Genomic DNA, 56064 nt, shown 5'->3' on the forward strand with positions numbered 1-56064 from the left:
CGTTAGGGTGAGCCGACCCCCACCCCCCCCCCCCCCCCCCTGAGCGGCCCCCCCCCCACCCCCCCCCCCCCCCCCCCCCCCGCCCCGCCCCCCCCCCCCCCCCCCCGGCGCGGGTGGCGGGCCGTGGACGGGCGGCCGCTGGACCGTCATACAGCCGGCGAGGGCCGAGACAGCCACGGTGACCAGGAGCGTTGCGGTGGTCGTCGTTCGATGCACCCGCGTCACTCTGGTGCGCCGGAGACGTCCGGGGGACCGGACCGGCGGAGGATGCCCCGCACGGGTGATCCCGCAGGGCCCGGTCCGCCACGGACTGGCCGCCCGTACCGCCGTCGAGGCGCTCCGGGGTCAGGTCGGCGTGCCCGTTGTGGCGGGCGTACTCCTCGATCATGGGGGTGCAGATCCAGCGCAGGGTGATCGGCGCGTGGATGAGCCGGCTCCTGCCCTTCGACGCGTCGTGGACCGGCCCCCGGGCCTCCTCGGGGAGCCAGAGGTCCAGCTCCAGCGGCCGGATGAGCACGGCTGTTGCGCGGTGCCGTCTACGCCGTACCCGAGCGCGTACCGGGCCGCGTTGCGCCGGGCCGCCTCGGAGCCGGCCTGCCAGGTGGCATGGGCCGCGTCCCAGGTGTCCGCTCCGGTGAGGTGGAACTCGCCGTCGGGTCCTCGTCGCTGAAGTGGATCGGCCCCCGGTCGTCGTCCACCGACCTTGCGCGGGACCAGATCCGCTCCACCTCCGCCATGTGCCTCACCAGGGCCGGCAGCGCGAGCTCGGACGGTTCCACCGGCGCGGTCCTGAGCTGGGCGCCGCTCGGCCCGCGCGCTTGATCGCGGGGGTCTGCCGGTGGCAGTCCGGCCAGCCGTCCGGCAGGGACCGTTCGTCGGCGTCGGGCGCGGGGACGGAGCGCTTGATCGTCATGCCGCGCATCCGGGCGGAGGGGGCGGCCGGTCGGCCACGTCAATTCCGGGCCGCACGCCCCGAGGCCCCTCGGCGGTGACGGGACGCCGCCGTCCCCGCCGCCTCCTCACGCCTCGTGGCCGACCGCACCGAGATGCCGCGACACCTCAGCCGCCCAGCATCCCGTGCAGCAACTCCCGCAGGCCCGCCCGTAGTTCACCGGCGGTCGGCACGGCGGTATGGAAGGCCCCGGCCACGCACGAGAACATCAGCCCGTCGCACCAGGCGGCGAGCGACAGCGTGTGCCGGGCCGGGTCCGTCGAGCCGGCCTCGGTGACGAGCACGGTCAGCGGATCGCGGAACCGCAGGCCGGCCGCGTCGTAGAACGTGCGCAATTCGGGGCGCCGGGTGGCCTCCAGGGCCAGCTCGTAGCGGGCGATCAGCAGCTCGTGGTGACGGGTCAGGTACCGGTGCAGGGCGAGGGCCAGTCCGTCGGCGAGCGCGTCGGGGCCGCCGCGGGGATCCGGCAGCTCCTCGGGCATGAGCACCTGGGCCTCACGCTCCGCCAGCCTCCGTACGGCGGCCTCCAGGAGCGCCAGACGGGTGCGCGCGTGGTTCGACGTCGACCCCTGGGGAAGTTCCGCCGCCTCGTCGACGGCCCGGTGGGTGAGGCCGCGCATGCCGCGTTCGGCGAGGAGGGCCAGGGCGGTGTCGGCGATGAGTTCGGCGCGGGAGGCGCCGGTGCTGCGTACGGGCATGGGAGCAACCTACCCGCCTCACTACATCTGTAGTACGGTCGACTCGTCCGCGTACTACAGGTGTAGTAGCCGGAGTGGTCGGTATCCCTCGGGCGGTGTCCGCGGGGGAGGGCGAGGAGGAGTCATGGCAGAGTCGCAGCACGCCGTCGTGGTCGGAGGCGGCATCGGGGGTCTGACGGCCGCGGTGGCCCTGCACCGGCGCGGCTGGCGGGTCACGGTCCTCGAACGGGCCCCGTCCCTGGCGCCGGTCGGAGCCGGGATCTCGCTCGCCCCCAACGCCCTGCGCGCCCTCGACGTCGTCGGGCTCGGCGAGGAGATCCGCGACCTCGCAGCCTGGCAGGGCGACGGCGGTCTGCGCACCCCCGCCGGCCGCTGGCTCTCGCGGGCCGACGCCGGCGCGCCGGCCGAGCGGTTCGGCGGCCCCCTCGTGATGCTGCACCGGGCCGTGCTCATCACCAGCCTCGCGGCCCGCCTGCCCCGGGGCTGCATCCGGACCGCCTCCCGGGCGTCCCTCACCGACCCCGGCGGCACCACCCGGCCGGCCCGGATCGACACCCCCGACGGCGAGGTCCGGGCCGACCTGGTCGTCGCGGCCGACGGCATCAACTCCGCCCTGCGCGGCACGCTCTTCCCCGAGCACCCCGGGCCCGTCTACTCAGGCTTCACCACCTGGCGCGTCGTCACCACCGTCCCGGGCCTGCGGTTCGCCTCGCACGAGACCTGGGGACCGGGGCACCTCTGGGGCACGCACCCGCTGAAGGACGGCAGGATCTACGCGTACGCCGCCGCCCTGGTCCCGGCGGGACAGCGTGCCCGGGACGAGAAGGCCGAACTCCTGCGCCGGTACGGCGACTGGCACGACCCGGTACCCGCCGTCATCGACGCCGTCGGCCCCGCCGACGTGCTGCGGCACGACGTCCACCACATCGCCGAGCCCCTTCCCGCTTTCCACCGCGGACGGGTCGCGGTCCTGGGCGATGCCGCCCACGCCATGCCGCCGACGCTCGGGCAGGGCGGGAACCAGGCGATCGAGGACGCCGTCGTGCTCGCCCACCACGTCGGCTCGCCCGGATCCGGGCGGGAACTCGCCGGCCTCGCCGCCTACACCGCGGACCGCAAGCCCCGGACGACCGCCATCACCCGGCAGGCCGTCCGGATCGCCCGGCTGAACATGATGCGCAACCGCGTAGGAGTCGCCCTGCGCGACACCGCGATCGGCGCGCTCGCGAAGGCCGGCCCCGCGTTCCTCCTGCGCGGCTTCGACGGCATCGCCGACTGGCGCCCGCCCGGTCCGCCGTATGCTTCCGACGAGGCACGGAGCCCCGAGCGGACTCCCTGACATCCCACGCACTCGTCGAGGAGACTCCTGTGAAGGTCGGCTGCATCGGACTCGGTGACATCGCGCGCAAGGCGTATCTGCCGGTGCTGTCCACCCAGCCGGGGGTCGAGCTGCATCTGCAGACGCGGACGCCCGCCACGCTCGCCGAGATCGGCGACAGCCTCCGTCTCCCCGCGTCGCAGCGCCACACCGACCTGGCGGACCTGCTCGCCCAGGACCTGGACGCGGCCTTCGTCCACGCGTCCACCATCGCCCACCCCGAGATCGTCACACGGCTCCTCGAAGCGGGCGTGCCGACCTATGTCGACAAGCCCCTCGCCTACGAACTCGCCGACTCGGAGCGGCTGGTGCGCCTCGCCGAGGAGCGGAACGTGAGCCTCGCCGTGGGCTTCAACCGGCGCTACGCACCCGGGTACGCGCAGTGCGTCGAGCATCCCCGCGACCTGATCCTGATGCAGAAGAACCGGGTCGGACTGCCCGAGGATCCGCGCACCATGGTCCTCGACGACTTCATCCACGTCGTGGACACGCTGCGGTTCCTGGTCCCGGGGCCGGTCGACAACGTCACCGTGCGGTCCCGCAGCCAGGACGGCCTCCTGCACCACGTCGTGCTCCAGCTCGCCGGCGACGGCTTCACGGCGCTCGGCGTCATGAACCGGCTGAACGGCTCCACCGAGGAGATCCTGGAGATCTCGGGCCAGGACACCAAGCGGCAGGTGATCAACCTCGCCGACGTGATCGACCACAAGGGCCAGCCCACGGTGCGGCGGCGCGGCGACTGGGTGCCGGTGGCCCGGCAGCGCGGCATCGAACAGGTGGTGCTCGCCTTCCTCGACGCCGTCCGCGCCGGGAAGGTGCTCAGCGCCCGGGATGCGCTGGCGACCCATGAACTGTGCGAGCGGGTGGTGCGTGCGGTGGAGGAGCCGTCCGCCTGAGCCGCAGCGAGCGCACGCACTCGGTGGCGCCGAGGGCGGCCAGCACCAGAAGGGCCCCGTGCACCGGCCAGTCGCCGAACCGGACGTACGGCGTGACTCCACGGGCCAGCGGCACGTCGTAGACCGCCGAACCGCTCGTGCCGGTGCCGAGGCGGTGACCGATGCTCTCGCCGCCCGGCCCATAGACGGCGGAGACGCCGGTGAGGGTGGCGTGCAGCATGGGGCGACCGGTCTCGGCGGCCCGCAGCGCGGCCAGCGAAGCGTGCTGGGCGGGCGCCCAGCTGTGCTGGAACGAGGAGGTCGAGGACTGCGCCAGGAGCACCTCGGCGCCGTCCTCGGTGAGGCGGCGGCTCATGTCGGGGAACGCCGACTCGAAGCAGACCATGGGGCCCACGCGCAGCCCGTGACCGACGTTCATGACCACCTGGTCACGGCCCTGCCTGCGGTCCTCGCCCGCCGCCTTGCCGACCGAGGTCGCCCAGCCGAGCAGGGAGCGCGCCGGTATGTACTCACCGAACGGCACGAGCCGCATCTTGTCGTAGCGGTCGCCGGTGGGGCCCTCGGGACCGACCAGGACGGAACTCTTGTAGATGCCGGGCCGGTCCGAACGCCGGGCGTCCACGTTCGCCAGGATGTCGGCGCCGGTGAGCCGGGACAGGGCCGCGATCCGGTCGGCCAGGTCGGGGCGGTCGGCGAGGTCGAAGCCGACGCTGCTCTCGCCCCAGACGATCAGGTCCAGCCTTTGACCGGCGAGTCGGCGGGTCAGCGCCTCCTCGAGGGCGAAACGTTTGTCGGGGCTGTCGGCCCCGTCGACGACGCCGGGCTGGACGACGGCGATCCTGACTCCGCCGTCCGCGTCGGGGCGCGGGGACCACACCCATGCCGCGGAGGTCGCGGCGGCCGTCGCCACCAGGCCGGCCAGGGCCGGGACCCGGGCCTCGCGCACCGCGACGAGCACGGCGACCGCGACGTTGACCGCGACCACCAGGAAACTCAGCAGCCAGACGCCGCCCACCGAGGCGAGCCGCAGCGCGGGCTCCACCTGCCACTGGCTCGAACCGAGCAGACCCCAGGGCCCGCCCAACCCCTGCCAGGACCGCACGAGTTCGACCGCCAGCCAGCCCGACGGCAGCACCAGGAACGCGCCCGCGACCCGGCCGGGCCCCGGGGCACCGGCCAGGAACCGGCGCACGAGCAGGCCCCAGGGCGCCCACAGCGCCCCCAGCAGGGCCGCTATCACGACCGTGAACACGTGCAGGCTCGGCAGCAGCCAGTGATGCACGGCCAGCATGTAGCCGAGCCCGCCCAGCCAGCCGTCGTACGCGGCCCGCCTGCCGGTCGGCGCCGAGCGGATCAGCAGGATCCACGGCACCAGCGCGACAGGGGCGAACCACCACAGCGACGGCGCCGGGAACGCGAGCATGGGCAGCGCGCCGGCGAGGAGGGCGGCGGCTCCGCGCCACCAGCGGGAGGCGAGCCAGTCGCCGGCCATGCCCATACGGCGCCTCCCTCTCGTTGCGTGCCCTCCCAGTCTGCCCGCCCTTGTGGATCTCAGACAGTCCAGGTGGCGGGACCTCGGGCGGGGGACGACCGCTCAGGTGGCGGTGGCCTCCCGCCCCGTCCGCGCGGCGGGCCGATCGGCGGGGGAGCCGGCCTGGTCCCCTGGCTCGTGGGGGGAGCCCTGAAGGTCCTTCCGGTCGGTGGGCCGCGCCGCCACGGTGCGCCACTTCTCCCGGACGACCACCTCGCGCAGGCGCCAGCCGTCGGACGTGCGCAGCAGCCCGAAGGCGTAACGCCCGCCGCACACGAAGTCCGGGGCCGTGGCCGTCCCGTCGCGGTCCGCGAACCGCATGGGATTGACGTAGTCGGCCTGCACCCGGGCCGTGTCACCGGTGTCCTGGTCCAACTGCCCGAAACGGACGCGTCGGTTGACGATCAGATGCTGCCGCATGGAGAACAACCCCAGGCTGCGGGTCAGCCATCCGACGATCTGCGCCGCGTCGCCCTCGATCCCTCCGGCGGAGCGGTAGTCCGCCCGGCCGTCCGGTGCGAACAGCGCCTGGTACGCCTCCCAGTCACCGTCGTCCACCGCCACCGCGTAGTCGGTGATCAGTTCGTCCACGGCCAGCCGGTCCATCACGGTCGCGAGTTCCACACGCTGTGTCATCGGCTCAGTGTTGGCCACGGAGGGGGAGCAGCCAAGGGGCGTGCAGGGGCAGTCGTGCAGCGATGTGCGCGGGGCTCCCCGCGGCTCCGCGGCCGGCCTTGCCCCCGCGGGCCTCAATTCCCCGGCCGGCCAACCGACTTGATCGGAATCGATTGGCTCTCCTTCCTCGTCCCCTCCGTGACCCGGTGGCGGCCGTCGCTGCCGTGTCCCGGGGTGCGCGGCCTGTGCACCGCGCGGCCCCGGGCCGCGAAGGGCCGCGCGCGTCTGCGATCGTGGGGTGGTCCGGAAGCTCGCCGCGGCGACGTCACGAGGAGACACACATGGCACGTCCTGTCACGGTCGTCACAGGCGGAAGCCGGGGTATCGGAGCCGCCACGTGCGCGCGCCTCGCGGCGGACGGCCACGACCTGGCGATCGGCTATGTGACCGACGGCGCGGCCGCAGAGAGGACGGCGGACGCCGTCCGCGCGGCGGGAGCGCGGTGCGTCACGGTCCGCGCCGACACCTCCGTCGAAGCCGAGGTCGACCACCTCTTCGACACGGCGACCGACCGGCTCGGGCCGGTGACGGGACTGGTCAACAACGCCGGTGTGACCGGCCCCCTCGGCAGGCTCACGGACACGGACCCCGCCGACCTGCGACGGGTGGTCGAGGTCAACCTCCTCGGGACACTGCTCTGTTCACGCCGGGCGGCGAAGGAGATGGCGGCGTGGCGCGACGGCGTCATCGTGAACGTCTCCTCGGCGGCGGCCACCCTCGGCAGCCCCGGCGAGTTCGTCCACTACGCGGCGAGCAAGGCCGCCGTGGACGCTCTCACCCTGGGGCTGGCCAAGGAACTCGGCCCTGACGGCATCCGCGTCAACGCCGTCGCCCCGGGCATGATCGACACCGAGATGCACGCCACGATGGGGGATCCCGGCCGTGCCGAGCGGGCGGCGGACTCGATCCCGCTGCGCCGGGTCGGCCACGCCGAGGAGATCGCCGCCGCCATCGCCTGGCTGATGTCCGCGGACGCCTCGTACACGACGGGGGCCGTACTGCGGGTGTCCGGCGGGCGCTGAGGCCTCACGCCGGAGGCATTGCTTCGGTGGTGGGCTCAGCGGCCTGTCACCGGGAGGGCAGGGCGAGTCCGGCCCGTCGTCTTCCGCGGCGCCATCGCCGCTCTCCGCTCCGGCACCGGGCCGTGCGGTCGGCTCGACCGGTGATCCGCCAAGGGCGGTCAGGCCGCCTCGATGACCTCATCGCGGATCGCCGCGGCCCACCTCACGACCAGCAGCTCGTACTCCGCACGCTCCTGGGCCGACAGGGAACCGCCCGTACGCATCCACAGGGCACGAATCTGTTCATTTAACGCGGCCGCAGACCGCACGGAACCAGGGGTCACGGAATCGGGGGACATGCGGAACAGCCTAGGCGCAAGGACTGACACTGCGCTACCGGACGGCTACGCATCACGTATGTGGTTGGTCACGGTGGATCGTGAGGGAACGTGTCCGACCCGGTCGGCCGTGGCGGAGCGGTCGGCGGGTCTCACCGCTCGGCCCATGCGCGGGACCAGGTCAGCAGCGGCTGCAGGGCGGTCACCAGGTCGTCGCCGAGGGGAGTGAGCCGCCAGGTCGCCTCGTCCGTGGGGCCGGCGATGCCCGCCTCGCGGAGCTCCCTGAGGCGGGTGGACAGGACGCTGGAGGACATCCCGTCGCAGCGGCGCTGGAGATCGCGGAAGCCGGCGGGGGCGCCGGCCAGGTGCAGTTCCCAGATCACCCGCAGGGTCCAGCGTCTGCCCAGCAGATCCAGGGCGGCCATGACGGGCCGTCCCGTGCCGGAGCCGCGGACGGGGCGGCCGGGCAGGGGGGTGGGGGCCTCGTCGGGCCGGGGTGCCTGCGGTGTCGTGCTCAAGTGAGTACCTCTCGGGCCGTGTTGCTCACTTCCCACTCTTGCGCTTCTGTTTCAGAAGCGCAAGAGTGCGCGGCATGAGCCAGCGCATCGACGGCGTCACGCCGCCCTACGATCCGGAGACCGACCGCGCGTTGCACAAGTGGATGCCGCCCGGTGTCGCCCGTGAACCCCTGATGCTCTTCAAAGTGCTGCAACGTCACCCCGAACTCGCCTCGCGGATGCGCGCGTTGGGCGCCGGACTCCTCGTCCGGGGCCGACTGGGCGACGCGGACCGCGAGCTCGTGATCGCTCGCGTCGCCGCCCGCAGCGGGTGCGCCTACGAGTGGGGCGTCCACATGGCCACGTACGCCGAGGCGGCGGGGCTCACCCCCGACCTGGTCACCCTCACCGCCACCGGCGCCGCCGACGACCCGGCCTGGTCGCCCCGGCAGCGGGCGTTGCTGCACGCCGTCGACGAACTGCACGCCACGGCGCGGCTGAGCGACGCGACCTGGGACGGCCTGCGTGCGCACCTCGACGAGACGGAGGCCCTGGAACTCCTCGTCCTCGCCGGCTGGTACCGCACCATCGCGTACGTCGCCAACGGCCTGGAGATCCGACGGGAGCCGTGGGCCCTCGATCTCCCGGGAGGGTGAGCGCGCGACGAGGAACCGGGCCGTCGGACTCGGCGAGCGGATCGGCGCCTCGCCCCCGACCGCCGGGCCGACACCGTGGAAGGCGCGGACGTGGTGCGTCTGAGGGCGCCGGTGCTGGGCGGGGTGTCGGCTTCGGAGGGGGCGGCGAGTTGTCCGAACCGGCGGGCGGCCGAGTCGGAGGTCAGCCCGCGGACTCCGCTGCGTGCGGGCTCAACGCCCCCGTGGCCACCAGCGCGATGATGACGATGCCGAGCGCGATGCGGTAGTAGACGAAGGGCATGAAGCTCTTGCTGGAGATGAACTTCATGAACCAGGCGATGACGGCGTAGCCCACCACGAAGGCGATGATCGTGGCGAAGATCGTCGGGCCCCAGGAGACATGTCCGCCCTCGCTGGCGTCCTTCAGCTCGAAGGCGCCGGAGGCCAGCACGGCCGGGACGGCGAGGAGGAAGGAGTAGCGGGCCGCCGCCTCGCGGGTGTAGCCCATCAGCAGGCCGCCGCTGATCGTCGCGCCGGACCGGGACACACCCGGAACCAGCGCCATCGCCTGGCAGACGCCGTAGATGAGGCCGTCCTTGACGCTCAGCTCCTGGAGCGACTTGCGCTGCTTGGCGGCGCGGTGCCTGCCGCCCGTCTCGTCGCGCGCCGCCAGCCGGTCGGCGACGCCGAGCACGACACCCATCACGATCAGCATCGTCGCGGTCAGTCGCAGGTCGCGGAACGGGCCCTCGATCTGGTCCTTGAACGTCACACCGAGCACGCCGATCGGGATCGAGCCGACGATCACCAGCCAGCCCATCTTGGCGTCCTGGTCGTGCCGCATCGCCTTGTCGGTGAGCGAGCGGAACCAGGAAGAGATGATCCGCGCGATGTCCTTCCGGAAGTAGATCAGCACCGCGGCCTCCGTGCCGATCTGGGTGATCGCCGTGAAGGCCGCTCCCGGGTCGTGCCAGCCCGCGAACGCCGCGGTGAGCCGCAGGTGCGCGCTGGACGAGATGGGAAGGAATTCGGTCAGCCCCTGGACGAGTCCGAGGACGAGGGATTCAAACCAAGACATGGAATTTCGTGGTCCAAGTGCTGATCGTGGAAGGGGCGATGGGGTGGTGCCGCACGCACCGGCGCTCGGGGCGCGGTGATCACGGGTGTCGAGGGCAGCGTAGCGTCCCGCCCCGACAGCCCGACCACAGGGGCTTCGCAGAGACATTCGACGGCAGGGCGTCCCGGTGGCGACGGCTCGGTACCGCTCCCGGAGGCGATCGGACGCGCCTCCCCCGGCCGCGCCGGCACCGGTCCGTCCTCACCGCTGTCGCGGGCACAGGTCACCGCCGCGCGGAGCGCGGGCGGGGCTGTTGACCCACCGCCCGGCCACGGCCTGCGTTCCGCTCGGAGAAAGCGATCGCTATGTGTGCAGCGCTCGCCAGGACACCACCACATCTCCGCCGCGCAGCGTCCGCCCCGTCGACGGTGTGCTGATCACGTCCATGCGCCCGACCCGTGCCGCACCGCCCTCTCGCCCCGCCCCGACCTCGCCGGTGTCCCCGCTCCGGGGCCGGCGCATCAAGGTCGCGGTCATCGGTACGGGCGCCATCGCTCGCGGCAGCCAGTCGCCGGCCCTCGCGGCACGCCGAGGCGGGCGAGACGGAGATCGTCGCCGCCGTAGACGTCGACGTCGACCCGGCCGCGGTACGGGCGTTCTGCGCGGAGGGCGGCATCCCCACGCGTACACCGACCTGGACGGAATGCTCCGGGAGCAGCGGCCGGACTCGCGGCGGCTCGGGGCGCCGACGCGGGTGCCCCACCGCCCGGCCGTGCCCGGCCCGCATGGTTCGGGGCGCGCTTCCGCGGGAAAGCGGGCGCCTACGCCGCCACCGGTCCCGTCACGGTCCACCCCGGGGCCTGCGGGTGGGCCGTCAGGTCGTCGTGCCGGACCTCGTCCCCGCATTCCCGGCAGACGACCTGGGGGACCAGTTCGTGGCCGCAGGAGTGCTCCAGGACCATGGGGCGGGAGCCGGCCCGCTGAAGGTGGCGGTCGCCCCACGCCATCAGTGTGAGCAGCACCGGCTCCAGCTCCCGCCCGGCCGGGGTGGGCCGGTACTCGTAGCGCCTGGGCCGTTCGCTGTACGCGACCTTCTCCAGCACGCCCGCCTCGACCAGCCGTCTCAGCCGGGCGGTCAGCACGTCACGGGGGGCTCCGGTGTTGCGGACCAACTGGTCGAAGCGCGTGGCGCCCAGGGAGACCTCGCGCAGTACGAGCAGGGAGTACTTCTCGCCGACGAGGGCCAGCGTGGCGGCGATCGAACAGGGGCGGGCGTCCTTCATGGAATCCAGTCTAGGGGGTGAGTTGGTTGTTCCAACCCACTGGGCTACTCTTGGGTCACTTAGCGGGTTTGGATTTCCAACTTACCCGTTCCGGGGTGGGGTGCGACCACCCCGTCCGACCGCCGGTTCCCTCACTGGAGAGGCCCACCATGCGTGACGCCGTGATCGTCGAAGCCGTACGCACCCCCGTGGGCAAGGGCAAGCCGAACGGCTCCCTCGCCCATGTCCATCCCGTGGAACTGCTCGCGCACACACTGCGCACCCTGGTCGAACGGTCCGGCGTCGACCCGGAGCTGATCGACGACGTCATCGGCGGCACCGTCGACCAGGTCGGTGAGCAGGCCATGAACACCACCCGGTACGCCGTGCTGTCCGCGGGCTTCCCCGAGTCGGTGCCCGCGACGACCGTCGACCGGCAGTGCGGCTCCTCCCAGCAGGCCGTCCACTTCGCGGCGCAGGGCGTCCTGTCCGGTGCCTACGACCTGGTGGTCGCCTGCGGGGTGGAGTCCATGAGCCGCGTACCGATGTGGTCGAACGTACCGGCGGGCAAGGACCCCTTCGGGCCCGGCGTGGCCGAGCGCTATCCCGAGGGTCTCGTGCCGCAGGGCATCAGCGCCGAGCTGATCGCCGCCAAGTGGGGGATCTCCCGCGAGCAGATGGACGCGTTCGCCGTCGGCTCGCACCACAAGGCAGCCGCGGCCTGGGAGAACGGCCTGTTCGACGCCGAGGTCGCGCCGCTGGAGGGCGTCGGGCGCGACGAGTGCGTACGCCCGGCCAGCACCCCGGAGATCCTGGCCGGCCTCAAACCCGCGTACTACGACCCCGCGATGGGCGAGCGCTTCCCGCAGATCGAGTGGAACGTGACGGCCGGAAACGCCAGCCCCATCAACGACGGGGCGTCGGCGGTGCTGATCACGTCGAGCGAGACGGCGGCCCGTCTCGGCCTGCGCCCGATCGCACGGCTGCACAGCTTCGCGGTCACCGGATCCGACCCGCTGCTCATGCTCACGGGCGTCGTCCCCGCCACCGAGAAGGTGCTCCGCAGGGCACGGCTCACCCTCGACGACATCGACCTCTTCGAGGTCAACGAGGCCTTCTCCAGCGTCGTGCTGGCCTGGCAGCAGGAGACGGGCGCCGATCCCGCCCGGGTCAACGTGCACGGCGGGGCCATCGCCCTCGGCCACCCGCTGGGGGCGAGCGGCACCCGGCTGACCACCACTCTCGTCCACGCCATGCGGGCGCGCGGAGCGCGCTACGCGCTGCAGACGATGTGCGAGGCGGGCGGACTCGCCAACGCGATGGTGCTGGAGTCCGTATGACCCGCTCGGCCGCACCAGGTGCCCGGGCCGGCGAGCCGCTCCGGCCCGGGCGCGCGCCCGTCGGTCGGCCGCCCGTCGGTCGGCCGCCCGGGTGGCGGCTGACCGACTACGGGCGGGTGGTGGCCCACCCGATCTACGGGCGGGTGGTGGCCGTCCGTCGTACGGGCCCGTGACGGCTCAGCGAGCGGGGCGCAGTTGGTGCCGCTTGCGCCAGGCCACCACCGTGCCCACCAGCGCGGGTACGGCGATGAAGCCCATGGCGATCAGGAAGGCGGGCGACGTCGGTGCCGAGGCGCGGGCACCGGCGACCACGTACGCCGCCGTGTTCGGGATCGACCCGAGCGCCGTGGCGAGAAGGAACGGCAGCCAGCCCATCCGGGACACCGCCGCACAGTAGTTGGCGGCCCAGAACGGAACCCCGGGGAAGAGCCGGGCCACCATCATCGAGCGGAAGCCGTGCCGGCTGAGCTGTCCGTCCGCCGCCTTGAGCCAACGGCCCCGCAGCAGCGGGCGCAGTGCGTCCTGGCCCAGGAACCGGCCGAGCCCGAAGGCCAGTCCCGCACCGAGCACGGTGCCGGCCAGCGCCGCTCCCACCCCCAGCTGGGAACCGAACAGGGCCCCCGCCGCGAGGTTGAGCAGCGGTCGGGGCACGAAGGCGACCGTGCACAGCCCGTACGCCACGGCGAAGACCAGCGCCGCCGCGGCGCCCCCCAGCTGGGGCGGCCAGCCGTCCGCCAGCAGCCGCTGCGGCTCGAAGGCGAGGACGCCGGCCGCGGCCGCCGCGAGCAGGACCAGCAGCAGCGACAGCCGGGACCAGGGGGAGAGCAGGGCTCTGGCGCAGCGGGCGGCGAGGCCTCTGGGTGCGGTGGGGCCGAGTGGGTGGGCCGGCCCGAGGTGCAGGGCGCCGGCGAGCCGTCCGGTGCCGACGGGATCCGTGGCGGAGGCGAGCTCCGTGGCGGTGGCCGGGGGAGTGGCCGTGGCGGTGCCCCCAGAGCGGGTGGTGGCATCGAGCATCCGGCGACCCTAACCGACCCATGTGTGTGATCGCCGTATGGTTCGTCTCACGGAGGTCACGGATTCCCCGACATCGTGTGCCGCGGGCGGCATGCCGGACAGCGCCCGCGCGGCCCGAAGCACTGGGCCCGCGCGGACGCCCTCTCCCGTCGCAGCCTCGCGCGGACGCGTCTCCGCCGCACCGTGCCCGCGCCGAACGCCGTCCCGACGGTTCGTGCCCGCGCGACGCCTTCCTCCGCCGGAACCGGTGACCCGTTCACCGCCCCGCCACCCGTGCCGCGGCGTCCGCCCGGCCGGCGTCAGGAGCCGGTGAGGACGACGAGTTGACGGGTCGCCCGGGTCATCGCGACATAGCGGTCGACGGCTCCTTCCACGCCCGAGCCGAACGCCTCCGGGTCGACCAGGACGACCAGGTCGAACTCCAGCCCCTTGGACAGCTCCGGCGTCAGGGACCGGACGCGGGACGTCGCCCGGAACGTCGGATCGCCGATGACGCAGGCGATGCCGTCGGCGTTCGCCGCCAGCCAGGTGTCCAGGACCGAGTCCAGGTCGGAGACGGCTCCGTGCACGACGGGGACCCCGGCGCTGCGGATGGACGTCGGCACGTTGGCGTCGGGAAGCGCGGCCCGGATGACCGGCTCGGCCTCCGCCATCACCTCGTCCGGCGTACGGTAGTTGATGCTCAGCGAGGCGAGTACGACCCGGTCGAGACCGACCCGCGCCAGCCGTTCCTGCCACGTCTCCGTGAAGCCGTGCCTGGCCTGGGCGCGGTCCCCGACGATGGTGAAGCTGCGGGACGGGCACCTGAGCAGCAGCATCTGCCACTCCGCGTCCGTCAGTTCCTGGGCCTCGTCCACCACGATGTGCGCGAACGGACCGGCGAGCAGGTCGGGGTCGGCGGTGACCAGTTCGGACTCGTCGACCAGGCTGACCCGGGCGTCCGCACCGCGCAGCATCGTCACGAGGCCCTCCCCGTCGTCCCCGTCGGCACCGGAGGCGGCCGCGGCCTCGATCAGGTTGTCCACCACCTGCGTCATGCGCTCGCGCTGGGCGGCGAGAGCGGCCTCCTGCCGGCGCTTGCGCCGAGCCGTCTCCGGGTCGCCGAGCCGCTGCCGCGCGGCGTCCAGGAGCGGCAGGTCGGACACCGTCCAGGCCTGGGCGTCCGTCCGCTGCAGCCGCCGCACGTCCTCCCGCGACAGCCAGGGCGCGCACAGACGCAGGTAGGCGGGCACCGACCAGAGGTCGCCGACGAGGTCGGCGGCCTCCAGCATCGGCCAGGCCCGGTCGAACGTCGTGGCCAACTCCCGGTCCCGCCCCAGCGATTGGCGCAGCAGGTCGGCCGGGACGTCGCCGTCGTGCTTGTCCACCAGGATCGTGAGCAGTTCCTCCCAGACCTGGTCGCGCGCCTCGTTGTGCGCGGAACCGGGGTCCGCCGACTCGAAGGCCACGGCCCAGTCGTCGGGGGTGACCCGGACGTCGGACCACTGGGTCGAGACCGTCATGCCCTGCGCGGGCGGTTCCTCGTAGAACGCCACGGCCTTCTCGATCGCGCCCACCATGTCCGCGGACGACTTCAGGCGCGCCACCTCGGCGTCGGCCTCGATCGCCGCGGAGCCTCCCTCGGCGACGAGGTCCCGGAGAATGCAGGTCTGCACACCCTCCTCACCGAGACTGGGCAGGACGTCGGAGACGTAGGCGAGGTAGGGCCGGTGCGGACCGACGAACAGCACACCGCCCCGGCGGTGGCCGAGACGCGGGTCGGCGTGCAGGAGATAGGCGGAGCGGTGCAGCGCGACGACGGTCTTGCCCGTACCGGGACCGCCGTCGACGACGAGGGCCCCGCGCGACCCGGCGCGGATGACGGCGTCCTGGTCGGCCTGGATGGTGCCGAGCACGTCGCGCATCCGTGCCGATCTGTTGCCGCCCAGACTCGCGATGAAGGCGGACTGGTCGTCGAGCGCGGCGTGCCCGGCGAATCCGTCCGCGGTGAACACCTCGTCCCAGTAGTCGCCGATCCGGCCGTTCGTCCAGCGGTATCTGCGGCGGCTCGCCAGCCCCATCGGGTTGGCGTGGGTGGCTCCGAAGAACGGCTCGGCGGCGGGGGAGCGCCAGTCGACCAGCAGTCGGCGCCCGGTGCTGTCCGTCAGGCCGAGCCGCCCGATGTAGACGGGCTCGGGGTCGTCCGCGCCGACCATGTGGCCGAGGCAGAGATCCAGGCCGAACCGGCGCAGGGCCCGCAGGCGGGAGGTCAGCCGGTGGATCTCCGCGTCCCGGTCCATGGCCTGCCGGCCCTGGCCGCCGGGTGCCCTGCGCTCGGCGTCGAGCCGCTCGGACAGTTCGGCGATGGTCTGGTCGAGGGTGTGCGCGAGGGCCGCGAAGTGCTGCTCGTCGCCCGCGATCAGCCGCGGGTCGGCCTTGGGGGAGAGACGGTCGGGAAGGTCGAACACGCTGGTGGTCAGCGGATGCAAGGGCTTCGGCTCCGATCGGAGGTCGTCGGTGGTCGTGGCGGGCGGCGGGATGTCCGGACGAGCGGGACGTCCGGGGCGGCCGTGAGGGGCGGGCCCCGTCCGCGCGTTCGGTGCCTGAGGCCGGCCCGGGTCGTGCGGCGGGCGGGTTCCCGTGGTCCGGTTCCATGGGGTTCGGGTGGACGGCGCCCACCTCTCCGGGGCGGCCGGGGCGTTTCTCCTTTCGCCCGGCTCCGGTCCGGGCCGGTCATTTTGCGGGAGAGAGGGGGCCTTGCCGCAAGGCCCCCTGTGCGCTATAAGTTGAGAGTGGAAAGGAGTGGGTACACCTCCTTTCCTTCTTCTTTTCGGGCCGCCGGACGGACGACCGCCGCGGACCCCACCGAAAACCATTCGACGCGGGCACCCGCTTCGGCGAGGATCGCCTCATGTTCCGGCTCGCCTTCCTCCTCGCAGCATCCGCAGCAGCGGATGCCCCGAAGGCTGCCGTCCCGATCGTCGTGGCCGCCGTCGACGGCGCCCGAAGCTGACCCTTCCCGGATTGTCCGGCGGACCCCGCAGGGGGAGGGTCGGCAACTCCTCGGGGTCCCCGCTCCGGCCCGTACGCGCCGGAGCCATCACCCAGCTCACGCTGACACCGAAGAGGCTTCGAGGTACAGCCATGCCCAAGACGGCTTACGTGCGCACCAAACCGCACCTGAACATCGGCACCATGGGTCACGTCGACCACGGCAAGACGACCCTGACCGCCGCCATCACCAAGGTCCTCGCCGAGCGCGGCTCCGGCACGTTCGTCCCGTTCGACCGCATCGACCGGGCGCCGGAGGAGGCCGCGCGCGGCATCACCATCAACATCGCGCACGTCGAGTACGAGACCGACACCCGGCACTACGCGCACGTGGACATGCCCGGCCACGCCGACTACGTGAAGAACATGGTCACCGGCGCGGCCCAGCTCGACGGGGCGATCCTCGTCGTCTCCGCGCTCGACGGAATCATGCCGCAGACCGCCGAACACGTGCTGCTCGCCCGGCAGGTGGGCGTCGACCACATCGTCGTCGCGCTGAACAAGGCCGACGCGGTCGAGGACGGCGAGGACTCCGTGCTCGCCGACCTCGTCGAGCTGGAGATCCGCGAACTGCTCTCCGCGCACGGCTACGGAGGCGACGCCGTACCCGTCGTACGGGTCTCCGGGCTCAAGGCGCTGCAGGGGGAGCCCCGTTGGACGGCGGCGATCGACGCGCTGCTGGACGCCGTGGACACGTACGTGCCCATGCCGGAGCGCTATCTCGACGCGCCGTTCCTCCTCCCGGTCGAGAACGTGCTCACGATCACCGGGCGCGGCACGGTCGTGACGGGTGCGGTGGAGCGCGGCACGGTTCGGGTCGGCGACCGTGTCGAGGTGCTCGGCGCGTCCGTGGACACGGTGGTCACCGGGCTGGAGACGTTCGGCAAGCCGATGGACGAGGCGCAGGCGGGGGACAACGTGGCCCTCCTGCTGCGCGGGGTGCCCCGCGACGCCGTGCGCCGGGGACACGTCGTCGCTGCGCCGGGCAGTGTCGTGCCCCGCCGCCGCTTCTCGGCGCAGGTCTACGTCCTGTCGGCGCGCGAGGGCGGTCGCACCACCCCGGTCACGACCGGCTACCGGCCGCAGTTCTACATCCGCACCGCGGACGTGGTCGGCGACGTCGACCTCGGCGAGGTGGCGGTGGCGCGGCCCGGGGACACGGTCACGATGACGGTCGAACTCGGACGCGACGTGCCGCTGGAGCCCGGTCTCGGCTTCGCGATCCGCGAAGGCGGCCGGACCGTCGGCGCGGGGACGGTGACGTCGGTTGGCTGAGGCCGGCCGGACGGCGGGTGTCCGCCCCGACGAGGGGCGGGCATCCGTTCGGGTGCCCGCCGGCGCCGTGCGCGACACTGGCCTCGCGGGGTGAGGACGTCGTCGGAAGGGCGGAGAGCCGTGGCAGGCAAGGCACTTGTGCTCGGTGGCGGGGGCAGCGGCGGCATCGGCTGGCTCGCGGGGATCCTGTACGGGCTCGGCGAGGCCGGTGTCGATCTCGGCGACGCCGACGTGGTGATCGGCACGTCCGCCGGATCGTCCGTCGGGGCCCAGCTCACCTCCGGAAGGCTGACACTGCGGGAGCTCTACGAGCGCCAGCTCGCCGCACCCACCGGCGAGCTCACCGGACGGCTGGGCGCGGCACAGCTCCTCCGCTTCGTCTGGGCCGCGGTGACCTCACGCACGCCGGAGGCGTACGGCCGGCGGATCGGCCGCATGGCACTCGGCGCGGAGACTCTCACGGAGGCGAAGCGGCGTGCGGCCGTCGAGAGACGGCTCGTCTCGCCCGAGTGGCCCGAGCGTGCCCTGCGGATGCCCGCCGTCGACACGGCGACCGGTGAACTGCGCGTCTTCGACAAGGACAGCGGCGTGGCCCTCGCGGACGCCGTGGCCGCCAGCTGCGCCGTCCCCGGGGTCTGGCCGCCGGTCACCATCGACGGCCGCCTGTGGATGGACGGCGGCATCCACTCCACGGCCAACGCCCAACTGGCCGCCGGGTACGAGCGCGTGGTCGTCCTCGCTCCTCTCGCGATCGGCGGCGGCCCCCTGGTGTCGGCCGGCGAGCAGGGCCGCAGGCTCGCCGCCGCCGGTGCCCGCGTGGTGGTCGTCACGCCCGACCCCGCGGCCAAGCGGTCCTTCGGCCGCAACCCGCTGGACCCGGCGGTGCGGGCGGCCGCGGCACGCGCAGGCCTGGCGCAGGCACCCGCCCACGCGACGCAGGTCGCCGAGGTCTGGCACGACTGAACCGGCCGGCCGGCCGGCCCCGGGTTCCGTGTTCCGTCGGACCGCCGTGCGGGCGCGGGCTCGCCCGGCGGCCTGCCGCGCGGCGGTCCCGGTCCCGGCCGGGGGAGGGGGGCCCGACGGTGCTCATCCGCGGCCACCGGAGCGCAGTGGTCCCGGGCCCGGTGCCGGGGCGGCCCGACCTGCGTCCGAGGCCGTGTCGCCGGGCGGTTCCGCCCGCCGTGCGGCCGGACGCTTCGGAAGGCCGGGATGGGCAGGTGCACGTCGGCTCGTGGGATGCGGCCGGCCCGTGCCGGTTTCTGCGGGGTGCGGCCGGCCTGTGCCGACGCGTCGAGGCGGGGGGATCCACGTCGGCCGTCGCGCTGCTGCGGGGCCCGCGCGGGTCCCTCCAGGAGCGGCGGGCTCGTCGACCGGGGAGGTCGATCGGCCTTGCGCGGCCGCCGGGGCGAGGCGAGGCGGGCCGGGTCCGGGCGGGGCCGGCCGGTTCGACGGCACAATGGAGCCGTGGACGAGCCGATACCCGTGACGCGGGACGTGGATCACGGGACCGCCAAGCTGATGCCGGACGTCGACCGGGAGCGGGCCTGGCTGCTGACGGTCGACGGCGCGCCGCAGTCGTACGTCGACCTGGACGCCCCGACGCATCTGGAGTTCGAGTACGCCCGGCGCCTCGGGCACGTCCTGGACACCGTCGCGGAACCGGGCAGACCGCTGGACGTGCTGCATCTCGGCGGGGGCGCGCTCACCCTGCCCCGCTATCTCGCCGCGACCCGCCCCGGATCGCACCAGGACGTGGTGGAGGCCGACCGCGCGCTGCTGTCGCTCGTCGTGGAGCACCTTCCCCTGCCCGAGGCCGCCGGGATCACGCTGCACGGTGCCGACGCCCGCACCTGGCTGGAGGCCGCCGCACCGGGGTCGGTGGACATCGTGATCGCGGACGTCTTCGGAGGCTCGCGCGTCCCGGCCCACCTGACCTCCGTGGCGTACGCCCGCGCCGCCGGTCGCGCCCTGCGCGCGGACGGTGTCTACCTGGCCAACCTCGCCGACGCGGCGCCCTTCGCCTTCCTGCGCTCGCAACTGGCCACCTTCGCCACGGTGTTCGCGGAGCTGGCCCTCATCGCCGAGCCGGGCGTCCTGCGCGGCCGCCGGTTCGGCAACGCGGTGCTCGTGGCGTCGCACCGGGCCCTCGACACCGGTGCCCTCGCCCGCCGCACCGCCTCCGACGCCTTCCCCGCACGCGTGGAACACGGCCCGGCCCTGCGGGACTTCATCGGCGCCGCCGCCCCGGTGCGCGACGAGGACGCCGTCCCCTCACCCGAGCCGCCCCACGGAGCCTTCGGCATCGGCTGAACCGCGTACGACGTCCGCCACCGGCGTGGCCTGCGCCACCGTCTTCGTCCGGCGCGTCAGATTGCGTACGTCGGGCACGCACAGCACCGCCGCCGTGACCACGACGACCAGGACCGCACAGCCCCACAGGGAGGCGCCGCGGCCGAAGGCCTGCTCCGCGGGGCCCGCGAGGGCGGTGGCCAGCGGCACCATCGCGATCGAGCCGAACCAGTCGTACGCGGAGACCCGGCTCAGCTTGTCCTCGGGGATCTCCTGGTGCAGCGCCGTCATCCACGAGACGCCGAACACCTCGATCGCCAGGCCGCTGACGAACATCACGGCGCACAGCACGCCCAGCGGCACCGGGACGGCCAGTGCGGCGGACGGGGCCGCCAGCGGGAAGACGCAGAGGGTGCCCGCCAGCAGGAGCCGGCGCGGCTTCCAGCGCGTCATCAGCAGCGCGCCCCCGACCGTGCCGGCGCCGAACGCGCCGAGGGCCAGACCCCACGGCCCGGCCCCGCCCAGGCTGTCACGGGCGACCAGCGGACCGAAGACCGACTCGGCGGCCCCGACCACCGCGACCACGACGGAGAACTGCGCGACGATCGCCCACAGCCACGTCCGGCCGGTGAACTCCCGCCAGCCGTCGCGCAGATCGGCGAACAGACCGTCACCGGGCGTGCGCTCCGGGATGTGACTCACGTCGAGGAAGGCACGCAGCGCGGCGGCGACCGCGAAGGCCGCCGCGTCCGCGGCCAGCACCCAGCCCGGTCCGGTCACGGCGACCAGCACTCCGCCGAGGGCCGCCCCGCCGAGGCCCGCTCCCTGCATCGCCATCCGGAACAGGGCGAAGGCGCGGCCGGCCTGTTCCCCGCTGACGGAGGACATCAGCATGCCCTCGGCGGCCGGGCTGAAGAACGCCTGCCCCGTACCACCGAGCGCGGTGAGCAGCATCATCTGCCAGAGCCGCGGCTCCCCGGCGAGGACGAGCGCCGCGAAGGCCGCCTGCGAAAGGCAGTTGAGCGCATTGGCGGCGACCATCACCCGGTGCCGGGGCAGCCGGTCCGCGACGGCGCCGCCGATCAGCAGGAACAGCACCAGCGGCAGGGTGCGGGCCGCCGCCACCAGACCGACGTCCGCACCGTCGCCGCCCGCGTCGAGAACCGCGAACGCCGCCGCGATGAGGGCGCCGTGGCTGCCCAGGTTGGTGACGACCGCGGCGGCGGTCAGCAAGGTGTAGTTCCGGCCCGCCCAGGAGGGGCGGGCCGGGCGGCGGGGAGCGTCGGCGGCAGTGGTCACCGGCCGACTATCCCCGCAGCGGGCCCCGGATGCCAACCCGCCCGGGCGGGAGGGGGCTCAGGACTCCTCGGGGTCGCCGTGCAGCCGTACGGTGGCGGCGATCTTCCGGATCGTCGCGTCCGGCACCTCGTCCTTGACGCCCTTGGCCCCGTAGAAGGTGAAGGACGCGAAGTCACCGTTCGAGTTCTTGAAGGCGAACGTCGTCGCCTTGCCCTCGGTGTCGCACTTGTCGTCCTTCTTGACGCCGCGCGTGTAGCTGGTCGCGATGCTGCCCTTGAGACCCGACTCCGACGTGAAGTCCTCGGCCTTGCCGATCACGATCTTCTTCTCGTCGGCCTTGGTCTGGTCCGTGTAACCGGCCCAGGCCCAGGTCGCCGAGTCACTGCGGGCGGCGTTGGCCGTGCTCTTGGCGCCGCTCTGGCCCTTGGTGCCGGCCGCGGCGAGCTCGGTCTGGTCCTTGGTGCCGTCCTTGTCCTCGTCGGACGTGCACCAGTTCTCCTTGAGGAACGCGGGTGCCGACATGCCGACGACGGCGGACCCGTCCTCCTTCTGCGCGTCCTCGAAGCCGATGAAGGTGCCCGGAGTCCGGACCTCCCACTCCGCCGGCACGTCGAACGCGGTGCCCCACTTGGGGTTGATGACGACCTTCCAGCCGGCGATGGTCGGCTTCTCGTCGTCGCCGCCCCGCGGGTTGTCGGTCGTGGCGGACTCGCTCGGCTTCTTGGAAGCGGTCGCGGACGGCTTGGTGGTCTTGCCGTCCGCCTCGTCGTCCTTGTCGCCGCCGAGGACGAGCAGACCGGTGACACCGGCGGTGACGACCACGGCCGTGGCCGCCACGATCGCGACGATCTTCGTGCTCTTCCCGCCACCGGACGGCGGCTCGGGCGCGCCCGCGGGGGTGGGAGCACCCCACTGCCCCGCACCCGGCTGCTGCTGGTACGGGTTGGGCTGCTGGTAACCCGCCTGCGGGTAACCGGACTGCTGCTGTCCGGGCTGCTGGTACGGATTCGGCTGCTGGTAACCCGACTGCTGGTACGGGTTCTGATTCTGGTCCTGCGGGTTCTGCTCGCCCCCGGGCGGCTGCTGTCCTGGCCACATGGGCAGTAACCCTAGTGCCGCCCGTGACACGTTTGGGTCACTGCCCCTCGTCAGACCTGTACCGGATCGGTGGCCGGAGGGCGCTTCGCGGCGTCCGGCGCCCGGACTGCCCTCGATGCCCGGCTTCGGGGGCGGGTGCGGCCGAGCCGCGGCGTTACGGGGATCACCTACGAGTCCTGGCCAGAGTTGGCTACTCGTGGGTAACATTCCCGTATGAGCGCAGACCAGATGTCGATCGGCGAGATGCTCGCCGCCACGGTGCCGATGGCCAGGACCCTGAACCTCGAGTTCCTGGAGACCACGCCGGAGAAGGCAGTGGTCGCCCTGCCGGATCAGAGCGAGTACCACAACCACGTCGGCGGCCCGCACGCCGGAGCCATGTTCACCCTCGGCGAGTCCGCGAGCGGGGCGATCGTCCTGGCCGCGTTCGGGGAGCAGCTCTCGCGCGCCGTGCCGCTCGCCGTCCGTGCCGACATCGCGTACAAGAAGCTCGCGATGGGCCCCGTGACCGCCACCGCGACGCTGGGCCGGCCCGCGGCCGAGGTCGTCGCCGAACTCGACGCCGGGCAGCGCCCCGAGTTCCCGGTGGCGATCGCCATCCAGCGCGCGGACGGCGCCGTGACCGGCGAGATGACCGTTGTCTGGACCCTCCGCCCGAACGGCTGAGCACGGGCGGGTCCGGGTGTCCGGCGGGCGCGGTGGATGCGCAGCCGCGGGGACCCGGACCGGAGTGCGCCCGCCGTCCCCGGCGGGCCCTTGCGGCTCGGGCCGGGCCGGCCCGTGTGCTCACGGGCCTCGTGCAGCCCGTACTTGGCGCCTGTCGCCGCCCGATGGACGGGTGAACCGGGCGAAGGCCGACGCGGCCCATCCCGCCAGGCGGGCCGCGTTGTCGCCCAAGGCGGAGGTGTGGCCGGACAGTTGGTGAGCCTCGTACGTGGGACGACGGTCATCACGGGACTCTCCGGGTCGACCCCGCCGCACGCGCGGACTGACCGGCCCTTCGCGGGTGCGGTGGATCCGGTGGCGATGGCCGAACCGACTGACCGGCACCGCTGGTGATGACACCCAGCAGACCGTCCTGCGCCGCGACGGGGCGCGGCGCGACCCAGCCGCCCTCGCTGTGACCGAAGAGTGCTGCGGCCTCGGGCCGGATGCCCCGCCGAGCGCGCAGGAAATCCGGCGCGGCGGCCGCATCAGCCGCCGGGGTGGACATGGTTGCGGCGCGTGCCGGTCCCCGGACGACCGGCCGACACCGTGGTGCGCAAGCGCTCATTTCTGCATGATCATTTCTGCAGAAAGGAGAAACCATTTTTCGGCGCCGAAATAACCAAAGGAATTAAAATGATGATTCCATATCACGTTGTCGCGCCCTCCGAATAGCGCTCATGGGCGCTCGACTCGCCCTCGCTGTTCCACGATTTCCGGTTCTTTGTGAGTAATGTGCGGACGGAAAAATTGAGGGTTTCCGGGAAACTGTGAATGGCCTGGAAGCCGCCGTCTCGCACAGAAAACCGGTTCCCGATGAAGCTAAGAACCTCTGATGCCGCACAACGGCGCACCGTCTCGTCCTGGCTCACGGCAGCTCTCACCACGGCCGTTTCGGCGGCGATGGTGGCCGTGGCGCCGTCCCAGGCGTTCGCCCTCGCCACTCCCGTGCCGCTCGGCACGGCCGACAGCTTCGCCGTGCTGGCCGGTCAATCGGTCACCAACACCGGCCCCTCCGTGATCACCGGGGACGTCGGGGTCAGCCCCGGAACCGCGATCAGCGGATTCCCGCCGGGACTGGTGAACGGCGTTCAGCACTCCGCGGACGCCGTCGCGCTCCAGGCCAAGACCGACCTGGTGACGGCCTTCAACGACGCCGCGGGCCAGGCCACGGACGAAACGCTCCCGCCGGACGCCGGAGGGCTGACCCTGGTGCCGGGCGTCTACACCGCATCCTCGACCCTGGGCCTCACCGGCACCCTCACCCTCGACGCCGAGGGCGACCCCAACGCGGTCTGGGTCTTCCAGGTCGGCTCGGCGCTGACGACGGCGTCGGCCAGTCGCGTGGCCCTCATCAACGGTGCGCAGGCGTGCAACGTGTTCTGGGAAATCGGCAGCTCGGCCACGCTCGGCACCCAGTCGACCTTCGTCGGCAACATCCTGGCCCTCACCTCGATCAGCGCCACCACCGGCGCGAGCATCGACGGACGAGCGCTGGCGCGTGAGGGGTCGGTCACCCTGGACACCAACAGGATCACCCGTTCCACCTGCGCCCCGGGAACCTCGGGCGGCACCACCACCGGCGCCACCACGGGCGGTGTGCTGGGCGGTGTGCTCGGCGGCGTTCTGACGGGTGGGACCACCGGCGGCACCACCACCGGCGGCACAGCCACCGGCGGCACCACGGGCGGTGTGCTGGGCGGTGTGCTCGGCGGCGTTCTGACCGGCGGCACCACAGGTGGCACGACGGGTGGCACGACGGGCGGAACGCCGGGCGGCGGGACCGCCACCGGCGGCACCATCGGTGGCGGCAACGGCGGACACACCGGCGGCGGCCACGGCGGACACACCGGTGGCGGCCACGGCGGCGGGCACGGCGGCAAGCCCGGGCACGGTCACGACGGCAAGCCCGGGCACGGTCACGACGGCAAGCCCGGCCACGGTCACGAGGACAAGCCGGGGCACGGTCACGAAGACGGCGGCTACGGCAACAAGCCCAAGGAGCACGGCGGTTACGGCGAGAAGCCGCAGAAGCCGGGCAGCCACGAAAGCTAGTGCGCGGCGCGCTGCGCGCGCCGGCGACTGACACGGTGTGCGGCGGGGCCCTTTCCGGCCCCGCCGCGTGCCGCCCCACGCAGTTCATCGGCCGGACCGGAATGGCAACAGGCAGACGACGAGAAGGACAGGGCGGGCAGTGCTGGGCGGAGTCGAAGCAGACAACGAGCGGAAGAGCGAGCGGACCTCCGGCCCGACGCCGGTCCGGGACGGCACCTCTGGAGCGGAGCCCGGTCCGGACAGAACAAAGGACGAACGCGCGACACGCCGTCTGGGAAGGCGTCTGGGGAGGGGAGCCCTCCACACCACCGTGCTTCTCTGCCTGGCCGTCGCCCTGACGCACGTCCTCCTGGTATTCCTGCATGTGGCGCCCCAGAACGTCGTCTCCCAACGCTACAAATCCCAGGTGGACGCCTGGATCTATCCCCTCTTCGAGCAGAATTGGCGGCTTTTCGCGCCGGACCCCGATTCCGTCAACCGGACGGTCTTCGCGCGCACCGCCCACACCGCACGGAACGGTTCCGTCGAGGTGAGTCCGTGGGCCGATCTGACAGCGGTGGACGAATCAGCCATCAAGCACAACGCCTTTCCCAGTCACACCGCACAGAACATGCTGCGCCGGTCGTGGACGTCCTATGTCGAATTGCACGGAGCCGACGACGTCTCGCGCTCGGCGCGGGCCGAGATGATGCAGCAGTACCTGCGCAACATCGCCGCCGACCGGATGACGGATCTGAACGGCAAGCCGTTCGAGTCCATCCAACTCCGAGTGGTCACCCGGCCTGTCGCCGCCCGGAACGCCGCGGGCCGCGACCGCCGTGCCGCTTCCGCGAACGCCGAGACACGGCTTCTGCCCTGGTGGAAGGTAGCCTCCGATGACAAGTGACCTCGTCCGGCACGCGGGCGCTCCCGGACAACCCCCGTCGCCGTCCGCGGAATCCTCGACGGCCCACGCGGCCGGGCCTCCCTCTTCCGGCCCGGCCGGACGACTCACCCGCCTGCCCCGCGAAGCTTGGACCCTGCTGACCGACCGCCCTCTCTCGCTCTACGCGGTATCGGTCCTGCGCATCGGGTACGGCTTCCTCTACCTCGTCTTCCTGTTGCGCGAGTTCCCCCATCGCGACGTGATCTGGGGCCCGGGGTCGCCCTGGACGCCGGCCCTCGCGCGGCAGCTCTTCGACCAGACGGGCTGGGCCAGTGTGCTCACGCTGTCCGACAGCCCCCTCTACTTCGAACTCTGCTACGCGGCGGCGCTCACCGTCTGCGCTCTGTTCCTGCTGGGGTGGCGGACCCGGGCGACGTCCGTGCTCTTCGCCGTCGTCGTCGCCTCGTTCCACGCACGGGCGATCTTCACGACGGACGGGGGCGACAACCTCGTCCTCCTGATGGCGCTCTATCTCACCTTCACCGCGTCCGGACGCCGCTGGTCCCTGGACGCGAGGAGAATCCGCCGCGGGGCAGCCCGAGGTGCCCGGGCACGGTGGCGGCCGGGCGCCGCACCACAACTCCGCACGGCGCGGCGCACTCTGGTCACGGCTGTGCACAATTGCGGGCTCCTCGTGATCGGCCTCCAGGTCTGCGTCCTCTACGGTGCAGCCGGCCTCTACAAGGTGCAGGGCGGCACGTGGGGCGCCGGAACCGCTCTGCACTACGTGCTGAACCTCGAACTCTTCCAGCCGTGGCCTGCGCTCTCCCACTGGGCCGACGGCCATCAGGCCGCCATCGCGGTGGCCGGATACCTGACGGTTCTTCTCCAGGTCGCGTTTCCGTTCGCCCTGTTCGGCAGGCTCAAGTACCCAGTGCTGACCGCGCTGTTCGGCATGCACCTCGGCATCGCGGTGCTCATGGGGCTGCCGCTGTTCTCCGGCGCGATGATCATCGCCGACGCCGTGTTCCTCCCGGACCGGTTCTTCATCGCCGTACGCGACCTCTGTCGCCGGGGGCGCCGGCGGCCGGGAACGACGCGGACGCCGTCGGCTGCACACCACGGGGCGGTACCGAAGCAGGCCGACCGCTGCACAGCCATGGCCGACACTCCCTAGTCGGCAGACCCCGGGCGCCGTTCTGCCGCAGCCGACGCCTGACCGGCAGGCGGCATTGCGGTGGACCGGGCCCGGCTCCGGCCGGTCAGACGTCGCCCCGTTTCCTCGGCCGGCTTGCGTCAGGGAGCGGGAGCCGGAGGAACTCCGTAGCAGCGGCGGCCGTATTTCGGCATATGCCGAATAGGCCCATCCGTGTGATCACTGATTAGCCCACCGAATTCCCGCCCTCTACAGTGCGGAGCTATTCGATCATGTGACACCGCGGAGACGCACGGGGGGAAACGTTCATGCCTGAAACAGAGGTGTTGAGGGCATACCGGCTCACCCTGGACCCGTCGGATGCCGAACGCGCCGCCCTGTCCCGCTATGCGGGTGCCTGTCGGTGGGCCTTCAACTACGCCCTGGCCAAGAAGACCCAGGCGCACCGGGCATGGGCCGATCGCCGTGCCGCCTACCTCGAGGCGGGGCTGAGCGAAGCCGAGGCGAAGGAACGGATCAGGGCCGACGGTGCCGAACTCACCGACCGCATCAAGGTGTGGGACCACCACCGCAAGAGCCTCTCGCTCACGGTCTCCGGCAAACCGCCACTGCCCTCGATGCGGCCCCCGGCCGGGCAGGAGGATCTCGTGCTCCGCCTGGCCGCCGTCCGTGCGGACGGCGCCGGTGCCGACCGTGAGCGCGAGCTGCTCGCCGAAGCACGCGCCACGGTGAACGGGCTCAAGGCCCGGGCGTTCCGTGACGGGTTCCGCACGCCGACCGCCACCGACACCAGCGCCCTGTGGCGGATGGAACGGGACCTGCCCGCTGAGGAGGGCGGCAGCCCCTGGTGGGCGGAGGTCAACGTCTACTGCTTCACCTCCGGCTTCGACCGCGCTCAGGTCGCCTGGAAGTACTGGCAGGACTCGCTCGCCGGCCGCCGCGCCGGACACCGCCACGGGTATCCCCGCTTCAAGAAGAAGGGTCGCGCAGAATCGTTCGCTCTCTTCCATGACGTGAAGAGGCCGATCATCCGCCTGGAGGGCTACCGCCGCCTGGTGATGCCCGGCCTGGGGAGCATCCGCATCCACGGCTCCGGCAAGCGTCTCGCGCGGCTCGTGGAGCGCGGACAGGCCGTCATCCAGTCCGTGACCGTCACCCGCGGCGGCCACCGCTGGTACGCGTCCGTGCTGGCCAGGGTGCGGCAGTACGTCCCCATGCTGTGGGAGCACGTCCACGACGACGGCACCCGCACCCCGTATCTGAGCCGCACCCAGGCGGAGAAGGCCGCCGGCGGCGGTGGGCGTGTCGAGCAGACCGGTGGCCCCACGGCCCGCCAGCGGGCCGGCGGGCTCGTCGGTGTGGACCTCGGCCGTGATCTCGTGGCCATGTCCAGGCCCCTCGATCCGGCCGACCCCGCCTCTGCCTGCGTCGAGCATCCTCGTCCACTCGCCGAGAGCACGGCCAGGCTCGTGAAGGCCCAACGCGCCATGTCCCGCTGCCAACAGGGGTCGGGGCGATGGAGGAAGGCCGCCGCTCGCGTCTCCCGTATCCATCAGCAGATCACCGTGCGACGCGCCTCGTTCCTGCACGGCCTGACCAAGAAGCTCTCCACCGACTTCACGCATGTGGCGATCGAGGACCTGGACATCACCGCCCTCACTGCCCCGGCCGATGGCACCCGGGACAGGCCAGGCGGAAACGCCGGGGTGAAGGCCCGCGTCAACCGGCATCTCCTGGACGCCGGCCTGGGCAGCCTGCGCAAGAAGCTCACGTACAAGACCGCCTGGTACGGCTCGGAACTCCTCGTCATCGGGCGGGGCGAGCCCATCTCCAGCACCTGCGCGAACTGCAAGGAGCGAAACCCAAGCTCCGACGCGTCGTGCAGCAAGTTCGACTGCCCCTCGTGCGGTGCGGTCCTGCACCGGTACGAGAACAGCACCGCGAACATCGTCGATGCGGCGGTCAGGCAGCTCAGGACGGTCGCCTCCGATAGGGGGGAGACCCGAAACGCTCGTAGAGCCACTGCAAGTCCCGCAGCCCGCAAGGGAGACGGGCATGAGGCATTGAAGCGAGAAGACACCGGCTGAGGCCGTTGCCACCTCCGGGGAGCGATCCCCGGACGTCCCACAACAGCACCACGACGAGTGCGCCAGGGCAGGTACCGCCGAAGGCCCCGGGGCCGTTCAGGCGCGCTTTCTCATGTACTCGGGACGATCAGTGTTCTGGTAAATCGACAACAGCGCGGCCGGGTTGGAGGAGTCCACCCGGGCACCCCATGTGTCTCGTGGTGTCGCGGGTGGCGCAAGACGTCCTCGGGGCGTGGTGGCGGGGCCGGCGCGGTAGCCCCTCGCGCGGCACGGACGAGAGGGAGAGGCGTACCTGGAGGGTGATCGGCCGGCGCCCACCGCAGTCGGACCGCGGGCGGTGCGGTCGCGCCCCGGTGATCCGGTGTGCGAGCACACGGTGCGTACGAGAGGCCGTGGCACGCTCCGGCTCGTCGGACACCCGGCCGTACTCCGGGTCGGCTCCGGGGACCGGGCCGCCGTTTCCGCTCACTTCATTGACACGAGTCACCAGCGGTCATAGTTTTCGCGCCGTACCCCTGGTGCCTGACAGCCTGTCAACTCGCCCTCGACGCACGGTGCGTTCAGGGGCCGAACGCGGCTGCCGCCGGCACGTGTACATGCGGTCCACAGCGACGTGCCCCGCGCACACAAGGAGTGACGGCCCATGTCCCACACCTTTTCCCGGCGATCGACCCTGCGCCTGCTGAGCGGCGCCGTAGCGGTCGCCGCCGCGGCCACCGGAACCGGCCTCGCCGCCCCCGCGCACGCGGTTCCCCGCAAGGACTCCGCCCCCGGCGCGGGCCGGCGCGTCGAGCGCCTGATCGCCCGGCTCACCCTCGACGAGAAGATCTCCCTCCTGCACGGCGCCACCGACCCCGACCGGCTCGGCCAGGCCGGATACGTGCCCGGCGTCCCCAGGCTGGGCATCCCCCCGATCCGGCTGGCCGACGGCCCCGCGGGAGTCCGCGTCACCCGCCACGCCACCGCGCTGCCCGCTCCCGTCCTGATGGCCTCGGCCTTCGACCCGGACCTGGCCCGCCGCTACGGCCAGGTCATCGGCCGCGAGGGCCGCGCCCTCGGCCAGGACGTGCTGCTCTCGCCGATGGTCAACCTCATCCGCACCCCGTACGCGGGACGCAACTTCGAGACGTTCGGCGAGGACCCGCTGGCCGCCGGCGATCTCGTCGCCGCGGAGATCCGGGGCATCCAGGGCGAGGGCCTCGTCGCCACCGTGAAGCACTTCGCGATGAACAACCAGGAGAAGGACCGCATGTCCGTCGACGTCCGGGTCGACGAACAGACCATGCACGAGGTCGAACTGCGCGCCTTCGAGTCCGCCGTCGAGGCCGGCACGGGCGCCGTCATGGGCGCGTACAACAAGGTCAACGGCACATTCGCCTGCGAGAGCAGACCGCTGCTCACCGACGTCCTGCGCAAGCGGTGGGGCTTCGGGGGATGGGTGATGACCGACTGGTTCGCCGCCCACAGCACCGCGGCCTCGATCACCGCGGGCCTCGACATGGAGATGCCGGACGGGACGTACTTCGGCGCGCCGCTGAAGAAGGCCGTGCAGGACGGCAGCGTCCCCGAGGCCCACGTGGACCGTGCCGTGCGCCGGATTCTCACGGTGCTGGACCGCTTCGGGCTGCTCGACGGCAGCGCCCGGCCGCGCCCCGGCCGGGACCCCGGGGCGGGAGCGGCCGTCGCCCTGGAGGTCGCCAAGGCCGGCGCGACCCTGCTGCGCAACGAGAACCGTGCCCTGCCGCTCAGCGGCGCCGCCGCCCGCAGCATCGCCGTGATCGGCCCCACCGGTTCGGTCCCCTTCGTGAGCGGCGGCGGCAGCGCACACGTCGTCCCCGACCGCGCCGACAGCCCCGTGGACGCCATCCGGGCCCGCGCGGGCCGCGGCAGCCGGGTGTCGTACGCGCTCGGCGAGGACCTCTACGGCAAGCCCGTCCCGGACGGCGCGTTCAGCCCCGGCGTCGACGCCGAGGGCCAGGACGTCCCGGCCGGGAGGACGTGGACGTACGAGGGCACGCTGTCCGTCGGGGACGCCGACGAGTGGACCCTCGTCATCCACTACTCCGGCGAGCGCCCGAAGGTCGTCCTCGACGGCGAGGACCTCTTTCCCGTGGCACCCGGGTACGGCGAGTACTTCCAGGGCGGTCTGGTCACCGCCGCGCCGGACGGACTGTCGGTGCGGCGCAGGACGCTCCGCCTCGCCGCGGGAGCACACAGGGTCGAGATCACCGCGAAAGGCGGGGAGCGGGGCGGGCTGTTCCGGCTGCGGCGGATCACCGGCGCCACCCGCGCCGGGGACGTCGCCGAGGCGGTGCGCGTCGCGCGCGCCGCACACAGTGTCGTCCTGTTCGCCTACGAGGACGCCACCGAGGGCCAGGACCGCACCACGATCGCCCTGCCCGGCCACCAGAGCCGGCTCATCGAGGCGGTGACCGCGGCGAACCCGCGCACCACCGTCGTCCTGAACACCTCGTCCTCGACCGCGATGCCCTGGCTGCGGCGGACCGCCGCCGTGCTCCAGATGTACTACCCCGGCCAGGAGGGTGCCGCCGCCACCGCGGCCGTCCTGTTCGGCGACTGCGACCCGGGCGGGCGGCTCACCCAGACCTTCCCCGTCGACGACTCCCACCACCCGGTCGCCGGTGACCCGCTCCGCTATCCCGGCCGGGACGGGGTCGAGGAGTACGCGGAGGGCATCCACGTCGGCCACCGCTGGTACGACGCCCGGGGCGTACGGCCGCTGTTCCCCTTCGGCCACGGACTCTCGTACACCTCGTTCGCCTACGACGGCCTGCGGGTCGAAGAGAGCGGACGCGGCCTGGAAGTGAGCTTCACCGTCCACAACACCGGGCGGCGGGACGGTGTCGAGGTGGCGCAGATCTACGTCGGCCGCTCTCCGGACCTCCGGCTCGACCAGGCCGTCAGGATCCTCGGCGGCTACCGGCGCCTCACCCTGCGCGCGGGGGAGCGGCGGCGGGTGGACGTGACCGTCGCCAGGCGCACTCTGTCCTCCTGGGACGCGCGGCGCCACGGCTGGGTCCTCGGCACCGGATGCCGCACGGTCTGGGTGGGTTCGTCGTCGCGTGATCTGCGGCTGCGCACGACCGCGGAGGTGACGAGGTGATACGTCGCGTCGCCGTCGCGCTCACCGCTCTGGCCGCTCTCCTGACCGCACCCGTCCCGGCACAGGCGGCGAAGGACCCCGCTCTCGTGCGCACCGCTGCCGGGTGGGTCCGCGGGGAGACCACCGGCGAGGGGCGGCAGTTCCTCGGCATTCCGTACGCCCGGCCCCCGGTCGGCCCCCTGCGCTGGCGGAACCCGCGGCCCGTCGAACCGTGGCACGGGGTGCGCACCGCAACGGACTTCGGCAACCACTGCGTCCAGGCCCCGAGTTGGGATCCCGGCTACGAGCGGCCCAGCCATACGGAGGACTGCCTCGACCTCAACGTGTACGTCCCGCGCGGCCAGGACGCCCCGCGGCGGCCGGTGATGGTCTGGCTGCACGGCGGAGGGCTCACCGCGGGCGCCGGCGAGGACGTCGTGCCCGACACCTTCGCGCGCCGGGCCGGCGTGGTGGTCGTCACCGTCAACTACCGCCTGGGCGCGCTGGGTTTCCTGGCGACGGACGCCCTGGACCGCGAGGCACGCGACGGCGTCTCGGGCAACTTCGGGATGCTCGACCAGCAGGCCGCGCTGCGCTGGGTGCACGCGAACATCGGGCGCTTCGGCGGAGACCCGGCGCGTGTGACGATCGCGGGCGAGTCGGCGGGCGGGCGCTCCGTCTGCACGCAACTGGCCTCACCGGCCGCGACCGGGCTGTACCGCGTGGCCATCGTGCAGAGCGGCGCCTACGGCGACTGCGCGGCCCGCTCGCACCGGGCGGCCGTCGAGGCCGGCCGGGCCTTCGCCCGGAAGGTCGGCTGCGCCGAACCCTCCGGGGCGTGCCTGCGCGGCAGACCGGCCGCCGAGATCCTCGCGGCACAGGCCGGCTTCGACTGGGGCCCGGTGGCCGGCGGCGGCTTCCTGCCGGTGCAGCCCGTCGAGGCCTTCGCGAACGGGGCGGCGGCCCGGGTTCCGGTACTCAACGGCGCGAACCGGGACGAGGGGCGGCTCTTCGCCTTCGGCCGGTTCGACGCGGGCGGCACTCCGCTCACCGCGGAGCAGTACCCGCAGGTCGTCGTGTCGGCGTTCGGCACGGACCTCGGCGAGCAGGTGCTGCGGCGCTACCCGCTCGCCGCGTATCCGACGCCGACCCTCGCCTACGGCACGGCGTTCGGCGACTTCCTGATGGCCTGCCCGGCGCTGCGGCTCGACGGCGTGCTCGCCGGGCGGGGGCCGGTCCACTCCTACGAGTTCGCCGACCGCACCTCGCCTCCGTTCGCGTCGCTGCGCGCCCTCCACACGGACTTCGACTTCGGCGCGACCCACGTGAACGAGGTGCAGTACCTCTTCAAGCACTTCGGGCTGCCGACGCCGCTGAACGCGGAGCAGCGGGCCCTGTCCCGGCAGATGGTGGAGTACTGGGGCAGCTTCGTGCGCGACGGCGTGCCGCGGGCCGCGGGACGGCCCGCGATGCCCGCACGGCCGGGTCGGGTCCTGTCGCTGCGGACGGCGTCGGCAGGTGGCACCACCGTGAGCACTGCCGTCCACCGGGAGCACCGGTGCGGCCTCTGGGACTCCGCCTCGCGGGGCTGAGCGGGTAGGCTGCCCGGCGTGCGCCCGGGGGGAGGACGCACGCCGGGCGAGCACACGGAGGGGTGCGGGCCCGGACCATGCACAGCGATACGGGAGGAACCGGCGTTGCACGTCCAGGAGTGGCTCGAGACGGTGCCCGCGGTCAGTATCTACGCGCTCGTGGGGCTGGTCATCGGACTGGAGAGCCTGGGCATCCCGCTGCCCGGCGAGATCATCCTGGTCTCCGCTGCGCTGCTCTCCTCCCAGCACGCCGGCATCAACCCGGTCGTCCTCGGGGTGTGCGCCACGGTGGGCGCGATCGTCGGTGACTCCATCGGCTACGCGATCGGCCGCAAGGGCGGACGCCCGCTGCTGGCCTGGCTCGGCGGGAAGTTCCCCAAGCACTTCAGCGAGGGGCACATCGCGACCGCCGAGCGGTCCTTCGAGAAGTGGGGCATGTGGGCGGTCTTCTTCGGCCGCTTCGTCGCCCTGCTCCGCATCTTCGCCGGCCCGCTGGCCGGTGTGCTGCGCATGCCGTACTGGAAGTTCCTCGTCGCCAACGTGCTCGGCGGAATCCTCTGGGCGGGCGGCACGACCGCGGTCATCTACTACGTCGGTGTGGTCGCGGAGTCCTGGCTCAAGCGCTTCTCGTGGGTCGGACTGGTGGTGGCGCTCCTGATCGGCGCCACCTCGCTGCTCGTCGTCCGCCGCAAGACGAAGCAGGCGACGGCGCACGCCGAGGCGGCCCGGACCGGCGAGGCAGAGACCGGGGCGGCCGGCACCGCGGCGACGGGGAACGGCGCCGGCTCCGCAACGGCCGGGACTGCGGCGGCGGCGGGCGCCGGGACCGGTGCGATCGGTCCCGAGCCCGTCCCGGCGCCGGCCGGCGACTGACCGGGCGGCGGGTCACCCCTCCTCGTGCGCGGCGCGGTGCGCCTTGGCCAGCTCCACGTACAGGGTGCCGTTCAGCGAGATGCCCTCGCGCTCCTCCGTGGTCAGCTCCCGCTTGACCTTGGCGGGCACGCCCGCGACCAGGGATCCCGGCGGCACCCGCATGCCCTGCGGCACGAGGGCCTGCGCCGCCACCAGCGATCCGGCCCCGATCACCGCGCCGTTGAGCACGGTCGCCCCCATTCCGATCAGGCAGTCGTCCTCGACCGTGGCGCCGTGCAGCACGGCGTTGTGCCCGACGGAGACCCGCTCGCCGACCGTGATGGGGAAGCCCGGGTCGACGTGCAGCGTGCAGTTGTCCTGGATGTTGCTGTCGGCGCCGACGACGATCGGGCCGCAGTCCGCGCGCAGCACCGCGCCGTACCAGACGCTCGCGCCCGGGTGGAGGATCACCTCGCCGAGTACCACGGACGTGGGGGCCGTGAACGCCTCCGGGTCCACCTGCGGGTCCTTGCCGCCCACTGCCGCGATCAGCGCCTGGTGCGTCATCGCACTCTCCTTGTACGTCGTCGGCCCTTGTCACCGGCACCGTAGGCGATGCCCGGGGGGCCGGCGCGGCCGGGTGGGGCGAAGATCACAGCCGCTCGGCCCCGTGGCCGCACGGCCCGCTGAGTACGGTGAGCGGGTGCCCACGAGCAAGAACACGTTCTCATCATGGCGGCGCGGCCTCGCGCAGCGCGCCGTCCACGCGGGCTGGGCCTGGGTGCAGCGCACCGGCGCGGTCACGGCCGCGCACCCGGGACGGTTCCGGTTCGGCGCGCTGGGGGCCGGTACGCGGCTCGCGTTCCCGCTCGGCACCGTCTTCGGCGAACCGTGGATCCACCTCGGCGCGCACTGCATCATCGCCGAGCAGGTCACGCTGACCGCCGGTCTGATGCCCGACCTCGACCTCGGCCCGGACCCGATCCTGCGCATCGGGGACGGCGTCGTCCTCGGCCGGGGAAGCCACGTCATCGCGGACACCACGGTCACGATCGGCAGCGACTGCTACTTCGGGCCTTATGTCTACGTGACGTCCACGAACCATTCGTACGACGATCCGCACGAGCCCATCGGGAAGCAGTGGCCGCGGATGGACCCGGTGTCGATCGGCCCGGGCTGCTGGATCGGGACGGGTGCCGTGATCCTGCCCGGGGCGCGGATCGGACGGAACGTCGTCGTCGCCGCGGGTGCGGTGGTGCGCGGGACGGTGCCCGACCACGCCGTGGTGGCGGGGGCGCCGGCCAAGGTCGTACGCCGCTGGGACGCGCGCCACGGCTGGCAGCCGCCCCTGCGCACCCCGGCGCCGGTACCGATCCCCGACGGCGTGACCCCGGAGCAGTTGCTCGCGCTGTCGGACCTGGACGCGGAGGAGATCGCCCGGCTCACGGAGCTGCCTCCGTCCGGGGAGACGGCGGACGTCGGGTCGCTTCCGACGGTGCAGGCGCGCGAGGAGGCGGAGGGGACGGGCCGGTTCTCGGGGCTGTCGGCACCCGGCGGCGCGGCGGAGGACGTGCGCGCCGAGCCCTGACGCGGGGCCGGGTCCCGAGATCGCTCGGGGTCGGTGCCCGCCCGGCCATCCTGGGCCCGTCGCGAGGCGGCGGACGTGCGGGCCGGGTCCTGAGGCCGCCCGGGCGTCGTTGCCCGCTCCGCGCCGCGCGGCCGACCCGGGACCCGTCGCGGGTACGGCGGCCGTTGCCGGTTCGCCGAGTGCCGCCGGGCGCGAGCGGCTCGGCCGCCGTGTGCCTCAGCCGGTGGCCAGCAGCACCGTGCCGATCAGCGCCAGGCCGGCACCGGCGGCCTGGACCCCGCGGAGCCGTTCGCTGAGGATGCCGCGGGCCGCCAGCGCCGTGATCACCGGGTAGAGCGAGGCGAGCACCGCGGCGACGGTGACCGGGCCGTGCTGGGCCGCGATCGAGTACGTCCCGTTGGCCGCGACGTCGGCCAGGCCGACGAAGGCGAGCGCCGGCAGCGAGCGCAGGACGACACCCGCCCCGTCGCCCTCCGGAAGGGCCCGGGCGCCCCGCCGCACGGAGACCCAGAGCGCGGCGCCGCCCGCCGCGACGTTGGTCACGCGCTGCACGAACAGGGCGAGGAAGAGGCCGGTGAGCGTCGTGGAGGCCTCGGCGATCAGCGACATGACCGCGCCGAACCCGAAGGCGGCGAGCAGGGTGAGCAGGACCGCCTGCCGCTGGACGGGGGCGCCCCTGAGCTGCGGGCCGCCCGCGAGCACCACCCCGACGACGGCCACCGCGATGCCCGCGAACTGCAGGACACCCGGGCGCTCGCCCAGCATCAGGCCCACGGCGACCGGGACGGCCACGCCGAGCGAGCCGAGCGGGGAGACGACGCCCATCGGACCGAGGGCCAGCGCCTTGTAGAAGGAGAGCATCGCGACCGGACCCACCAGTCCCGCGGCCACCGCGAACCACAGCTGCGGTCCCGCCTCGCTCCAGCCACCGGTCGCCACGACGACCACCCCGAGGACGCCCACCGCGATCGCCTGCGAGACGACCACCACCGTCAGCGCCGGCATGCGCCGGGTCAGCAGCCCGCCGCCGAAGTCGGCCAGGCCCCAGAGGAGGCTGGTGGCCAGGGCGAAGAGTGCTGTCATCGGGGCCTCGCAGTACAGTGCAGTGAACAATCCGGTGCACCCCACCGTAGTTCAATCAAATGAACTCTGTCATCCAGAATATTGGACGGAATGTGTCGGACCTCGACCTGCTGAACCAGTCTCTGGCGCGCAACGTCAAGCGCTGGCGCACCGAGCGGGGCTTCACCCTGGACGCGCTCGCGGCCCGCGCGGGAGTCAGCCGCGGCATGCTCATCCAGATCGAGCAGGCCAGGACCAACCCCAGTATCGGCACGGTCGTCAAGATCGGTGACGCCCTCGGTGTCAGCATCACCACCCTGCTCGACTACGAGCAGGGCCCCAAGGTCCGTATCGTCCCCGCCGAGCAGGCGGTACGGCTGTGGCACACCGATGCGGGCAGCTACAACCGGCTGCTCGCGGGCACCGAGGCCCCCGGCCCGCTGGAGATGTGGGACTGGCGGCTGATGCCGGGCGAGGGCAGCGCCTCCGACCCGCACCCCGGAGGCACGGTCGAACTCGTCCACGTCACGGCGGGCGAACTGACGCTCACGGTCGATGAGGTGCAGCACCGCGTCCCCACGGGGGCGAGCGTCTCGTTCGAGGCCAACGTGCCGCACACGTACGGCAATGCCGGTGACGAACCGGTCGAGATGATCATGGCGGTGTCGGTGCCGCCCGTGCACTGAGACGCCGGCCGGGGTGGGGCGGGGCGGCTGTTAGCGTGCCGGGATGCGCGCACCTCTCGGAGACTTCGACAACGCCACCCCGGCACCGGACTGCCTCGACGTGCTCGCGGCTCCGGTCGCCGACGCCGTCCGCCGCTGGAGCGCCGGCGTGCCCGCCGACCGGATCGTGTACGTCGACACCGAGCCCGAGTGGGCGGACACCGACGTCTTCCTGGAGCACTACGGCAGGGAGCTGCTCGAACGGTCCGCGAACTGCGTGGTCGTCGCGGGCAGGCGCGGCGCCGGGACGACGCTGGCCGCCTGTCTCGTGCCGTCCGCCGCGCGCGTCGACGTGAACGGCGTGGTGCGGCGCCGACTCGGCGCCCGCAAGGCCTCGTTCGCGCCGATGGACACCGCGACCGGGGAGACCGGCATGGAGTACGGCGGCATCACCCCGATCGGTCTGCCGGGGGAGTGGCCGCTGCTCGTGGACTCGGCGGTCGTCGAGCTGCCGTACGTGCTCGTCGGCAGCGGGCGGCGGCGCGGGAAGCTGCTGGTGCCGGGGAAGGCGTTCGCCGAGCTGCCGAACGCGGTGGTGCTGGAGGGTCTGGGCGTCGTCTGACGCGTCGGAGCCTCCTGGTCCGGCGGTGCGGACGTCGACGCCCGGTGGGGGTACGGCACATGTGCCGTACCCCCACCGGGCGTTCGGTGCGTGCGGGCGCCGCGGCCTCGGGATCAGGCGGCGGCGGGGGTCGCCTGCGAGCTCAGCTGCCGGATGACCTCGGTCAGGCCGGTGACCACCTCGTCGTCGTCGGCGGGGTGCGTCTCGGCGAAGCGGGTCAGCGAGCCGGGGATCGACAGCTTGACGTCCTCCAGGACCGTGCCGCCGGCGATGCCCGCGGCCTTGCGGGCCTCGTCCTGCGCCCATACGCCGCCGAACTGGCCGAACGCGGTGCCGACCACGGCGACGGGCTTGCCGCTCAGCGCACCCGCGCCGTACGGACGGGACAGCCAGTCGATCGCGTTCTTCAGCACGGCGGGCATGGTGCCGTTGTACTCCGGCGAGAAGAGCAGGAAGCCGTCGGCCCGGCCGGCCGCGGCGCGCAGGCGGGCCGCCGACTCCGGCACGCCGCCCTCGATGTCGACGTCCTCGTTGTAGAAGGGCACCTCGGCCAGCCCGTCGAACAGTTCGATCTCGACGCCCTCGGGAGCGTGCTTGACGGCGGCCTCGGCAAGCTGGCGGTTGTGCGAACCGGCGCGAAGGCTTCCGACGAGCGCAAGGATGCGTACGGACATGGCGAAACTCCTCTGAGAGCGGTTCAAGGCAAGGTGTGCCGGGGGCACGGGCTGGGCTCCGAACTAAGCGGACCGGGGTCCGTTAAAAGTTGTATCACCTATCCGGACCGGGGTCCACTTGTTCTCGTGAGCGTTACGCTGGGGCCATGACCTCGCTCCCGCCGCCCTCGCCCGCAGCCGCGCACGACGCCCTGGCCGGGCGGCCGGAGCTCACCCTCGCCCCCGCCGGCGAGCCGCCCCAGCTGCGGGCCGACGCCGCCCGCAACCGCTCGCGGCTGCTGGAGGTCGCCGCGCGTCTGGCGGCCGAGCGGGGAGCCGCCAACCTGACGATGGAGGCCGTCGCCCTGGCCGCCCAGGTCGGCAAGGGAACCGTCTTCCGGCGGTTCGGAGACCGCACCGGGCTGCTCATGGCGCTCCTCGACCACCACGAGCAGCAGCTCCAGGCGGCCTTCCTCACCGGCCCTGCGCCACTCGGCCCGGACGCGCCCGCCCTGGAGCGGCTGCGGTCCTTCGGCGCCGCCGTCATCCACCACGAACACCTCCACCGCGACCTCTACCTGGCCGCCCACGCGGAGTCGGGACGCCGCCACACCTCGCCCGCGTACCGCCTCCGGCTCACCCACGTCGCGCTGCTGCTGCGGCAGAGCGGAGCGGGCGGCGACATCGAACTCGTCGCGCACACCCTGCTCGCCTCCCTCGACCCGACCCTGGTCCACCATCTGCTCACCCGCGGCGGCGTCTCCCTGGAGCGGCTGGAGGCCAACTGGTACGACCTTGTGGACCGCTGCACGACACCGCGGTGAGGACGCGGCCTTGGATTCCGGCGGCCCGGCGCGGCACCCGGGACCGGCAGTCGATGATGGACGCATGACGACTCCCAGCAGAAGAGGCGAGATGTTCGTCGCCGCCGACCGGGACCCCCGCCCCACCCGTCCCGCGACCGGTGACGAACGGAGCCTGCTCATCGACTTCCTCGCCGCGCAGCGCGCGACGCTGGAGCTCAAGTGCGCCGGTCTGGACGACGAGTTGAGCAGGCGGTCCGTCCCGCCCTCCACGCTGTCGCTGCTCGGACTGGTGCGGCACCTCGCCGACGTGGAGCGCCGCTGGTTCCGGGCCGTGCTGGCCGGGCAGGACGCGCCGCCCCGCTTCTCCTCGCCGGCCGACCCCGACGGCGACTTCGGCGGCGCGGTGCCCGGCTCCGCGGCGGCCACCGCCGCATGGGCGGCCTGGCGCGCCGAAGTGGCCTTCGCCGAGGCCTTCGTGGCGGACGCGCCCCACCTCGACGTCGAGGGATACGACTCCTGGCGCGGCACCGTGTCCCTGCGCTGGGTCCTCATCCACATGGTCGAGGAGTACGCGCGCCACAACGGCCACGCGGACCTGCTCCGAGAACGGATCGACGGCGCCATCGGACTGTGAGGGGAGCCGGGCGTCAGCCCAGGGTGCCGATCTCGATCGCGGGGCAGCGGTCCATGACCATGTCCCGGCCCGCGGCGCGGGTCCGTTCGTACGCCGCCTCGTCGACGACGCCGAGCTGGAACCAGACCGCCTCGGCGCCGATCGCCACGGCCTCGTCGGCGACGGCTCCGGCCAGCTCGCTGTTGACGAAGACGTCCACCACGTCGACCTTGAAGGGAATGTCGGACAGCGAGGCGTAGCCCTGCTCGCCGTGGACCGTCTCGGCCTTGGGGTGGACCGGGACGATGCGCTTGCCGTAGCGCTGGAGGACGGCCGCGACACCGTACGCCACGCGCTGCCGGTTCGAGGACAGGCCCACGACCGCCCACGTGTCGCCGAGCTCCGTGAGAATCCTGCGGATCGTTGCCTGGTCGCCGTACACCGTCGGCCTCCTGAAGGTCCCAGTGATGAGTGCTCTGCCGGGGAACGGCCCGCGGCATCCGAAGATTCCCCCGCCCGGCGGGAACGGCGGCGTGTCGACGGTGCACCCCTGCTCCGAGCGGCACGCACGGCGCCGGGACTGTCCGGAACGGCGCCCGCCACCCTGCGCGCGCGCCGCCGCCCGCCTACGCTCACCCCGTGCTGCGAATCACCGATGCCCGAACCGGCGAGTCCACGGACGCCGTCACCGCCCCCCGGGGCCTGACCCGCGTCGAGGCGCACGTGCCACCCGCCGCCGACACCTCGGCGCTGCGCGTCCTGCTCGTGGCCGACGTGCTGGCCCGCGCCCTGGAGATCGGCAGGACCCCCGTCGTCACCGTCGCCGATCCGCCCGCCGAACTCCGCGCCCGCGCCCTGGAACTCGGCATCCGGCCGCCCGAGTCCTCCACCGCGCCCGGCGGACAGGCCGTGCACGTCCTCCTCTCGGACGCCACCACGACGGACGGCGAGCCCGTCGCGGCCGACGGCGTCCACGTCGAGGTGGCCCCCGCCCACGGCACCGCCGAGCCCGGAGTGCTGCGCATGGCCCTGCTCACCCGGCCGCGCCGGGAGCCCGTCGAACTCGGCGACGCCGACGTCGCCCGGGCCGAAGAACTGCTGACCCGGTGGCGCAAGGCGGTCGCGACCTGGGCCACCCGCCCCTCCAAGCCCGTCCCCGAGGACGTGAAGGAGCGGCTGCGGGCCGCATGGGAGGACGACCTCGACGTGCCCGCCGTACTGGCGGTGCTGCTCGGCGTGGAGAGCGCCGAGGACATGCCGGACGGCGCCCGCTTCGAGACGTACGCCTTCGCGGACCGGCTCCTGGGCCTCGAACTCACCCGGGACATCGGGACCCCGGGATGATCGCGCGCACCGCCGCGGGACCGCTGCGCCGACTCGTCGTCCTGCGGCACGCCAAGTCCGCCTGGCCCGAGGGGGTCCCCGACCACGACCGGCCGCTCGGCCCCCGGGGACGGCGCGACGCCCCGGCCGCGGGACGCGCGCTCGCGACGGCGGACTGCCTCCCCGACCTCGTCCTATGCTCCACCGCCCTGCGCGCCCGACAGACCTGGGACCTGGTCGCGGCCCAGTGGGGCACGCCGCCGTCCGTGCGCCTCGACGCGCGGCTGTACGCGGCCGGCCCGGCGCACCTGCTGGAGACCGTGCGGGAAGTGCCCGACCCGGTGCGCACCCTGCTGCTGATCGGGCACAACCCGGGACTCGCGGAACTCGTGCTCGCCCTCGCGGGGGACGGACTCGACGACACGCTGGACCGGGTCCGCACGAAGTTCCCCACCTCCGCCCTGGCGGTCCTCGCCTGGCACGGCCGCGGCTGGCGGGACCTCGCACCCGGCGCCGCGCTGCTCACCGACGTGACCGTTCCGCGAGGCCGCCACGGCGACGAGAAGAGGTACTGAACCCGGCGGGCGCCCGGCGGCCCGAGGGCGGCGATCCCTAGCCCGCGGACAGCGCATACGCTGGCGCAATGCAGGACGAGTACCGCACAGTGGCCCGCGCGGGCGTGCACGAGACCGAGATCAACCGCTCGCGCTTCCTCTGTGCGCTCGCTCCCGCGGCCACCGAGGCGGAGGCCCAGGACTTCATCGCCGCCGTCCGCAGGGAGCACGCCGACGCCACCCACAACTGCTACGCGTACGTCATCGGCGCCGACGCCTCCGTGCAGAAGGCGAGCGACGACGGCGAACCGGGCGGCACCGCCGGCGTCCCCATGCTCCAGATGCTCCTGCGCCGCGACATGCGGTACGTCGTCGCGGTCGTCACCCGCTACTACGGCGGGGTCAAGCTCGGTGCGGGCGGACTCATCCGGGCTTACGGCGGAGCGGTGGGCGAGGCACTGGACGCCGTCGGCACACTCACCCGCCGGCGCTTCCGGCTGGCCACCGTGACGGTCGACCACCAGCGCGCGGGCAAGGTGCAGAACGACCTGCGGTCCAGCGGGCGGCTGGTGCGCGAGGTGACCTACGGCGAGGCGGTCACCATCGAGATCGGCCTGCCGGACGCCGACGTGGAGGCGTTCCGGTCCTGGCTGGCCGACGTCACGGCAGGGACAGCAGGGTTCGAACCGGGCGGAGAGGCATATGGGGACGCATAACGGGCTGATACGGGAGTAGCCGTCCGTGATGTCCGACCCGCCCGTTAGTCTCGGGGATCATGAGGCTCCTGCACACTTCCGACTGGCATCTCGGCCGGGCGTTCCACCGGGTGAACATGCTCGGTGCCCAGGCCGAGTTCATCGGTCGTCTCGTCGCGACCGTGCGCGAGCGGGGTGTGGACGCGGTGGTCGTGTCCGGTGACGTGTACGACCGCGCGGTGCCTCCGCTGGCCGCCGTCGAGCTCTTCGACGACGCCCTGCACCGCCTCGCCGACCTCGGCGTGCCGACCGTGATGATCTCCGGCAACCACGACTCCGCGCGCCGCCTCGGGGTCGGCGCCGGGCTCATCGGCCGGGCGGGCATCCACCTGCGGACCGACGCCTCGGCCGTCGGCACCCCCGTCGTCCTGCCCGACGCGCACGGGGACGTCGCCTTCTACGGCCTGCCGTATCTGGAGCCCGCCCTCGTGAAGGACGAGTTCGGGGTGGACAGGGCCGGACACGAGGCGGTGCTCGCCGCGGCCATGGACCGGGTCCGCGCCGACCTGGCCACGCGCGCCGAAGGCACCCGCTCCGTCGTCCTCGCGCACGCGTTCGTCACCGGCGGCCGGGTCAGCGACAGCGAGCGGGACATCACCGTGGGCGGGGTGGCGGCCGTCCCCGCGGGAGTCTTCGACGGCGTGGACTACGTGGCGCTCGGTCATCTGCACGGCAGCCAGACGATCACCGAGCGCGTGCGCTACTCGGGCTCCCCGCTGCCCTACTCCTTCTCGGAGGCCGACCACCGCAAGAGCATGTGGCTGGTCGACCTGGGCCGCGGAGGCAGCGTGGAGGCGGAGCGCGTCGACTGCCCGGTGCCGCGGGCGCTCGCCCGGATCCGGGGCGAGCTGGACGACCTGCTGGCCGACCCCGCGCTCGCGCGCCACGAGGACGCGTGGGTCGAGGCGACCCTCACCGACCCGGTGCGCCCCGCCGACCCCATGGCCCGGCTGGCCGAGCGCTTCCCGCACACGCTCAGCCTCGTCTTCGACCCGGAGCGGTCCCCCGAGGACCCGGCGGTGTCGTACGCGCGACGGCTCGCGGGCCGCGGCGAGCAGGAGATCGCCGAGGACTTCGTGGCCCATGTGCGCGGCACGGGACCCGACCCGCACGAGCGGTCCGTCCTGCGCGACGCCTTCGACGCGGTCCGCGCCGACGAGGCCGTCCGGGAAGTCGCCCGGTGACCCGGCACCGTCCGACGGGACCAGGGGATCGCGTGGCACCCTTCCGGCCGGCCGGCGAACGCCGGGGAGCCCGCGGGCGGGCGGACGGCATCACGAGCCGCCCCGCAACCGTCCGCGCCGACGCCGAGGGGGCCACCCGATGAGACTGCACCGGCTCGACATCACCGCCTTCGGGCCCTTCGGCGGCGCACAGCGGGTCGACTTCGACGAGCTGTCCGCCGCGGGACTCTTCCTGCTCCACGGACCCACCGGCGCCGGCAAGACCTCCGTCCTCGACGCCGTCTGCTACGCGCTGTACGGAGCCGTGCCCGGCGCCCGCCAGAGCGGCCAGGGCCTGAGCCTGCGCAGCGACCACGCGGCCCCCGGCACCCGCACCGGGATCACCCTCGAACTCACCGTGGCGGGACGCCGGTTGGAGATCACCCGGCAGCCGCCCTGGGCCCGCCCCAAGAAGCGCGGCTCCGGCACCACCGTCGACAAGGCGCAGAGCTGGCTGCGCGAGTACGACTCCGCTGCGGGCGCCTGGAAGGACCTCAGCCGCTCGCACCAGGAGATCGGCGAGGAGATCACCCAGCTGCTCGGCATGAGCCGCGAGCAGTTCTGCCAGGTCGTCCTGCTGCCCCAGGGGGACTTCGCGCGCTTCCTGCGGGCCGACGCCGAGGCCCGCGGCAAGCTCCTCGGCCGCCTCTTCGACACCCACCGCTTCGCCGAGGTGGAGAAGCGCCTCGCCGAGCGCCGCCGCACGGCCGAGGCGCAGGTGCGCGCCGCCGACACCGAGCTGCTCGCCGACGCGCACCGCATGCACCAGGCGGCGGGGGACGCCGAGGCGCTGCCCGACCTCGCGCCGGGTGACCCCGGCCTTGCCGAGGCCGTGCTGACCTGGGCCGCCGTCGCCCGCAGCACGGCCCGCGAGCGGCTCACCATCGCCCACTGCGCCGGTACGGCCGCGGAGGCCGCGCACACCGACGCCGAGCGCGAACTCGACGGAGCACGTGAACTGGCCCGGCTGCAGCGCAGGTTCGCCGAAGCACGCGAGCGGGCCGACCGCCTGGCGGAGCGCGCCGACGACCACGGCGAGGCACAGGCGCGGATGGAGCGGGCGCGCAAGGCCGAGTCGGTGGCCCCCGCGCTCGACCTGCGCGAGAGCGCCGAGGCCGACCACCGGCGCGCCACCGCGCGGGAGACACGCGCGCGGGAGCAGCTCCCCGAGACGTTCACCGAGGCCGGCGCCGCCGGGCTCGCGGTCGCCGCGCGCAAGGCGGCCGAGGAGCTGGGCGGGCTGGAATCGGCCCGCCGTGCCGAGCGGCGGCTGGCCGAACTCCTCGCGGAGCGCGACGGCCTGGACCGGCAGGAACGCGCCGACGAGGACGTCCTCCAGGACGCCGCGAGCTGGCTGTCCGCGTGGGAGGCCACCCGCGCGGCCCTGCGGACCGACATCGAGAACGCCCAGGAGGCGGCCACCCGCGCCGAGCAACTGGCCGTCCGGCGGGAGTCGGCCCGGCAGCGCGTCGACGCGGCCCGCCAGCGCGACCAGTTCGCCCGCGACACCGACGACGCCCAGGAACAGGCGCTCGCCTCACGGGAACGGGCGACGGCGGCCCGCGCGCACTGGCTGGACCTCAAGGAGCAGCGCCTGAACGGCATCGCCGCCGAGTTGGCGGCGAACCTGACGGACGGGGCCCCCTGCGCCGTCTGCGGAGCGACGGAACACCCCGCCCCCGCGCGGAAGATCGACGGACACGTCGACCGCGAGGCCGAGGAGCGGGCGCTGGCCGCCTACCAGGACGCCGACGAGCGGCGCGCCGAGGACGACCGGCGGCTCGCCCTCGTGCGCGAGGCGCTGGCCGCAGCCACCGCCGAGGCGGGCGACACGCCCACCGGGCAACTCGCGGACCAGCTAGACGAGTTGGAGCGTCTCCACGGCGAGGCACGCGCCGCGGCGTCCGGGCTGCACGGCTCGCGGGAGACGCTAGCCCAGGCCGAGCGCGAGCACGAACGGCGCGTCGCCGCACAGCAGGCGGCCGAGGTGCGGGCCGCTTCCCGCGTGGCCCGCCGCGACGCCCTGGACCGCGAAAGGAGCTCGCTGGAGGAGCAGTTGGCGCACGCGCGGGGGGAGGCCGACAGTGTCGCCGCCCGTTCGGCGCAGCTGGAGCGCCGGGCCGCTCGGCTGACCGAGGCGGCGGACGCGGCGCGCGGTGCCGAAGAGGCGGCCCAGCGGCTCAAGGCGGCGGACGCCCGGCTCGCCGACGCGGCGTTCCGGGCCGGATTCGACACCCCGCGCGCCGCGGCCGCCGCCCTCCTGGACGTCGCCGCCCACCGCGAGCTGCAACACCGGCTCGACGCCTGGCAGTCGGACGAGGCGGCCGTGCGCGCCGTGCTCGCCGAGGCCGACACCTCGGCCGCCGCCCGGCGACCGCCCGTCGACCTGGGCGCCGCCGAGCAGGCCGCCCAGGCCGCGGCCCGCCGCCTCCAGGACGCCGCTTCCGCCCGGGACGCGGCCGCACGGCGCTGCACCGAACTCGACCGGCTCTCCGCGCGCGCGGTCGCGGGCGTGCGCCGCATGGGCCCGCTGCGCGAGGAGTACGACCGGGTGGCCCGGCTGGCCGGTCTCGCCGCGGGCACCTCCGCGGACAACGAGCGCAGGATGCGCCTGGAGTCCTACGTCCTCGCCGCCCGGCTGGAGCAGGTGGCGGCCGCGGCGACCGTGCGGCTGCAGCGGATGTCCTCGGGCCGCTACACCCTCGTCCACTCCGACGACCGCTCCGGCCGCGGCCGCAGCGGGCTGGGTCTGCACGTCGTCGATGCCTGGACCGGCCGTGAGCGCGACACGGCGACGCTCTCCGGGGGCGAGACCTTCTTCGCCTCGCTCGCGCTGGCGCTCGGCCTCGCGGACGTCGTCACGGACGAGGCCGGCGGAGTCCGGCTCGACACCCTCTTCATCGACGAGGGCTTCGGCAGCCTGGACGACCAGACCCTCGACGAGGTCCTGGACGTGCTGGACTCCCTGCGGGAACGCGACCGCAGCGTCGGCATCGTCAGCCATGTCGCGGACCTGCGGCGGCGGATCCACGCCCAGCTGGAGGTCGTGAAGGGGCGGACGGGGTCGGTCGTACGGCAGCGGGGCTCGGGATGACGGCCCGCGCCGCCGGAACCTCCCCGGTCAGCGGCTCGGGATGACGGCCCGCGCCGCCGGAACCTCCCCGGTCAGCGGGGCTCGGGATGACGGCCCGCGCCGCCGGAACCTCCCGGCCAGCGGAGTTCAGCGGCCGAGCGGGCGACGGGGCAGCGGTGAGGAGTAGACGACGCTCGTCGTCACCGAGCCCAGGGCGCCGATCCTGCCCGACACCTCCTCCAGATGGCTCATCGAGCGCGCCGCGACCTTGATGACGAAGCAGTCGTCGCCCGTGACGTGGTGCGCTTCGAGGATCTCGGGCGTCACGGCGACGAGGTCGTGGAAGGGCTTGTAGTTGCCGTTCGGATAGCGGAGCCGGACGAACGCGAGGATCGACAGGCCGAGGCTCTCCGGGTCGACGACGGCCGCGTACCCCTGGATGACGCCCGCCTCCTCCAGCCGGCGCACCCGCTCGGTCACCGCGCTCGCGGACATGGAGACGGCGCGGGCCAGCTCGGCGAAACTCGCGCGGCCCTCGCGCTGCAGGACATCGAGGATGCGCCAGTCGGTGGCATCCGGGGAATACGCGGTCATGTTCGAGAGATAACAGGGAAATCCCCGGTCGATCAAGAGTCACGCCGTGAATCGCCACTTCAGCGCGCAGGGGGACGGACCGTAGATTTCCGGACAGGACGTCCCGTACGGCCGGAGCGGAAGGCACCGGTGCGGCGGGACCGGAAGGAAGGCCCGACCATGACTGCGACCACCGCCGGTACCGGCACCGCGACCGCCACGAACGCCGTTCTGCGCGTCGCCCCCGCGGCTCCGGCCGTGGCCGCCGCCCACTTCGCCGCGAGTCTCGCCTTCCACGCCGACGTGTCCGACGTCGCCTCCGCCCTCGCGGCCGGTGGGGACCCGGGGTTCGTCGTGCTCGACTCCCGCTCCACGGCGTCCTGGGACCAGGGCCACGTGCCCGGTGCGGTCCACCTGCCCACCGCGCTCATCGCCGAGCAGGCGGAACAGCTCCTCGACCGGTCCGTGCCCGTCGTCACGTACTGCTGGGGCCCCGGCTGCAACGGCGCCACCCGCGCCGCCCTGGCCCTCGCCGAACTCGGCTACCGGGTCAAGGAGATGCTCGGCGGCTTCGAGTACTGGGTGCGCGAGGGCTTCGCCTACGAGACCTGGGAGGGGCGCGAGCAGCGGGCCGCCGACGCGCTCACGGCGCCGGTGGATGCCGCGGACTGCGGCTGCTGAGCCGCCCGCCCGTTTTCCCCCCGCCCTGCGGCCGGGCGGAACAGCGGAATTCGGACGGAGCGGGGGAGCGGAAAAGCCCCCACGGAACCCGGCATGTAGCTTCTGCGCATGGCGCGTTACGCGGAACCGGGTGCGGTGGAGTGGGTCGAGTCGGGCGGCGGGCCGCTCATCGCGATACCCGAGGTGGTGCTGCCGTTCTGGTCGGGGGCCGACGGCGACGACATGTCGTCCGACTACGACCGGGCGTGCGACGTCGAGGGGTTCATCGGGCTGGTGCCCGTGGGGGACACCCGGGCCCTGGTGCTCGGGGACGAACCCGCCTCGACGACGTTCCTGCCCCGGCACGGCACCTTCGTACGCTGGTGCGCGGCCGACTCCGAGGCAGAGCTGCTCGCCGGGGTCCCGGCCGCGCTCGACGCGGCGGTGTGGGAGCCGGAGGTCCAGTGGGACGTCCCCGGAGCCGTGCTGCTCTTCGACGCGGCCTGGCCCGGGCGCGTCTCCGAACGGACCGACCACCTGAGAGTCGCCCTGGAACCCGGCCGGTACGGGGTACGGGCGGCCTATGTGGAACCGGGGCCCGAGACGTGGCTGGGCCTCGTCCAACTGCGCCGCCTGACGGCCTGACCGACTGCCACCTGATGCCCGACCGTCGGACACCTGAAGGCCTGACGGGATGCCTCCAGGGTCGCCGACGGACTGCGTGCCCGACGGACTGCGTGCCCGACGGACTGCGTGCCCGACGGACTGCGTGCCCGACGGACTACGTGCCCGACGGACTACGGACGTGGCCGACGGACTACGTGGTCGACGGACTGAGGGGCCGGCCGACGCCGTGTCCGGCCGGCCGAGTGCCGGGTCGTGGACGGGTGCCGGCGGGCCTCATGCGCTCGGGGTCGGCCTCGGTCCGAGGCTGCCGGCCCGCGCTCCCGCCCGGGTCCGGCCGCCTCGGACGACCGCCGACTACAGCTGGGACAGCTCGTCCACCAGGTCGTCCAGGCCCAGCGACCCCTGCGAGAGCGCCGCCATGTGCCAGGCCTTGGCATCGAAGGCGGAGCCGTGCCGCCGCTTCGCGTTCTCCCGGCCCAGCAGCCACGCGCGCTCACCGAGCTTGTATCCGATGGCCTGCCCGGGGATGGACAGATAACGGGTCAGCTCGCTCTCCACGAAGTCCGCCGGACGGCTGCTGTGGGCGCCGAAGAACTCCTGGGCCAGCTCGGGGGTCCAGCGCTCACCCGGGTGGAAGGGCGAGTCGGCCGGGATCTCCAGCTCCAGATGCATGCCGATGTCGACGATCACCCGGGCCGCCCGCATCATCTGCGCGTCCAGGTAGCCCAGTCGGCGTTCCGCGTCGGTGAGGAAGCCCAGCTCGTCCATCAGCCGCTCCGCGTACAGCGCCCAGCCCTCGCAGTTGGCGCTGACGCCGCCGACGGTGGCCTGGTAGCGGGACAGGTCCTCGGCGACGTGCGCCCACTGCGCGAGCTGGAGGTGGTGACCGGGAACGCCCTCGTGGTACCAGGTGGAGACCAGGTCGTACACGGGGAAACGGGTCGCGCCCATCGTCGGCAGCCAGGTCCGCCCCGGGCGCGAGAAGTCCTCGGACGGGGCCGTGTAATAGGGGGCGGCCGCGCCGCCGGGGGGCGCGATCCGGGACTCCACCCGGCGGACCCGCTCGGCGAGCTCGAAGTGGGTGCCGTCCAGGGCGTCGATCGCCTCGTCCATCAGGCCCTGCAGCCAGTCGCGGACCTCGTCGACACCCTCGATGTGCGTACCGTGCTCGTCGAGGTGCGCGAGTGCGGCCCACGGGGTCGCGGCCCCCGGGAGGACCTTCTCGGCCTCCTGCTTCATCTCACCGAGCAGCCGGTGGTACTCGGCCCAGCCGTACGCGTACGCCTCGTCGAGGTCGAGATCCGTGCCGTTGTAGTAGCGCGACCAGCGCGCGTACCGCTCGCGGCCCACCGTGTTCGGCGCACCCTCGATCGTGGGGGCGTACACGTCGCGCATCCAGTCCCGCAGCGACACCAGGGCCGCGGTCGCGGTGCGGGCCGCGGTGTCCAGGTCCGTGCGCAGGGCGTCGGGGCCGGCCGAGACGAAGTCCTCGAACCATCCGCGGCCCCGGCCGTCCGGGTCGGACCACTCGGTGAGCTGGGTGATGAACGTGGCGGTCGGACGCGGACCGCCGTAGAGCTTGCGCTCCAGGCCGAGGGCGAGGGATGCGCGGTAGCCCTCCAGCGCGGTCGGCACCGCGCGCAGCCGCTCGGCGATCGCGGCCCAGTCCTCGTCCGTGTCGGTCGGCATCAGGGAGAAGACCTCGCGCACCGAGTGCGCGGGCGAGCTCAGGTTGCTCACCACCCGCAGGCCCTCGTCGGCGTCGTGGACGGCGAGCTCCGCGGTCAGGCGCTCACGCAGCAAGCGGGCGCAGCGGCGCTCGATGCCGCTGTCCGCGCCCGGCTGCCGCTCGGCCTCGTCGAGCCGCGCGAGCGTCCTGCGTGCCAGCTCCGCCACGGCCTCCTGGCCGGCCGGTGAGGTGTCCGGCAGCCTGGTCGAACTGGCCTTGTCGCCGAGGTAGGTGCCGGTGACCGGGTCGAGGGCGATGAGCTCGTCGACGTATGCGTCGGCGAGCTCGCGGGGCAGCGGGCTCTTGGTGTCTGACATGCGGACAATCCTCATACGAGGACACCGTCCGCGTCAGCCGGATTCCGCTGAGGGCGTGGCCCCTTGTGCCGCATGCGCCGATGTGGTCCCGGACTCGCGCTGCGGGGGCAGCAGCGGGCCGCAGTCCCACTGCTGGAAGATCAGCCGGGTCTCGACGCGGGCCACTTCGCGCCGGGACGTGAACTCGTCGATGACGAGGCGCTGCAGGTCCGTCATGTCCGAGACGGCGACGTGCACGAGGTAGTCGTCGGGGCCCGTGAGGTGAAAGACCGTACGGGACTCCGGCAGTGCGCGGATCCGGTCCACGAACGGGCCGACCAGCTCCCGCCGGTGCGGCCTGACCTGTACGGACAGCAGCGCCTCCAGGCCGCGCCCCAGCTTCGCGGGATCGAGCCGCAGTTGATGGCCGAGTATCACTCCCGCGCGGCGCAGCCGGGTCACCCGGTCCAGGCAGGTGGACGCCGCCACGCCGACCTGGGTGGCGAGATCGCGGTAGGTCGTCCGGGCGTCGTTCTGCAACAGCCGCAGCAGATGAAGATCCACCGGATCCAGTACGACGGTTTCGGCCATGGCCCGAACGTTACACGGGGTTCGCAGCCGGAGGCCCGGGTGGTGTTCAGGCTGGGCCCATGGACTCCGGCACCCCGAACGCGCACCGCGTTCCCGATCCCCGCCCCGCGCCCCGCAAGCCGGCCACCGAGGCCGTGCACGCCGGACGCGACGACCTCGCGCGGCAGGGCCTGCACGCCCCGCCGATCGACCTGTCCACCACCTACCCCTCGTACGACAGCCGGGGCGAGTCCGCCCGGATCGACGCTTTCGCCGCGGACGGCGCCGAACCGGAGGGGCCGCCGGTCTACGGCCGGCTCGGCAACCCGACGGTGGCCCGCTTCGAGACCGCCCTCGCCCGTCTCGAGGGGACCGACAGCGCCGTCGCCTTCGCCAGCGGGATGGCGGCGCTCAGCGCGGTGCTGCTCGTGCGGAACGCGATGGGACTGCGCCATGTCGTGGCCGTGCGTCCGCTGTACGGCTGCAGCGACCATCTGCTGACCGCCGGACTGCTGGGCTCCGAGGTGACCTGGGTCGACCCGGCAGGCATCGCGGACGCGCTGCGGCCGGACACCGGCCTGGTCATGGTGGAGTCACCGGCCAATCCGACGCTCGCCGAAGTCGACCTGAGGGCCGTCGCCCACGCCTGCGGGTCGGTCCCGCTGCTCGTGGACAACACCTTCGCGACACCGGTGCTGCAGCGGCCGGCCGAGCAGGGCGCCCGCCTCGTCCTGCACAGCGCCACCAAGTACCTGGGCGGTCACGGTGACGTCATGGCCGGTGTGGTGGCCTGCGACGAGGAGTTCGCGGGACGGCTGCGGCAGGTGCGGTTCGCGACCGGCGGGGTGCTCCACCCGCTCGCCGGCTACCTGCTGCTGCGGGGCCTGTCGACCCTCCCGGTGCGGGTCCGGGCCGCCTCCGCCAACGCCGCGGAGCTCGTCCGCCGGCTCGGTGCCGATCCGCGGGTCGCCCGGGTGCACTACCCGCGCATCGGTGGCGCCATGGTCGCCTTCGAGGTGGTCGGCGACCCGCACGAGGTCATCGCGGCCGTCCGCCTCATCACGCCCGCCGTCAGTCTCGGCAGCGTGGACACGCTCATCCAGCACCCCGCCTCCATCAGCCACCGCATCGTCGACCCGGCCGACCGCCGCGGGGCGGGCGTCAGCGACCAGTTGCTGCGCCTCTCGGTGGGGCTGGAGGACGTCGACGACCTGTGGGCCGACCTGGACGCCGCCCTGGGACCGCAGGCGGAACTGCGGGGGCCGGTGCGGGACCGCGAGGCGGTGGCGCAGGTGTCCTGACCGGGGGGGAGGGGACAGGCGGGGCGGCGGGTCCGAACGGGGGTGTCGGATCCGCCGCCTCGTCCTGCGCGGCCGGTCACTCCCGGAGGAGGGGGCTTCCGGGGTGAACGGCGACGGGCGGGCGGCCGGTGCGGCCTTGTGCGGTACAGCGGGCGGCGGCCTCGGCGGAGCCGGCCGCAGCGGCGGCCGGCCGGGCTCGACCGGCGGCCGCCTCGAACGGCGAGGACCGGCTTCGGCGATGAGCGGCCGAACGGTGATCGCTGATCGGCTCGAACGGCGACGGCCGGCCGGCCCTCAAGGGTGACCGGCCTGTAGGGCGAACGGCCCGCAAGGTGACCGGCAGACGGCGACCGGCCCGGCGGGATGCGCCGGGCCGGTGCGTGTGCGTGTTCCTCCGCGCAGTCATGGGTGCGGACGGGGCTCTTGGCCGGGGGTCAGTCCCGTGCGGCGGGCCCGCCGGCCAGGTCGCGGTTCTGCTCGTAGGGCAGCGACGCGGCACCGGGGACGGCGTCGAGCCGGGCCGTGATGACGAGGGTGCCCTCCTCGATCTGGTAGTCGAGGGGCAGGTCCAGGGCACGCATCGCGGCGACCATGCCCGTGTTGGACGCCTGGGTGACGGCGTACACGCTCGCGCAGCCGGCCTCGACCGCCATCGCGACCAGCCGGCCGAGGAGTTCACCGCCGATGCCGCGCCGCTGCCAGTCGTCCTCGACGAGCAGCGCGACCTCGGTCTCGTCGCCGTCCCACAGCAGGTGGCCGAGCCCGACGATGCGCCCCGAGGCCGTCTGCACGGCCAGCGTCCGCCCGAAGCGGGGGCTGAGCAGGTGGTTCAGATAGCGGTCGGCGTCGCTCACCGGGCCGTGGTAGCGCATGCTCAGCGTGCGCGGCGAGCACCGCTCGTGCATGGCCTTCGCGGCCTCGTGGTCGGCGGCGTCGGCCCGGCGCACCGTGATGGCGTTGCCCTCGGGCAGGGTCAGTACGTCCATGCTGCGCGGGATGCGCGGTCCGAGCCGCGCATCCAGCTCCACCAGGGCCCGGGCCCGCGCGAACTCGGTCGGCGTGAACGGCAGGTACGGCCTCTCCACCGTGATCACCCCGCCCTCGGGCGCGCGCAGCCGCATCACCGTGTCCTCCAGTGCTCCCTCGACGGGCGCGGTCTCGGCCGCACGGCCGGAGCCCGGGGACTTGGCGGGCAGCGAGCGGATGGTGCAGCGGCCGAGCAGCTGCCGCAGAGCGAGCGGAAGTTCGGCGGCATCCAGGGCGGTACGCGTGGCCAGTCCGAGCATCCGGGTCGGTGCGTCCACCAGATCGTGGGCGTCGGCCCGCTCGATCCACGTCCCGGTGCCGCCCGCCTGGGCGACGGCCCGGGTGAGCTCGGTGCCGGACAGCCCGGCGGGCGCGCGCAGCAGGAACTCGTCCACGGTGCCCTCGGCCAGCGGATGCGTCTGCAGGCTCAGGATGTCGACCTCGTGGCGCGCCAGCGCGGTGCACAGCGCGGCCAGCGAACCGGGCGCGTCCCGCACCGTGGTCCGCACCCGCCACAGGACGGTCGTCTCCGCCTCGGTCCCGGGCGTCGCGGGGGACGGTGCGGGCCCCTCGCCTCCACCGCCCTGCCCGGCCTGCTGCGCTGCGGCGAGCGGCCGGGCACCGGTATCGCCTGTCGGGGGCGCATGGCCGTGGCGCCGTGCCCACCAGGTGTGGAAGCCGGCCGTGGAGACCAGGACGACGGCCGAGATCGCCAGCAGCGCGGGGCCGTCGGGGCCGTGGCCGATCAGGTTGGCCACGGCGTCCGCCACCGCCACGGCCGTGAACAGGGCGGCGAGCTCGACGAGGTCCCGCCGCCAGTGGTGCACAGGACGACCGTGCTTCGCACGCGTCACGTCAGTCATGTCTGGAGTCATGCAGCCACTGTGAAGGAACCGTGTTGCGTGATCACGAACGCTTTGTGACTGATCGGTAAAGTGTCCTCTGTTCTTTTTGTTCCGATTTCCACTAGGGCTCCGGGGAGAACGTGCTCCGACGGGGGAGCCGGCCCGGGGCGCGGGGCCGTCAGCCGGAGGCGAGGAGCGCACCGGCCCCCTCCTCACCCCTCGGGGCCTTCGCCAGAAGCCGTGCGGCACGTGCGCGCAGGCCGGGCGTCAGCCCGTCCGCCGCCTCCGCCAGCCGGTACCGTGCCCGGTCGTCCTCCAGCCGGTCGAAATGGCGCTCCACGAGGGTGAGCGCCCGTTCCTGGACCGCGGAGTCGTGGTGCCGGAACGCCGGAGCCACCTCGGGCAGCAGCTCGGCCGCCGTGGACGGATCGCGCCTGATGACCTTGTTCAGCAGGATGAGCTGCGTGCGCACGAGCTTCTTCTCGTTGCGCGGCAGCACTCCGCCCGACATCTCCGACAGCCGGCGGGGGCTCAGCCCGCCGTCCAGCGCGAGGCCGCCGAGTACGGACTGGGCGTGCGCGGCCACGGCGGACGGCGCCTCGCACACCAGGGCGATCCAGTCGGCGGTGCGCTCCCGCTGTTCGGCGGGGGTGAGGTCCAGTGAGACCAGCAGCCGCAGGAACACCCGGTGGTCCGCGGGCGAGCCGCCCCGCAGCAGCCGGCCCACGCAGGCGTCGACCATGGTCCGCCGGTCCAGCAGGCCCTCCTCGCCCAGCCGGGCCAGCGCCACCGTCCAGCTGTCGGGCCCCTCCCCGTACTG

At 73.4% G+C, this 56064-nt stretch carries 51 protein-coding genes and 1 pseudogene (1 of these 52 running past the window's edge); 29 read left to right on the forward strand and 23 right to left on the reverse strand.

Annotated features, from left to right (window positions below):
• The 3 genes from ACZ4NT_RS11525 to ACZ4NT_RS11535 form a co-directional block, all read right to left on the reverse strand.
• Positions 1–622, reverse strand: a 622-nt coding sequence (locus ACZ4NT_RS11525; protein WP_467725190.1) for a mycothiol transferase, incomplete at its 3' end; no start/stop codon positions are given.
• Entirely contained in the window at positions 537–779 is a 243-nt protein-coding gene (locus tag ACZ4NT_RS11530; RefSeq protein ID WP_467724890.1) for a hypothetical protein, read from the reverse strand. The genes ACZ4NT_RS11530 and ACZ4NT_RS11525, both read right to left, overlap by 86 nt.
• Before the next feature lie 280 nt (positions 780–1059).
• Entirely contained in the window at positions 1060–1650 is a 591-nt protein-coding gene (locus ACZ4NT_RS11535) for a TetR/AcrR family transcriptional regulator (RefSeq protein WP_467724892.1), read from the reverse strand.
• Between the two features lie 124 nt (positions 1651–1774).
• On the opposite strand from ACZ4NT_RS11535, the gene ACZ4NT_RS11540 reads away from it, so the two are divergent.
• Positions 1775–2989, forward strand: coding sequence for an FAD-dependent oxidoreductase (locus ACZ4NT_RS11540; RefSeq protein WP_121404548.1), 1215 nt, complete (start codon positions 1775–1777; stop codon positions 2987–2989).
• Positions 2990–3018: 29 nt separating this feature from the next.
• Complete coding sequence (locus tag ACZ4NT_RS11545; RefSeq protein ID WP_121404549.1) at positions 3019–3924, forward strand: Gfo/Idh/MocA family protein; 906 nt, start codon at positions 3019–3021, stop codon at positions 3922–3924.
• Here the strand turns inward: ACZ4NT_RS11545 and lnt are convergent.
• Both lnt and ACZ4NT_RS11555 read right to left on the reverse strand, forming a co-directional pair.
• A complete protein-coding gene (gene lnt, locus ACZ4NT_RS11550; protein WP_467724895.1) occupies positions 3848–5422 on the reverse strand; it encodes an apolipoprotein N-acyltransferase in 1575 nt (524 codons plus the stop codon). The genes ACZ4NT_RS11545 and lnt overlap by 77 nt on opposite strands.
• A gap of 204 nt (positions 5423–5626) precedes the next feature.
• Positions 5627–6091, reverse strand: a pseudogene (locus tag ACZ4NT_RS11555) (nuclear transport factor 2 family protein); the annotation flags it as partial.
• Positions 6092–6411: 320 nt separating this feature from the next.
• On the opposite strand from ACZ4NT_RS11555, the gene ACZ4NT_RS11560 reads away from it, so the two are divergent.
• Positions 6412–7152: an SDR family oxidoreductase gene (locus ACZ4NT_RS11560; protein ID WP_121404552.1), complete on the forward strand. Its 741-nt coding sequence runs from the start codon at positions 6412–6414 to the stop codon at positions 7150–7152.
• 158 nt (positions 7153–7310) lie between these two features.
• On the opposite strand, the gene ACZ4NT_RS11565 is transcribed toward ACZ4NT_RS11560, so the two are convergent.
• Positions 7311–7490 carry a hypothetical protein gene (locus tag ACZ4NT_RS11565; protein ID WP_121404837.1) on the reverse strand — a complete coding sequence of 60 codons (180 nt, stop codon included), beginning with the start codon at positions 7488–7490 and terminating at the stop codon, positions 7311–7313.
• A gap of 131 nt (positions 7491–7621) precedes the next feature.
• Positions 7622–7894 (reverse strand): winged helix-turn-helix transcriptional regulator, encoded by a 273-nt coding sequence (locus ACZ4NT_RS11570; RefSeq protein ID WP_467725191.1) that lies wholly within the window; start codon positions 7892–7894, stop codon positions 7622–7624.
• 167 nt (positions 7895–8061) lie between these two features.
• Between ACZ4NT_RS11570 and ACZ4NT_RS11575 the strand changes: the two genes are divergently transcribed.
• On the forward strand, positions 8062–8622 hold the full coding sequence (locus ACZ4NT_RS11575; protein WP_121404553.1) for a carboxymuconolactone decarboxylase family protein: 561 nt from the start codon (positions 8062–8064) through the stop codon (positions 8620–8622).
• Positions 8623–8803: 181 nt separating this feature from the next.
• Here the strand turns inward: ACZ4NT_RS11575 and ACZ4NT_RS11580 are convergent, their stop codons facing one another.
• From ACZ4NT_RS11580 to ACZ4NT_RS11590, 3 genes are all read right to left on the reverse strand, one after another.
• Positions 8804–9679 carry an undecaprenyl-diphosphate phosphatase gene (locus tag ACZ4NT_RS11580; RefSeq protein WP_467724898.1) on the reverse strand — a complete coding sequence of 292 codons (876 nt, stop codon included), beginning with the start codon at positions 9677–9679 and terminating at the stop codon, positions 8804–8806.
• A gap of 342 nt (positions 9680–10021) precedes the next feature.
• Positions 10022–10195, reverse strand: a complete 174-nt coding sequence (locus ACZ4NT_RS11585; protein WP_467724900.1) for a hypothetical protein — start codon at positions 10193–10195, stop codon at positions 10022–10024.
• Between the two features lie 284 nt (positions 10196–10479).
• Positions 10480–10941, reverse strand: a complete 462-nt coding sequence (locus ACZ4NT_RS11590; RefSeq protein WP_121408602.1) for a winged helix-turn-helix transcriptional regulator — start codon at positions 10939–10941, stop codon at positions 10480–10482.
• 149 nt (positions 10942–11090) lie between these two features.
• Here ACZ4NT_RS11590 and ACZ4NT_RS11595 point away from each other — a divergent pair, with 149 nt between their 5' ends.
• The gene (locus ACZ4NT_RS11595; protein WP_121408601.1) at positions 11091–12260 is read left to right on the forward strand and encodes a thiolase family protein; all 1170 of its coding nucleotides are present in this window, start codon (positions 11091–11093) and stop codon (positions 12258–12260) included.
• 177 nt (positions 12261–12437) lie between these two features.
• Here the strand turns inward: ACZ4NT_RS11595 and ACZ4NT_RS11600 are convergent, their stop codons facing one another.
• Together ACZ4NT_RS11600 and helR are read right to left on the reverse strand one after the other, a co-directional pair.
• Positions 12438–13274, reverse strand: a complete 837-nt coding sequence (locus tag ACZ4NT_RS11600; RefSeq protein ID WP_121408600.1) for a TVP38/TMEM64 family protein — start codon at positions 13272–13274, stop codon at positions 12438–12440.
• Positions 13275–13573: 299 nt separating this feature from the next.
• Positions 13574–15742, reverse strand: coding sequence for an RNA polymerase recycling motor ATPase HelR (helR, locus tag ACZ4NT_RS11605; RefSeq protein WP_467724903.1), 2169 nt, complete (start codon positions 15740–15742; stop codon positions 13574–13576).
• Positions 15743–16397: 655 nt separating this feature from the next.
• Here helR and tuf point away from each other — a divergent pair.
• From tuf to ACZ4NT_RS11620, 3 genes are all read left to right on the forward strand, one after another.
• Entirely contained in the window at positions 16398–17579 is a 1182-nt protein-coding gene (gene tuf / locus ACZ4NT_RS11610; protein ID WP_467724905.1) for an elongation factor Tu, read from the forward strand.
• A 120-nt stretch (positions 17580–17699) separates the two neighbouring features.
• Positions 17700–18542, forward strand: a complete 843-nt coding sequence (locus tag ACZ4NT_RS11615; RefSeq protein ID WP_467724907.1) for a patatin-like phospholipase family protein — start codon at positions 17700–17702, stop codon at positions 18540–18542.
• A gap of 501 nt (positions 18543–19043) precedes the next feature.
• The gene (locus tag ACZ4NT_RS11620; protein WP_121408596.1) at positions 19044–19889 is read left to right on the forward strand and encodes a fused MFS/spermidine synthase; all 846 of its coding nucleotides are present in this window, start codon (positions 19044–19046) and stop codon (positions 19887–19889) included.
• Here ACZ4NT_RS11620 and ACZ4NT_RS11625 read toward each other — a convergent pair.
• Positions 19851–21167 carry an MFS transporter gene (locus ACZ4NT_RS11625; RefSeq protein WP_121408595.1) on the reverse strand — a complete coding sequence of 439 codons (1317 nt, stop codon included), beginning with the start codon at positions 21165–21167 and terminating at the stop codon, positions 19851–19853. The two genes, ACZ4NT_RS11620 and ACZ4NT_RS11625, sit on opposite strands and share 39 nt — an antisense overlap.
• Positions 21168–21224: 57 nt before the next feature.
• Positions 21225–22265: a DUF8017 domain-containing protein gene (locus tag ACZ4NT_RS11630; protein WP_121408594.1), complete on the reverse strand. Its 1041-nt coding sequence runs from the start codon at positions 22263–22265 to the stop codon at positions 21225–21227.
• A gap of 228 nt (positions 22266–22493) precedes the next feature.
• Here ACZ4NT_RS11630 and ACZ4NT_RS11635 point away from each other — a divergent pair, with 228 nt between their 5' ends.
• The 8 genes from ACZ4NT_RS11635 (at position 22494) to ACZ4NT_RS11670 (ending at position 34701) form a co-directional block, all read left to right on the forward strand.
• Positions 22494–22931 carry a DUF4442 domain-containing protein gene (locus ACZ4NT_RS11635; RefSeq protein WP_467725194.1) on the forward strand — a complete coding sequence of 146 codons (438 nt, stop codon included), beginning with the start codon at positions 22494–22496 and terminating at the stop codon, positions 22929–22931.
• Between the two features lie 855 nt (positions 22932–23786).
• On the forward strand, positions 23787–25025 hold the full coding sequence (locus ACZ4NT_RS11640; RefSeq protein WP_467724910.1) for an ice-binding family protein: 1239 nt from the start codon (positions 23787–23789) through the stop codon (positions 25023–25025).
• Positions 25026–25335: 310 nt separating this feature from the next.
• A complete protein-coding gene (locus tag ACZ4NT_RS11645; RefSeq protein ID WP_467724911.1) occupies positions 25336–25911 on the forward strand; it encodes a DUF5819 family protein in 576 nt (191 codons plus the stop codon).
• Entirely contained in the window at positions 25901–27067 is a 1167-nt protein-coding gene (locus ACZ4NT_RS11650; protein WP_121408591.1) for an HTTM domain-containing protein, read from the forward strand. Before ACZ4NT_RS11645 ends, ACZ4NT_RS11650 begins: the two co-directional genes overlap by 11 nt.
• Before the next feature lie 287 nt (positions 27068–27354).
• A complete protein-coding gene (locus ACZ4NT_RS11655; RefSeq protein ID WP_467724914.1) occupies positions 27355–29133 on the forward strand; it encodes an RNA-guided endonuclease TnpB family protein in 1779 nt (592 codons plus the stop codon).
• A gap of 643 nt (positions 29134–29776) precedes the next feature.
• Entirely contained in the window at positions 29777–32257 is a 2481-nt protein-coding gene (locus tag ACZ4NT_RS11660) for a beta-glucosidase (RefSeq protein WP_467724916.1), read from the forward strand.
• Positions 32254–33828, forward strand: a complete 1575-nt coding sequence (locus tag ACZ4NT_RS11665) for a carboxylesterase/lipase family protein (RefSeq protein WP_467724918.1) — start codon at positions 32254–32256, stop codon at positions 33826–33828. Before ACZ4NT_RS11660 ends, ACZ4NT_RS11665 begins: the two co-directional genes overlap by 4 nt.
• Positions 33829–33933: 105 nt before the next feature.
• Positions 33934–34701 (forward strand): DedA family protein, encoded by a 768-nt coding sequence (locus ACZ4NT_RS11670; RefSeq protein ID WP_467724920.1) that lies wholly within the window; start codon positions 33934–33936, stop codon positions 34699–34701.
• Positions 34702–34713: 12 nt separating this feature from the next.
• Here ACZ4NT_RS11670 and ACZ4NT_RS11675 read toward each other — a convergent pair whose 3' ends face one another.
• Positions 34714–35247 (reverse strand): gamma carbonic anhydrase family protein, encoded by a 534-nt coding sequence (locus ACZ4NT_RS11675; RefSeq protein ID WP_467724922.1) that lies wholly within the window; start codon positions 35245–35247, stop codon positions 34714–34716.
• A gap of 136 nt (positions 35248–35383) precedes the next feature.
• Between ACZ4NT_RS11675 and ACZ4NT_RS11680 the strand changes: the two genes are divergently transcribed.
• On the forward strand, positions 35384–36268 hold the full coding sequence (locus ACZ4NT_RS11680) for an acyltransferase (RefSeq protein ID WP_467724924.1): 885 nt from the start codon (positions 35384–35386) through the stop codon (positions 36266–36268).
• Between the two features lie 216 nt (positions 36269–36484).
• Here ACZ4NT_RS11680 and ACZ4NT_RS11685 read toward each other — a convergent pair whose 3' ends face one another.
• A complete protein-coding gene (locus tag ACZ4NT_RS11685; RefSeq protein WP_121408586.1) occupies positions 36485–37351 on the reverse strand; it encodes a DMT family transporter in 867 nt (288 codons plus the stop codon).
• A 92-nt stretch (positions 37352–37443) separates the two neighbouring features.
• On the opposite strand from ACZ4NT_RS11685, the gene ACZ4NT_RS11690 reads away from it, so the two are divergent.
• Together ACZ4NT_RS11690 and ACZ4NT_RS11695 are read left to right on the forward strand one after the other, a co-directional pair.
• The gene (locus ACZ4NT_RS11690; protein WP_467724926.1) at positions 37444–38016 is read left to right on the forward strand and encodes a helix-turn-helix domain-containing protein; all 573 of its coding nucleotides are present in this window, start codon (positions 37444–37446) and stop codon (positions 38014–38016) included.
• Between the two features lie 43 nt (positions 38017–38059).
• Positions 38060–38617: a YbaK/EbsC family protein gene (locus tag ACZ4NT_RS11695; RefSeq protein WP_467724927.1), complete on the forward strand. Its 558-nt coding sequence runs from the start codon at positions 38060–38062 to the stop codon at positions 38615–38617.
• A 113-nt stretch (positions 38618–38730) separates the two neighbouring features.
• On the opposite strand, the gene ACZ4NT_RS11700 is transcribed toward ACZ4NT_RS11695, so the two are convergent.
• A complete protein-coding gene (locus tag ACZ4NT_RS11700) occupies positions 38731–39291 on the reverse strand; it encodes an NADPH-dependent FMN reductase (RefSeq protein ID WP_121408583.1) in 561 nt (186 codons plus the stop codon).
• Between the two features lie 146 nt (positions 39292–39437).
• Here ACZ4NT_RS11700 and ACZ4NT_RS11705 point away from each other — a divergent pair, with 146 nt between their 5' ends.
• Both ACZ4NT_RS11705 and ACZ4NT_RS11710 read left to right on the forward strand, forming a co-directional pair.
• Positions 39438–40094: a TetR/AcrR family transcriptional regulator gene (locus ACZ4NT_RS11705; RefSeq protein WP_467724930.1), complete on the forward strand. Its 657-nt coding sequence runs from the start codon at positions 39438–39440 to the stop codon at positions 40092–40094.
• 64 nt (positions 40095–40158) lie between these two features.
• Positions 40159–40710: a DinB family protein gene (locus tag ACZ4NT_RS11710; RefSeq protein WP_121408581.1), complete on the forward strand. Its 552-nt coding sequence runs from the start codon at positions 40159–40161 to the stop codon at positions 40708–40710.
• 13 nt (positions 40711–40723) lie between these two features.
• On the opposite strand, the gene ACZ4NT_RS11715 is transcribed toward ACZ4NT_RS11710, so the two are convergent.
• Positions 40724–41131 (reverse strand): CoA-binding protein, encoded by a 408-nt coding sequence (locus tag ACZ4NT_RS11715; RefSeq protein WP_121408580.1) that lies wholly within the window; start codon positions 41129–41131, stop codon positions 40724–40726.
• Between the two features lie 197 nt (positions 41132–41328).
• On the opposite strand from ACZ4NT_RS11715, the gene ACZ4NT_RS11720 reads away from it, so the two are divergent.
• From ACZ4NT_RS11720 to ACZ4NT_RS11740, 5 genes are all read left to right on the forward strand, one after another.
• A complete protein-coding gene (locus ACZ4NT_RS11720) occupies positions 41329–42033 on the forward strand; it encodes a hypothetical protein (RefSeq protein ID WP_467724933.1) in 705 nt (234 codons plus the stop codon).
• Positions 42030–42587 carry a SixA phosphatase family protein gene (locus ACZ4NT_RS11725; protein WP_467724935.1) on the forward strand — a complete coding sequence of 186 codons (558 nt, stop codon included), beginning with the start codon at positions 42030–42032 and terminating at the stop codon, positions 42585–42587. The genes ACZ4NT_RS11720 and ACZ4NT_RS11725 overlap by 4 nt, the downstream gene beginning before the upstream one ends.
• A gap of 68 nt (positions 42588–42655) precedes the next feature.
• Positions 42656–43282 (forward strand): YigZ family protein, encoded by a 627-nt coding sequence (locus ACZ4NT_RS11730; RefSeq protein ID WP_467724937.1) that lies wholly within the window; start codon positions 42656–42658, stop codon positions 43280–43282.
• Positions 43283–43341: 59 nt separating this feature from the next.
• Positions 43342–44505 carry an exonuclease SbcCD subunit D gene (locus ACZ4NT_RS11735; RefSeq protein ID WP_467724939.1) on the forward strand — a complete coding sequence of 388 codons (1164 nt, stop codon included), beginning with the start codon at positions 43342–43344 and terminating at the stop codon, positions 44503–44505.
• 139 nt (positions 44506–44644) lie between these two features.
• The gene (locus ACZ4NT_RS11740; RefSeq protein WP_467724941.1) at positions 44645–47638 is read left to right on the forward strand and encodes an AAA family ATPase; all 2994 of its coding nucleotides are present in this window, start codon (positions 44645–44647) and stop codon (positions 47636–47638) included.
• 126 nt (positions 47639–47764) lie between these two features.
• Here ACZ4NT_RS11740 and ACZ4NT_RS11745 read toward each other — a convergent pair whose 3' ends face one another.
• On the reverse strand, positions 47765–48211 hold the full coding sequence (locus ACZ4NT_RS11745) for an Lrp/AsnC family transcriptional regulator (protein WP_121408574.1): 447 nt from the start codon (positions 48209–48211) through the stop codon (positions 47765–47767).
• A 159-nt stretch (positions 48212–48370) separates the two neighbouring features.
• Here ACZ4NT_RS11745 and ACZ4NT_RS11750 point away from each other — a divergent pair, with 159 nt between their 5' ends.
• Positions 48371–48871 (forward strand): rhodanese-like domain-containing protein, encoded by a 501-nt coding sequence (locus tag ACZ4NT_RS11750; RefSeq protein WP_121408573.1) that lies wholly within the window; start codon positions 48371–48373, stop codon positions 48869–48871.
• A 108-nt stretch (positions 48872–48979) separates the two neighbouring features.
• On the forward strand, positions 48980–49495 hold the full coding sequence (locus tag ACZ4NT_RS11755) for an immunity 21 family protein (protein WP_121408572.1): 516 nt from the start codon (positions 48980–48982) through the stop codon (positions 49493–49495).
• A 336-nt stretch (positions 49496–49831) separates the two neighbouring features.
• Here the strand turns inward: ACZ4NT_RS11755 and ACZ4NT_RS11760 are convergent, their stop codons facing one another.
• A complete protein-coding gene (locus tag ACZ4NT_RS11760) occupies positions 49832–51523 on the reverse strand; it encodes a DUF885 domain-containing protein (protein ID WP_467724943.1) in 1692 nt (563 codons plus the stop codon).
• A gap of 33 nt (positions 51524–51556) precedes the next feature.
• Positions 51557–52093: an Lrp/AsnC family transcriptional regulator gene (locus ACZ4NT_RS11765; protein ID WP_467724945.1), complete on the reverse strand. Its 537-nt coding sequence runs from the start codon at positions 52091–52093 to the stop codon at positions 51557–51559.
• A 59-nt stretch (positions 52094–52152) separates the two neighbouring features.
• Here ACZ4NT_RS11765 and ACZ4NT_RS11770 point away from each other — a divergent pair, with 59 nt between their 5' ends.
• Positions 52153–53373: a trans-sulfuration enzyme family protein gene (locus ACZ4NT_RS11770; RefSeq protein ID WP_467724947.1), complete on the forward strand. Its 1221-nt coding sequence runs from the start codon at positions 52153–52155 to the stop codon at positions 53371–53373.
• Positions 53374–53807: 434 nt separating this feature from the next.
• Here the strand turns inward: ACZ4NT_RS11770 and ACZ4NT_RS11775 are convergent, their stop codons facing one another.
• Together ACZ4NT_RS11775 and ACZ4NT_RS11780 are read right to left on the reverse strand one after the other, a co-directional pair.
• A complete protein-coding gene (locus ACZ4NT_RS11775; protein WP_467724948.1) occupies positions 53808–55262 on the reverse strand; it encodes a GNAT family N-acetyltransferase in 1455 nt (484 codons plus the stop codon).
• A 160-nt stretch (positions 55263–55422) separates the two neighbouring features.
• Positions 55423–56064, reverse strand: the 3' portion of a protein-coding gene (locus tag ACZ4NT_RS11780; protein WP_467724950.1) for a hypothetical protein. It continues 498 nt past the right edge of the window; the window shows 642 of its 1140 coding nt (coding positions 499–1140); the start codon falls outside the window, past its right edge — the gene reads right to left on this strand; its stop codon occupies positions 55423–55425.

It is taken from the genome of Streptomyces sp. NPDC026417, assembly GCF_055567695.1.

Coding starts and splice junctions, on each gene's coding strand:
- ACZ4NT_RS11575 (WP_121404553.1), top strand. CDS start 8,062: ATGAGCCAGCGCATCGACGGCGTCACGCCGCCCTACGATCCGGAGACC.
- ACZ4NT_RS11730 (WP_467724937.1), top strand. CDS start 42,656: ATGCAGGACGAGTACCGCACAGTGGCCCGCGCGGGCGTGCACGAGACC.
- ACZ4NT_RS11725 (WP_467724935.1), top strand. CDS start 42,030: ATGATCGCGCGCACCGCCGCGGGACCGCTGCGCCGACTCGTCGTCCTG.
- ACZ4NT_RS11770 (WP_467724947.1), top strand. CDS start 52,153: ATGGACTCCGGCACCCCGAACGCGCACCGCGTTCCCGATCCCCGCCCC.
- ACZ4NT_RS11630 (WP_121408594.1), bottom strand. CDS start 22,265: ATGTGGCCAGGACAGCAGCCGCCCGGGGGCGAGCAGAACCCGCAGGAC.
- ACZ4NT_RS11595 (WP_121408601.1), top strand. CDS start 11,091: ATGCGTGACGCCGTGATCGTCGAAGCCGTACGCACCCCCGTGGGCAAG.
- ACZ4NT_RS11675 (WP_467724922.1), bottom strand. CDS start 35,247: ATGACGCACCAGGCGCTGATCGCGGCAGTGGGCGGCAAGGACCCGCAG.
- ACZ4NT_RS11565 (WP_121404837.1), bottom strand. CDS start 7,490: ATGTCCCCCGATTCCGTGACCCCTGGTTCCGTGCGGTCTGCGGCCGCG.
- ACZ4NT_RS11560 (WP_121404552.1), top strand. CDS start 6,412: ATGGCACGTCCTGTCACGGTCGTCACAGGCGGAAGCCGGGGTATCGGA.
- ACZ4NT_RS11695 (WP_467724927.1), top strand. CDS start 38,060: ATGCGCGCACCTCTCGGAGACTTCGACAACGCCACCCCGGCACCGGAC.
- ACZ4NT_RS11540 (WP_121404548.1), top strand. CDS start 1,775: ATGGCAGAGTCGCAGCACGCCGTCGTGGTCGGAGGCGGCATCGGGGGT.
- ACZ4NT_RS11650 (WP_121408591.1), top strand. CDS start 25,901: ATGACAAGTGACCTCGTCCGGCACGCGGGCGCTCCCGGACAACCCCCG.
- ACZ4NT_RS11685 (WP_121408586.1), bottom strand. CDS start 37,351: ATGACAGCACTCTTCGCCCTGGCCACCAGCCTCCTCTGGGGCCTGGCC.
- ACZ4NT_RS11755 (WP_121408572.1), top strand. CDS start 48,980: ATGGCGCGTTACGCGGAACCGGGTGCGGTGGAGTGGGTCGAGTCGGGC.
- tuf (WP_467724905.1), top strand. CDS start 16,398: ATGCCCAAGACGGCTTACGTGCGCACCAAACCGCACCTGAACATCGGC.
- ACZ4NT_RS11700 (WP_121408583.1), bottom strand. CDS start 39,291: ATGTCCGTACGCATCCTTGCGCTCGTCGGAAGCCTTCGCGCCGGTTCG.
- lnt (WP_467724895.1), bottom strand. CDS start 5,422: ATGGGCATGGCCGGCGACTGGCTCGCCTCCCGCTGGTGGCGCGGAGCC.
- ACZ4NT_RS11585 (WP_467724900.1), bottom strand. CDS start 10,195: ATGACCGCGACCTTGATGCGCCGGCCCCGGAGCGGGGACACCGGCGAG.
- ACZ4NT_RS11590 (WP_121408602.1), bottom strand. CDS start 10,941: ATGAAGGACGCCCGCCCCTGTTCGATCGCCGCCACGCTGGCCCTCGTC.
- ACZ4NT_RS11580 (WP_467724898.1), bottom strand. CDS start 9,679: ATGTCTTGGTTTGAATCCCTCGTCCTCGGACTCGTCCAGGGGCTGACC.
- ACZ4NT_RS11660 (WP_467724916.1), top strand. CDS start 29,777: ATGTCCCACACCTTTTCCCGGCGATCGACCCTGCGCCTGCTGAGCGGC.
- ACZ4NT_RS11775 (WP_467724948.1), bottom strand. CDS start 55,262: ATGACTGACGTGACGCGTGCGAAGCACGGTCGTCCTGTGCACCACTGG.
- ACZ4NT_RS11710 (WP_121408581.1), top strand. CDS start 40,159: ATGACGACTCCCAGCAGAAGAGGCGAGATGTTCGTCGCCGCCGACCGG.
- ACZ4NT_RS11655 (WP_467724914.1), top strand. CDS start 27,355: ATGCCTGAAACAGAGGTGTTGAGGGCATACCGGCTCACCCTGGACCCG.
- ACZ4NT_RS11735 (WP_467724939.1), top strand. CDS start 43,342: ATGAGGCTCCTGCACACTTCCGACTGGCATCTCGGCCGGGCGTTCCAC.
- ACZ4NT_RS11705 (WP_467724930.1), top strand. CDS start 39,438: ATGACCTCGCTCCCGCCGCCCTCGCCCGCAGCCGCGCACGACGCCCTG.
- ACZ4NT_RS11765 (WP_467724945.1), bottom strand. CDS start 52,093: ATGGCCGAAACCGTCGTACTGGATCCGGTGGATCTTCATCTGCTGCGG.
- ACZ4NT_RS11535 (WP_467724892.1), bottom strand. CDS start 1,650: ATGCCCGTACGCAGCACCGGCGCCTCCCGCGCCGAACTCATCGCCGAC.
- ACZ4NT_RS11750 (WP_121408573.1), top strand. CDS start 48,371: ATGACTGCGACCACCGCCGGTACCGGCACCGCGACCGCCACGAACGCC.
- ACZ4NT_RS11600 (WP_121408600.1), bottom strand. CDS start 13,274: ATGCTCGATGCCACCACCCGCTCTGGGGGCACCGCCACGGCCACTCCC.
- ACZ4NT_RS11760 (WP_467724943.1), bottom strand. CDS start 51,523: ATGTCAGACACCAAGAGCCCGCTGCCCCGCGAGCTCGCCGACGCATAC.
- ACZ4NT_RS11745 (WP_121408574.1), bottom strand. CDS start 48,211: ATGACCGCGTATTCCCCGGATGCCACCGACTGGCGCATCCTCGATGTC.
- ACZ4NT_RS11740 (WP_467724941.1), top strand. CDS start 44,645: ATGAGACTGCACCGGCTCGACATCACCGCCTTCGGGCCCTTCGGCGGC.
- ACZ4NT_RS11635 (WP_467725194.1), top strand. CDS start 22,494: ATGTCGATCGGCGAGATGCTCGCCGCCACGGTGCCGATGGCCAGGACC.
- ACZ4NT_RS11570 (WP_467725191.1), bottom strand. CDS start 7,894: ATGGCCGCCCTGGATCTGCTGGGCAGACGCTGGACCCTGCGGGTGATC.
- ACZ4NT_RS11640 (WP_467724910.1), top strand. CDS start 23,787: ATGAAGCTAAGAACCTCTGATGCCGCACAACGGCGCACCGTCTCGTCC.